This window comes from Mesorhizobium sp. ES1-6, from assembly GCF_020164775.1.
GTDB lineage: Bacteria > Pseudomonadota > Alphaproteobacteria > Rhizobiales > Rhizobiaceae > Mesorhizobium.
This window is the reverse complement of record NZ_JAIUGU010000004.1, coordinates 1-56212: the sequence shown is the minus strand read 5'-3', so window position 1 is coordinate 56212 and position 56212 is coordinate 1. Positions and strand designations below refer to the sequence as shown.

General features: G+C 63.5%; 57 protein-coding genes, 1 pseudogene and 1 riboswitch (1 of these 59 cut by a window edge). Of the genes and pseudogenes, 34 read left to right on the top strand and 24 right to left on the bottom strand.

Annotated features, from left to right (window positions below; genetic code table 11):
* Window positions 1-689, top strand: partial view of a chorismate synthase gene (gene aroC, locus LB564_RS12340; RefSeq protein ID WP_140705788.1) — the 3' portion only. 439 nt of this gene lie to the left of the window's left edge; 689 of the gene's 1128 nt are visible here — the last part of the coding sequence; the start codon falls outside the window, past its left edge; the stop codon is at window positions 687-689.
* A gap of 95 nt (window positions 690-784) precedes the next feature.
* Complete coding sequence (gene ribB / locus LB564_RS12335) at window positions 785-1885, top strand: 3,4-dihydroxy-2-butanone-4-phosphate synthase (protein WP_224537913.1); 1101 nt, start codon at window positions 785-787, stop codon at window positions 1883-1885.
* A gap of 133 nt (window positions 1886-2018) precedes the next feature.
* On the opposite strand, the gene LB564_RS12330 is transcribed toward ribB, so the two are convergent.
* The gene (locus LB564_RS12330; protein ID WP_224537911.1) at window positions 2019-3239 is read right to left on the bottom strand and encodes an MFS transporter; all 1221 of its coding nucleotides are present in this window, start codon (window positions 3237-3239) and stop codon (window positions 2019-2021) included.
* A 119-nt stretch (window positions 3240-3358) separates the two neighbouring features.
* Between LB564_RS12330 and LB564_RS12325 the strand changes: the two genes are divergently transcribed.
* Both LB564_RS12325 and LB564_RS12320 read left to right on the top strand, forming a co-directional pair.
* Window positions 3359-3967, top strand: coding sequence for a TetR/AcrR family transcriptional regulator (locus LB564_RS12325; protein ID WP_224537909.1), 609 nt, complete (start codon window positions 3359-3361; stop codon window positions 3965-3967).
* A 90-nt stretch (window positions 3968-4057) separates the two neighbouring features.
* Window positions 4058-5041 carry a hypothetical protein gene (locus LB564_RS12320; RefSeq protein WP_224537905.1) on the top strand — a complete coding sequence of 328 codons (984 nt, stop codon included), beginning with the start codon at window positions 4058-4060 and terminating at the stop codon, window positions 5039-5041.
* Between the two features lie 119 nt (window positions 5042-5160).
* Here LB564_RS12320 and bluB read toward each other — a convergent pair.
* A pseudogene (gene bluB, locus LB564_RS12315) lies at window positions 5161-5775 on the bottom strand (5,6-dimethylbenzimidazole synthase); the annotation flags it as partial.
* Window positions 5776-5834: 59 nt separating this feature from the next.
* Window positions 5835-6023, bottom strand: a riboswitch (cobalamin riboswitch).
* A gap of 119 nt (window positions 6024-6142) precedes the next feature.
* Between bluB and LB564_RS12310 the strand changes: the two are divergent.
* The 6 genes from LB564_RS12310 to LB564_RS12285 all read left to right on the top strand — a co-directional run bounded on the left by LB564_RS12310 (window position 6143) and on the right by LB564_RS12285 (window position 11127).
* A complete protein-coding gene (locus LB564_RS12310) occupies window positions 6143-7069 on the top strand; it encodes a histone deacetylase family protein (protein ID WP_224537903.1) in 927 nt (308 codons plus the stop codon).
* Window positions 7070-7072: 3 nt separating this feature from the next.
* Window positions 7073-7324 carry an exodeoxyribonuclease VII small subunit gene (locus tag LB564_RS12305; protein ID WP_127280686.1) on the top strand — a complete coding sequence of 84 codons (252 nt, stop codon included), beginning with the start codon at window positions 7073-7075 and terminating at the stop codon, window positions 7322-7324.
* Between the two features lie 105 nt (window positions 7325-7429).
* Window positions 7430-7696 carry a DUF2277 domain-containing protein gene (locus LB564_RS12300; protein ID WP_140705800.1) on the top strand — a complete coding sequence of 89 codons (267 nt, stop codon included), beginning with the start codon at window positions 7430-7432 and terminating at the stop codon, window positions 7694-7696.
* Between the two features lie 30 nt (window positions 7697-7726).
* On the top strand, window positions 7727-8647 hold the full coding sequence (locus LB564_RS12295) for a pirin family protein (protein WP_224537900.1): 921 nt from the start codon (window positions 7727-7729) through the stop codon (window positions 8645-8647).
* A 98-nt stretch (window positions 8648-8745) separates the two neighbouring features.
* Window positions 8746-10659, top strand: a complete 1914-nt coding sequence (gene dxs, locus LB564_RS12290; protein WP_224537898.1) for a 1-deoxy-D-xylulose-5-phosphate synthase — start codon at window positions 8746-8748, stop codon at window positions 10657-10659.
* Between the two features lie 174 nt (window positions 10660-10833).
* Window positions 10834-11127 carry a hypothetical protein gene (locus LB564_RS12285; protein WP_224537896.1) on the top strand — a complete coding sequence of 98 codons (294 nt, stop codon included), beginning with the start codon at window positions 10834-10836 and terminating at the stop codon, window positions 11125-11127.
* On the opposite strand, the gene LB564_RS12280 is transcribed toward LB564_RS12285, so the two are convergent.
* Complete coding sequence (locus LB564_RS12280) at window positions 11124-11525, bottom strand: GFA family protein (protein WP_140705806.1); 402 nt, start codon at window positions 11523-11525, stop codon at window positions 11124-11126. The two genes, LB564_RS12285 and LB564_RS12280, sit on opposite strands and share 4 nt — an antisense overlap.
* 171 nt (window positions 11526-11696) lie before the next feature.
* Here LB564_RS12280 and LB564_RS12275 point away from each other — a divergent pair, with 171 nt between their 5' ends.
* The 3 genes from LB564_RS12275 to LB564_RS31475 all read left to right on the top strand — a co-directional run bounded on the left by LB564_RS12275 (window position 11697) and on the right by LB564_RS31475 (window position 13967).
* Window positions 11697-12461, top strand: a complete 765-nt coding sequence (locus LB564_RS12275) for a TlyA family RNA methyltransferase (RefSeq protein ID WP_224537895.1) — start codon at window positions 11697-11699, stop codon at window positions 12459-12461.
* Entirely contained in the window at window positions 12458-13699 is a 1242-nt protein-coding gene (locus tag LB564_RS12270; RefSeq protein ID WP_224537893.1) for a class I SAM-dependent RNA methyltransferase, read from the top strand. Before LB564_RS12275 ends, LB564_RS12270 begins: the two co-directional genes overlap by 4 nt.
* 142 nt (window positions 13700-13841) lie before the next feature.
* On the top strand, window positions 13842-13967 hold the full coding sequence (locus tag LB564_RS31475) for a hypothetical protein (RefSeq protein WP_263491243.1): 126 nt from the start codon (window positions 13842-13844) through the stop codon (window positions 13965-13967).
* 225 nt (window positions 13968-14192) lie between these two features.
* On the opposite strand, the gene LB564_RS12265 is transcribed toward LB564_RS31475, so the two are convergent.
* From LB564_RS12265 to LB564_RS12250, 4 genes are all read right to left on the bottom strand, one after another.
* Window positions 14193-14537 carry a hypothetical protein gene (locus LB564_RS12265; RefSeq protein ID WP_224537890.1) on the bottom strand — a complete coding sequence of 115 codons (345 nt, stop codon included), beginning with the start codon at window positions 14535-14537 and terminating at the stop codon, window positions 14193-14195.
* Window positions 14538-14693: 156 nt separating this feature from the next.
* Window positions 14694-15362 (bottom strand): transglutaminase-like cysteine peptidase, encoded by a 669-nt coding sequence (locus LB564_RS12260; protein WP_181173675.1) that lies wholly within the window; start codon window positions 15360-15362, stop codon window positions 14694-14696.
* Between the two features lie 213 nt (window positions 15363-15575).
* Complete coding sequence (tldD, locus tag LB564_RS12255) at window positions 15576-16988, bottom strand: metalloprotease TldD (RefSeq protein WP_140705814.1); 1413 nt, start codon at window positions 16986-16988, stop codon at window positions 15576-15578.
* 171 nt (window positions 16989-17159) lie between these two features.
* The gene (locus tag LB564_RS12250) at window positions 17160-17705 is read right to left on the bottom strand and encodes an invasion associated locus B family protein (protein WP_140705816.1); all 546 of its coding nucleotides are present in this window, start codon (window positions 17703-17705) and stop codon (window positions 17160-17162) included.
* A gap of 259 nt (window positions 17706-17964) precedes the next feature.
* On the opposite strand from LB564_RS12250, the gene coxB reads away from it, so the two are divergent.
* From coxB to LB564_RS12175, 15 genes are all read left to right on the top strand, one after another.
* Entirely contained in the window at window positions 17965-18984 is a 1020-nt protein-coding gene (gene coxB, locus LB564_RS12245; RefSeq protein WP_181173676.1) for a cytochrome c oxidase subunit II, read from the top strand.
* Window positions 18985-19022: 38 nt separating this feature from the next.
* Window positions 19023-20678, top strand: a complete 1656-nt coding sequence (ctaD, locus tag LB564_RS12240; RefSeq protein ID WP_140705820.1) for a cytochrome c oxidase subunit I — start codon at window positions 19023-19025, stop codon at window positions 20676-20678.
* Window positions 20679-20751: 73 nt separating this feature from the next.
* A complete protein-coding gene (locus LB564_RS12235; protein ID WP_140705822.1) occupies window positions 20752-21696 on the top strand; it encodes a heme o synthase in 945 nt (314 codons plus the stop codon).
* Between the two features lie 2 nt (window positions 21697-21698).
* Window positions 21699-21860 carry a hypothetical protein gene (locus tag LB564_RS12230; protein WP_140705824.1) on the top strand — a complete coding sequence of 54 codons (162 nt, stop codon included), beginning with the start codon at window positions 21699-21701 and terminating at the stop codon, window positions 21858-21860.
* Window positions 21860-22489, top strand: a complete 630-nt coding sequence (locus LB564_RS12225) for a cytochrome c oxidase assembly protein (protein ID WP_140705825.1) — start codon at window positions 21860-21862, stop codon at window positions 22487-22489. The genes LB564_RS12230 and LB564_RS12225 overlap by 1 nt, the downstream gene beginning before the upstream one ends.
* 1 nt (window position 22490) lies before the next feature.
* Window positions 22491-23369 (top strand): cytochrome c oxidase subunit 3, encoded by an 879-nt coding sequence (locus tag LB564_RS12220; protein WP_140705827.1) that lies wholly within the window; start codon window positions 22491-22493, stop codon window positions 23367-23369.
* A gap of 91 nt (window positions 23370-23460) precedes the next feature.
* On the top strand, window positions 23461-23952 hold the full coding sequence (locus tag LB564_RS12215; RefSeq protein WP_224537888.1) for a murein L,D-transpeptidase family protein: 492 nt from the start codon (window positions 23461-23463) through the stop codon (window positions 23950-23952).
* Between the two features lie 2 nt (window positions 23953-23954).
* Window positions 23955-24341 (top strand): DUF983 domain-containing protein, encoded by a 387-nt coding sequence (locus LB564_RS12210; protein WP_027041471.1) that lies wholly within the window; start codon window positions 23955-23957, stop codon window positions 24339-24341.
* Window positions 24338-25093 (top strand): SURF1 family protein, encoded by a 756-nt coding sequence (locus LB564_RS12205; protein WP_181173677.1) that lies wholly within the window; start codon window positions 24338-24340, stop codon window positions 25091-25093. The genes LB564_RS12210 and LB564_RS12205 overlap by 4 nt, the downstream gene beginning before the upstream one ends.
* Before the next feature lie 106 nt (window positions 25094-25199).
* Window positions 25200-26210 carry a 4-hydroxy-3-methylbut-2-enyl diphosphate reductase gene (gene ispH / locus LB564_RS12200; protein WP_224537886.1) on the top strand — a complete coding sequence of 337 codons (1011 nt, stop codon included), beginning with the start codon at window positions 25200-25202 and terminating at the stop codon, window positions 26208-26210.
* 5 nt (window positions 26211-26215) lie between these two features.
* Window positions 26216-27178, top strand: a complete 963-nt coding sequence (locus LB564_RS12195; RefSeq protein WP_224537884.1) for a homoserine kinase — start codon at window positions 26216-26218, stop codon at window positions 27176-27178.
* An 11-nt stretch (window positions 27179-27189) separates the two neighbouring features.
* Window positions 27190-27723, top strand: coding sequence for a ribonuclease HI (gene rnhA / locus LB564_RS12190; protein ID WP_224537882.1), 534 nt, complete (start codon window positions 27190-27192; stop codon window positions 27721-27723).
* Window positions 27724-27766: 43 nt separating this feature from the next.
* Complete coding sequence (locus LB564_RS12185; RefSeq protein ID WP_224537880.1) at window positions 27767-28345, top strand: histidine phosphatase family protein; 579 nt, start codon at window positions 27767-27769, stop codon at window positions 28343-28345.
* A 111-nt stretch (window positions 28346-28456) separates the two neighbouring features.
* Window positions 28457-28738 carry a type II toxin-antitoxin system ParD family antitoxin gene (locus LB564_RS12180; protein WP_140705841.1) on the top strand — a complete coding sequence of 94 codons (282 nt, stop codon included), beginning with the start codon at window positions 28457-28459 and terminating at the stop codon, window positions 28736-28738.
* The gene (locus LB564_RS12175; protein ID WP_140705843.1) at window positions 28728-29039 is read left to right on the top strand and encodes a type II toxin-antitoxin system RelE/ParE family toxin; all 312 of its coding nucleotides are present in this window, start codon (window positions 28728-28730) and stop codon (window positions 29037-29039) included. Before LB564_RS12180 ends, LB564_RS12175 begins: the two co-directional genes overlap by 11 nt.
* A gap of 4 nt (window positions 29040-29043) precedes the next feature.
* On the opposite strand, the gene LB564_RS12170 is transcribed toward LB564_RS12175, so the two are convergent.
* The 3 genes from LB564_RS12170 to LB564_RS12160 form a co-directional block, all read right to left on the bottom strand.
* Window positions 29044-29520, bottom strand: a complete 477-nt coding sequence (locus LB564_RS12170; RefSeq protein WP_140705845.1) for a DUF2938 domain-containing protein — start codon at window positions 29518-29520, stop codon at window positions 29044-29046.
* Window positions 29521-29613: 93 nt separating this feature from the next.
* Window positions 29614-30096, bottom strand: coding sequence for a peroxiredoxin (locus tag LB564_RS12165; protein ID WP_140705847.1), 483 nt, complete (start codon window positions 30094-30096; stop codon window positions 29614-29616).
* 82 nt (window positions 30097-30178) lie between these two features.
* Window positions 30179-30985 (bottom strand): protein-disulfide reductase DsbD domain-containing protein, encoded by an 807-nt coding sequence (locus LB564_RS12160; RefSeq protein WP_224537877.1) that lies wholly within the window; start codon window positions 30983-30985, stop codon window positions 30179-30181.
* Window positions 30986-31157: 172 nt separating this feature from the next.
* Here LB564_RS12160 and LB564_RS12155 point away from each other — a divergent pair, with 172 nt between their 5' ends.
* Window positions 31158-31766: a YqgE/AlgH family protein gene (locus LB564_RS12155; RefSeq protein ID WP_140705851.1), complete on the top strand. Its 609-nt coding sequence runs from the start codon at window positions 31158-31160 to the stop codon at window positions 31764-31766.
* A gap of 131 nt (window positions 31767-31897) precedes the next feature.
* Here the strand turns inward: LB564_RS12155 and LB564_RS12150 are convergent, their stop codons facing one another.
* From LB564_RS12150 to thrC, 4 genes are read right to left on the bottom strand one after another with little or no spacing between them, the layout of a single operon-like run.
* Entirely contained in the window at window positions 31898-34786 is a 2889-nt protein-coding gene (locus LB564_RS12150) for an EAL domain-containing protein (RefSeq protein ID WP_140705853.1), read from the bottom strand.
* Window positions 34787-34789: 3 nt separating this feature from the next.
* Window positions 34790-35386 (bottom strand): GNAT family N-acetyltransferase, encoded by a 597-nt coding sequence (locus LB564_RS12145; protein WP_140661409.1) that lies wholly within the window; start codon window positions 35384-35386, stop codon window positions 34790-34792.
* 12 nt (window positions 35387-35398) lie between these two features.
* A complete protein-coding gene (locus tag LB564_RS12140; RefSeq protein WP_224537874.1) occupies window positions 35399-36691 on the bottom strand; it encodes a M16 family metallopeptidase in 1293 nt (430 codons plus the stop codon).
* A gap of 14 nt (window positions 36692-36705) precedes the next feature.
* The gene (gene thrC, locus LB564_RS12135; protein WP_224537871.1) at window positions 36706-38103 is read right to left on the bottom strand and encodes a threonine synthase; all 1398 of its coding nucleotides are present in this window, start codon (window positions 38101-38103) and stop codon (window positions 36706-36708) included.
* Between the two features lie 129 nt (window positions 38104-38232).
* Here thrC and LB564_RS12130 point away from each other — a divergent pair, with 129 nt between their 5' ends.
* Window positions 38233-38964: a hypothetical protein gene (locus tag LB564_RS12130; protein ID WP_224537868.1), complete on the top strand. Its 732-nt coding sequence runs from the start codon at window positions 38233-38235 to the stop codon at window positions 38962-38964.
* 42 nt (window positions 38965-39006) lie between these two features.
* Here LB564_RS12130 and LB564_RS12125 read toward each other — a convergent pair whose 3' ends face one another.
* Window positions 39007-39696 carry an HAD family hydrolase gene (locus LB564_RS12125; RefSeq protein WP_140705861.1) on the bottom strand — a complete coding sequence of 230 codons (690 nt, stop codon included), beginning with the start codon at window positions 39694-39696 and terminating at the stop codon, window positions 39007-39009.
* 178 nt (window positions 39697-39874) lie between these two features.
* Here LB564_RS12125 and LB564_RS12120 point away from each other — a divergent pair, with 178 nt between their 5' ends.
* Window positions 39875-41008 (top strand): site-specific DNA-methyltransferase, encoded by a 1134-nt coding sequence (locus tag LB564_RS12120; RefSeq protein WP_224537866.1) that lies wholly within the window; start codon window positions 39875-39877, stop codon window positions 41006-41008.
* A gap of 61 nt (window positions 41009-41069) precedes the next feature.
* Here LB564_RS12120 and LB564_RS12115 read toward each other — a convergent pair whose 3' ends face one another.
* Together LB564_RS12115 and mutY are read right to left on the bottom strand one after the other, a co-directional pair.
* Window positions 41070-41681, bottom strand: coding sequence for an HAD family hydrolase (locus LB564_RS12115; protein ID WP_224537863.1), 612 nt, complete (start codon window positions 41679-41681; stop codon window positions 41070-41072).
* The gene (gene mutY, locus LB564_RS12110; protein WP_224537861.1) at window positions 41674-42798 is read right to left on the bottom strand and encodes an A/G-specific adenine glycosylase; all 1125 of its coding nucleotides are present in this window, start codon (window positions 42796-42798) and stop codon (window positions 41674-41676) included. The genes LB564_RS12115 and mutY overlap by 8 nt, the downstream gene beginning before the upstream one ends.
* A 53-nt stretch (window positions 42799-42851) precedes the next feature.
* Between mutY and LB564_RS12105 the strand changes: the two genes are divergently transcribed.
* From LB564_RS12105 to smc, 3 genes are all read left to right on the top strand, one after another.
* Complete coding sequence (locus LB564_RS12105) at window positions 42852-43352, top strand: DUF721 domain-containing protein (protein WP_224537859.1); 501 nt, start codon at window positions 42852-42854, stop codon at window positions 43350-43352.
* Between the two features lie 164 nt (window positions 43353-43516).
* On the top strand, window positions 43517-44260 hold the full coding sequence (locus LB564_RS12100) for a DsbA family protein (RefSeq protein ID WP_140705870.1): 744 nt from the start codon (window positions 43517-43519) through the stop codon (window positions 44258-44260).
* A 123-nt stretch (window positions 44261-44383) separates the two neighbouring features.
* Window positions 44384-47842, top strand: coding sequence for a chromosome segregation protein SMC (smc, locus tag LB564_RS12095; RefSeq protein ID WP_224537857.1), 3459 nt, complete (start codon window positions 44384-44386; stop codon window positions 47840-47842).
* A 403-nt stretch (window positions 47843-48245) separates the two neighbouring features.
* On the opposite strand, the gene LB564_RS12090 is transcribed toward smc, so the two are convergent.
* The 7 genes from LB564_RS12090 to LB564_RS12060 form a co-directional block, all read right to left on the bottom strand.
* A complete protein-coding gene (locus LB564_RS12090) occupies window positions 48246-48434 on the bottom strand; it encodes a hypothetical protein (RefSeq protein ID WP_140705874.1) in 189 nt (62 codons plus the stop codon).
* A gap of 38 nt (window positions 48435-48472) precedes the next feature.
* On the bottom strand, window positions 48473-48841 hold the full coding sequence (locus tag LB564_RS12085) for a VanZ family protein (RefSeq protein WP_140705876.1): 369 nt from the start codon (window positions 48839-48841) through the stop codon (window positions 48473-48475).
* 303 nt (window positions 48842-49144) lie between these two features.
* Complete coding sequence (locus tag LB564_RS12080; RefSeq protein ID WP_224537855.1) at window positions 49145-49900, bottom strand: GGDEF domain-containing protein; 756 nt, start codon at window positions 49898-49900, stop codon at window positions 49145-49147.
* 144 nt (window positions 49901-50044) lie between these two features.
* Complete coding sequence (locus tag LB564_RS12075; protein ID WP_224537852.1) at window positions 50045-50710, bottom strand: thermonuclease family protein; 666 nt, start codon at window positions 50708-50710, stop codon at window positions 50045-50047.
* Between the two features lie 46 nt (window positions 50711-50756).
* The gene (locus LB564_RS12070) at window positions 50757-51896 is read right to left on the bottom strand and encodes an ABC transporter substrate-binding protein (RefSeq protein ID WP_318012802.1); all 1140 of its coding nucleotides are present in this window, start codon (window positions 51894-51896) and stop codon (window positions 50757-50759) included.
* A gap of 712 nt (window positions 51897-52608) precedes the next feature.
* Complete coding sequence (locus tag LB564_RS12065; protein ID WP_224537848.1) at window positions 52609-52977, bottom strand: hypothetical protein; 369 nt, start codon at window positions 52975-52977, stop codon at window positions 52609-52611.
* A 20-nt stretch (window positions 52978-52997) separates the two neighbouring features.
* A partial coding sequence (locus LB564_RS12060) for a beta strand repeat-containing protein (protein WP_224537845.1) occupies window positions 52998-56212 on the bottom strand: 3215 nt, incomplete at its 5' end.

Below are 56212 nucleotides of genomic sequence, written 5' to 3'. Positions count from 1 at the left end.
CTCGCAAGGTGGTGCCGGGCATGGTGGTGCGCGGTGCGTTGGTGTCGATGGGCGAAAAGTCGATCGATCGCGCCAACTGGAACTGGAATTTCATCGGCGATGCCGAGAACCCGTTCTTCACCCCGGATCCGGCTTCCGTGCCCGTCTTCACGCAGTATCTCGACGGCATCCGCAAGGCCGGCTCCTCGGTCGGCGCGGTGATCGAGGTCGTCGCTGACGGCGTTCCGCCGGGCCTCGGCGCGCCGATCTACGCCAAGCTCGACCAGGACATCGCGTCCGGCCTGATGTCGATCAACGCCGTCAAGGGCGTCGAGATCGGCAATGGTTTCGAGGCCGCCCGCATCACCGGTGAACAGAATGCCGACGAGATGCGCATGGGCAATGACGGCAATCCGGTCTTCCTGTCCAACAACGCCGGCGGCATCCTGGGCGGCATATCGACCGGCCAGGCGATCGTCGCGCGCTTTGCCGTCAAGCCGACCTCGTCGATCCTGACGCCGCGCAAATCGATCGACAAGGACGGCAACGACGTGGAGGTGATGACCAAGGGTCGCCACGACCCCTGCGTCGGCATCCGAGCCGTGCCGATCGGCGAGGCGATGGTCGCCTGCGCCATCGCCGACCATTATCTGCGGCATCGAGGACAGACAGGGAAGGGGAGTAGGGGAGTAGAGGAGCAGGGGAAATAAATTTCACCCTTAGCCCGACCAGGCAAATTCTTTCCTTTTCCCTATTCCCTTGCTGCCCTATTCCCCTACTCCCTTGCGAGCGAAGCGAGCGCACTATGCCTTACGACCAGAAGAAGATCGTCGAAGCCATCCGCGCCTTCGAGCGCGGCGAGATCGTCGTCGTCATGGATGATGATGGACGCGAGAACGAGGGCGACCTGATCGTCGCCGCCGTCCACTGCACGCCGGAGAAGATGGCCTTCATCATCCGCAACACGTCGGGCATCGTCTGCACGCCGATGCCGCGCGAGGAGGCCAAGCGGCTCAATCTGCAGCCGATGGTCGCCGACAATGATTCGGCCCACACCACCGCCTTCACCGTCAGCGTCGATTTCAAGCATGGCACGACGACAGGCATCTCCGCCGACGACCGCACGCTGACCGTGCGCAACCTTGCCAATGGCAATGTCGGCGCCTCCGATTTCGTCCGCCCCGGCCACATCTTCCCGCTCATCGCGCGCGAGGGCGGCGTCCTGATGCGCTCGGGCCATACCGAGGCGGCTGTCGATTTGTGCAAGCTCGCCGGCCTGCCGCCGATCGGCGTCATTTCCGAACTGGTCAATGACGACGGCACGGTCAAGCGCGGCCCGCAGGTGCAGGCTTTCGCCGAAGAACATGGCCTCAAGCAGGTTTCGGTGGCCGATCTCATCGCCTATCGGCAGCGCAAGGAAACGCTGGTCGAGCGCGTCGCCTGCTCCGACATCGACACGCTTGGCGGCAAGGCGCAGGTCTTCACCTACACGCTGCCCTGGGACACGACGCACCATGTCGCCGTCGTCTTCGGCGATATCCGTGACGGCGAGGACGTGCCTGTGCGGCTGCATTCCGAGGATGTGGTGACCGACGTGTTCGGCACCAGCCACCGGCTCGACGGCATCATGAAGGCGATGGGCGAGCGCAAGCGCGGCGTCATCGTCTATCTCAGAGAGGGCTCGGTCGGCGTCGCGCATCAGGAGCGCAAGCGCCCCGCGTCGGGCGACCGCGAGGATCACGAAGAGGCGCGCCGGCGCGAGAGCGAATGGCGCGAGATCGGCCTTGGCGCGCAAATCCTGAAGGATCTCGGCATTTCTTCCATCAACCTGATCGCTTCGCGCGAGCGCCATTACATCGGCCTCGAGGGCTTTGGCATCCACATCGCCAAGACCGAGATTCTGTAGCGGGCCAACGCCTAGGCGACATCGTCATCCACGGGTCTGCGCTCCGCTGCGCGTCGCTTCGCCCGTGGATGACGACGTCGCCTAGGCCAAACGTATATGCGCTGATCATCGGACGGCTGAATACTCCTAGCCGTCACTCCGCCGGGATCGCCGCCTCGCATCCTGCCAACTCGCATTCGTGGGTGGCGAGGCTGCGCTGGCCGAGCAGCACCGTGACCAGCGCGATAACGCCTGATGCAACCGAAACCCAGAACCCGTTCTGGGCGCCGAACGCATCCACCACCGCGCCGGCGGCGAAGGAACCCAGCGCCATGCCGATGCCGATGCCGGTCATCACCCAGGTGATGCCTTCGGTCAGCATCGCTTCCGGCACGTGCCGTTCGATCAAGCCAAAGGCGGTGATGAAGGTCGGCGAGATCGCCACGCCGCTGATGAACACGGTCAGCGCCAGCATCGGCACCGAACCGGCGGTGAGCGGCAAAAGCGTGCCCAACGCGACCAGGGCGACCGCGATTGCCAACTGGCGTTGCAGCGGTGCTTGCAGGTTGAGAGCGCCGACGACGATGCCGAGCACGAACGACCCCAGCGCATAGACGCCGATGACGAGGCTGGCGGCGCCCGGCTGGCCGAATTCCTTGGTGATGGCCACGGTGCTCACCTCCGTCGTGGCGAAGGTCGCGCCGATGAAGACGAGCGAAAGGGTGATGATCTGCACCGGCCGCAGCCTTATTGCCGAACCGCTCGTGGCGCGATCCACCGGCCGCACCTGCGGTTCGGTCGACCGCTGCAGGATGAAAGCCGTTGAACCGATGGCGAGGAGCACGGTGCTGACCAGAACGCCGGCTTCAGGAAAGAGGCCTGCACTGAGGCCCACCGACAGCGACGCGCCGGCGATATAGACCAGTTCGTCCGCCGCCGATTCGAAGGCGAAAGCGGTGTTCATCTGCGGCCGTCCCCGGAAAATCTCGGTCCAGCGGGCGCGCACCATTGCCGGCATGCTGGGCATGGCCGCGGCCGCCAGTGCCGAGGCGAACAGCGTCCAGACCGGCCAATCCTGATTGGTCGCCGCGATGAGAACCGCGAAGGCGATCACGGTGATGATGGTGGTGGGGACCACGATGCGTGTCTGGCCCAGACGGTCCACCAACCTTGATATTTGCGGCGCCACGAAAGCGTTGCCCAGCGCGAAAGTCGCCGAGACAGCACCCGCCAGCCAGTATTCGCCACGCGTCTGCGACAGCATCGCGACGATGCCGATCGGCGCCATGGCGATCGGCAGGCGCGCCAGGAAGCCGGCGGCCGCAAAGCCTTTGGCTCCGCGGGCCCGGAAGATTTCGGAGTAGGGATTATGCATGATCCGGTTCCTCGACAAAAGGCGATCTGATAATTACATACGATACGTATGAGTGTTAAATAGACCATACGTCGCGTATGTCAATTGGCATACGGAGCGTATGTGGATAGGACCAGAGCATGCACCGACCACGCAAGGAGATGATCGCCGAGACACGAGCCAAGCTGATCGCCGCGGCGCGTCAGGCTTTCGGCACTATCGGCTATTCCGAAGCGTCGATGGACGATTTCACCGCATCGGCCGGGCTGACTCGCGGCGCCCTCTATCATCACTTCGGCGACAAGAAGGGCCTGCTGGAGGCGGTTATCGCTGAAATCGACGCGGAAATGGCCGCCCGGGTGAATGAGGTTGCGTCAAGGGCGCCGACCCGCTGGCAGCATTTCGTCGACGAATGCACGACCTATATCGAAATGGCGCTGGAGCCGGAAATCCAGCGCATCATGTTCCGGGATGGCCCGGCCGTGCTGGGCGACCCGGCGCAATGGTCGAATGCCAGTGCATGTGTCGGTTCAATGACCGATCATCTAATCGCGCTGCAGGGGGAAGGGGTGGTCGTCCCCGGTGTCGACCCGGAGTCGGCAGCGCGGCTGATCAACGGGGCGAGCAGTCAGGCCGCGCAGCGCATCGCCAATGCGAAGGATCCCGAGGCGACGTCGAGGATGGTTGTGGCGGCGTTCAAGCAATTGCTCGAAGGCCTGCTGAAAAAGCCGCAAGCGCGGTCAAGCTGAACCGCCATGGCGGGACGCCACCGCCCGCAATTGACAACAGCCGGTTTGAGCGCATCCTCCCCCAGCCATCTCTGAGGGGGAGAATCGGGCATGTGGGATTTTGATATCGGCAGGTCGGTGTCCATCATGGTGCGGACCTGGCCCTTCATTGTCTTTCGCATGATCGTCTATTTCGGCATCACGCTGGCCTACATCATGGCCACCGGCACCGGTGCCTCGGTCGGTTATGGCGTCGGCCATATCTCCACCGATCCGGACGGCCCGTTGTCCTTTGCCCTGTGGGGCGGCGTGGTCGGCTTTGGCGTCGTCTCGATCGCCGTCTACTGGCTGCGCGAATACATCCTTTATGTCGTCAAGGCCGGCCACATCGCCGTCATGGTGCATCTCATCGACGGTCATGACGTTCCCGACGGCCAGAACCAGATCGCCTACGCAAAGCAGGTCGTGACCGAGCGTTTTGCCGAAGCGAACATCCTTTTCGTCGTCGACCAGCTGGTCAAGGGCGCCATCCGCGCCATCACCGGCCTGCTCGGCGGCGTCGCCCCCTTCCTGCCCATTCCTGGCCTCAGCGGCCTGGTCGCCTTCCTCAACACGGTGATCCGCCTGTCGCTGACCTATGTCGACGAGATCATCCTCGGCTACAACATTCGCATCAACTCGTCCTCGCCCTTCGAAACCGCGCGCCAAGGCGTCGTGCTCTACGCCCAGAACGGCAAGACCATGGTCAAGAACGCCGTCTGGCTAGCGGTCATCATGTGGGGCGTGTCGTTTGTGATCTTCCTGCTGATGCTGGCGCCGGCCGCCGCCATTCTCTACGTCATGCCCGGGCAACTCGCCGGTTGGGCCTTCGTGCTGGCCATCGTCTTTGCCTGGGCCTTCAAGGCGGCTTTCATCGAGCCCTTTGCCATCGCTTGCCTGATGCAGGTCTATTTCAAGACCATCGAAGGCCAGGTGCCCGATGCCGCCTGGGATGCCAGGCTGGCCGAAGCCTCGTCGAAGTTCAGGGAACTGAAGGACAAGGCGCTCTCCACCTTCGGCGGCTCGCGCTGGGGCACGGCCGGCGCGACGCGCTGATCGGCGGGACTCGCGGGCGCAATGTCGGGGATGTTGAGGCGCGCCACCGCCGATTTGAGCGGTGCCTCTCCCTGGCCGCAAAACGTCTCGCTCATGATCAGGTCGGGCAGCGGCAACCGTCGTCCCCAGCCATGCGTTTCAAGATCCGGTTTCGGTGCGAACTCCGAGACACGGCCCACGCAGAGATAGGCAATCGGCGTTACATGGTCGGGAATGGCCAGCAGCCGTTTCAGCGCCTCGGCCTCGATGATGCTGACCCAGCCGACGCCAACACCCTCGGCACGTGCCGCCAGCCAGAAATTCTGCACCGCGCAGACCGTGCTGAAGAGATCCATTTCCGGATTGTGCCATCGTCCAAGCGGCGAGCCTTTCGAGCGTTCGCGGTCGCAGGTGATGCAGATGTTGAGCGCGCTTTCGCAAATGCCTTCGAGCTTGAGCTTGCGGTAGAGCGCCCGCCTTTCTTTTTCGATCGCCGGCAATTCCTGTTCTCGTGCGGCCAGGAACAGGTCGCGCACCTCAGCCCGCCGCTGCCGGTCGCGGATGACGATGAAGTTCCAGGGCTGCATGAAGCCGACCGACGGGGCGTGATGGGCGGCAAGCAGCAACCGCGCCAGGACGTCGTCATCGATCGCCTCCGATGTAAAATGGCTGCGGACGTCGCGCCGCGTGAACATGGCGCGATAAACCGCGTCGCGCGCTTTCTGATCGAATCCGTCGCCGACAGGAGCGGTCATGGCTTCCGGCATCGCGTGTCCCCTTGCGATTGCAATCCCTGATATCCGCCTGACCATGCGGATATCGATGCCTGCCAGGCCGGTCTTCTGGCTCGGGATCAACCCGCCTCCGGTGCCTTCCCGTCATCGACAGTGGCATTTACCGGCGCGGTCCCCCTTACAGCGTTGGGCACGCCACGGAATTCAACCGTGTTCCCGATTCTCCCGCCACAAACAGACCGGCGGGCACCAGGCAGGTCCCCACCTTACGCCGAAGTGCCGGCGACGCCAATGCCCGTAGCGACACTACGAGACGCGGACGTGATTTTCCCCAGCGATCAAAGCGCGGCGCATGGTCATTGGGGCGCCGGGGCACTAGATAGGGGACATGGTCACCCGTCTCTATACACACCCGATCTTTCTCGAACACATCACCCCGCCCGGTCACCCCGAGCGGCCGGATCGCCTGCGCGCCATCGAGCGCGTGCTCGACGACGAAGCTTTCGCCGCGCTCGACCGGGTGCAGGCGCCGGAAGGTGACGAGGCGACCATCCTCTACGCGCATCCCGCCGATTTCGTCGCGCGTGTCCGCGCCGCCATCCCCGACGAGGGCATAGCCCGCATCGATGCCGACACCACCGCCAGCCCGAAAAGCTGGCAGGCGGTCATCACCGCGATCGGTGCCGCCAACGCCGCCGTCGACGACGTCTTCGCGGGCTGTGCCGACAATGTCTTCGTCGCGGCCCGACCGCCCGGCCATCACGCCGAAAAGACCACGGCGATGGGCTTCTGCTTCTTCAACACAGCGGCGATCGCTGCCCGCTATGCGCAGAAGAAGCATGGCGCCGAACGTGTCGCCGTCGTCGACTGGGACGTGCATCACGGCAACGGCACGCAGGATATTTTCTGGGACGACCCCTCGGTGCTCTATTGCTCGACGCACCAGATGCCGCTCTACCCCGGCACCGGCGCGAAGACCGAGACCGGCGCCGGGAACATCGTCAACGCGCCACTGGCGCCGCAAACCGGCAGCGAGGTGTTTCGCGACGCCTTCCTGTCGCGCGTGCTGCCGTCGATCGACAATTTCGCGCCCGACCTGATCATCATTTCGGCCGGCTTCGACGCGCATCATCGCGATCCCCTGGCCGAGATCAATCTGACCGAGGACGATTTCGACTGGGCGACGGGCCAGCTCATGCAGCGCGCCGCTCGCCACAGCGGCAACCGGCTCGTCAGCCTGCTCGAGGGCGGCTACGATCTGCAGGGATTGGCATTTTCGGTCGCCGCCCATGTCGGGCGACTGATGAAAGGATGAATGATGAGCGGTGAGATCAACGAAGACGTCAAGGCGATGAGCTTCGAACAGGCGCTCGACGCGCTGGAGAAGATCGTCGATGATCTGGAGCGTGGCGATGTGCCGCTCGACCAGTCGATCCGCATCTACGAGCGCGGTGAGGCGCTGAAGGCGCATTGCGACCGACTGCTGAAGGCTGCCGAGGACAAGGTCGAGAAGATCAGGCTGTCACGCGACGGCAAGCCGGTCGGAACCGAGCCGCTCGACGCGGACTGAGGCCGGTCGCCAACGACGCGCTTGCCTCACCGGCTTTTGGACACGATCATGAATGAGGATAAGGCTCGTCCCGATTGAAAAGGCTCCAGAGGAGGTTTGGAAACGATGTGCAGAAACATCAAGACCCTGTTCAATTTTGATCCGCCGGCAACCAATGACGAAGTCCGCGACGCGGCGCTCCAGTTTGTCCGCAAGCTGAGCGGGACGACGCGGCCGTCCGCCAAGAACCAGCATGCGTTCGATCACGCGGTCGAGGCTATCGCGGCGGCGGCACGCGAGCTGCTTGATACGCTCGAGACCCACCAGCATCCGCGCAACCGGGAAGAGGTGGCGGCCAAATTGCGGGCGAAGGCGGCTATCCGGTTTGCCTGACGCGGCCAAGGCCGCTGACAAGGAGAGTTCATGAGCTTCTTTCCCGGTAAAGATCCTGAAGCCGGTGATGCCTTTGCCAGCGACCAGATCGAGCTGATGGTCATCCCCAACGCCAAGGATATTGGCGGCTTCGAGGTGCGCCGCGCCTTGCCGACCGCCAAGAGAAGGCTGGTCGGGCCATTCATCTTTTTCGACCGCATGGGCCCGGCCATCCTGCGGGCGGGCCAGGCGCTCGATGTCCGTCCGCATCCGCATATCGGCCTCTCGACCGTGACCTATCTGTTCGACGGCAGGATCAGGCACCGCGATTCGCTCGGCACCGAAATGGTCATCGAGCCCGGTGACGTGAACCTGATGACGGCTGGTCGCGGCATCGTCCATTCCGAGCGAACGCCGCAGGAACTGCGCGGCGCGCCAATGTCGATCTCCGGCCTGCAGACCTGGCTGGCGCTGCCCGACGGCAAGGAAGAGGTCGCACCGGTGTTCGAGAACACCGCTGCGCTTCGACTTCCCGAAATCGACGCCGAAGGCGTCAGCGGCCGCGTCGTCATCGGCGATTTCCAGGGGTTGCGGTCTCCGGTGCGGGCGGATTCCGAAACGCTCTACGCCGATTTGCGGCTGGCGCCCGACGCGAGCGTCAAAATCCCGGCCGACGCCGAAGAGCGCGCCATCTATACGCTGGAGGGCGAGGTCTCGATTTCGGGCGACGTCTTTCCGTCGGAACGGCTGCTGGTGTTCCGCCCCGGCGACGAGATCGTCATATCATCGCTGACCGGGGCGCATTTCATGCTGTTCGGCGGCGCCTCGCTCGGTTCGAAGCGCTACATCTGGTGGAATTTCGTTTCCTCGTCCAAGGAGCGCATCGAGCAGGCCAAGCAGGAATGGAAGACCGGCCGCTTCGATATCGTTCCTGGCGACGAGCAGGAGTTCATTCCGCTGCCGGAAGGCTGAGCGGGTCGGTGAGAGGCTGACGGTCCGCGTCACCGACTCGCATTTACTTTCGCCGGACGGCGGCCTATCCCGCCGATGAACAGAAAGCCAGAGCACCCGTGAACGCAACGCCGCATACGCCGCTTCTCGACAAGGTCCGCGTGCCGGCCGACCTGCGCACGCTGGCCGAGGGCGAATTGCCGCAACTGGCATCCGAGCTTCGGGCCGAACTGGTCGACGCGGTCTCCCGCACCGGCGGCCATCTGGGTGCCGGCCTCGGCGTGGTCGAACTTACGGTGGCGCTGCATTATGTCTTCAACACGCCCGACGACCGGCTGATCTGGGATGTCGGCCACCAGGCCTATCCGCACAAGATCCTGACCGGCCGGCGGGACCGGATCCGCACCTTGCGCCAGGAAGGTGGCCTGTCGGGCTTCACTCGCCGCGCCGAAAGTGAGTACGACCCCTTCGGCGCTGCCCACTCTTCGACATCAATATCGGCGGGGTTGGGCATGGCCGCCGCCCGAGACCTCTCCGGCGGCCGCAACAATGTCATCGCCGTCATCGGCGATGGCGCCATGTCGGCCGGCATGGCCTATGAAGCGATGAACAATGCCGGCGCGCTCGATGCCAGGCTCATCGTCATCCTCAACGACAATGACATGTCGATCGCCCCACCGACCGGCGCCATGAGCGCCTATCTGGCGCGGCTCGCCTCCGGCAAGGCCTATGTCGGCCTGCGCGATTTCGGCAAGAAGCTGACCTCTTATCTCGGCAAGCGCGCCGATCGCGCCATCACCCGGGCGGTCGAGCATGCGCGCGGTTACGTCACCGGCGGCACTTTATTCGAGGAACTCGGCTTCTACCATATCGGCCCGATCGACGGGCACAATCTGGAGCACCTGATCCCGGTGCTGAAGAACGTTCGCGACAACGGCAAGGGCCCCGTCCTGATCCATGTCGTCACCCAGAAGGGCAAGGGCTATGCGCCGGCGGAAGCCGCCGCCGACAAATACCACGGTGTCAACAAGTTCGACGTCATCACCGGCGCGCAGGCCAAGGCGCCGGCCAATGCTCCCGGCTACACCAAGGTGTTCGCCGAAAGCCTGATCCAGGAGGGCCGCGAGGACGACCGCATCGTGGCCGTCACCGCCGCCATGCCGACCGGTACCGGCCTCGACCTGTTCGGCGAGGTGTTTCCGACCAGAACCTTCGATGTCGGCATCGCCGAACAGCATGCTGTGACCTTCGCCGCAGGTCTGGCGACGGAAGGCTATAAGCCCTTCGCGGCGATCTATTCGACCTTCCTGCAGCGCGCCTACGACCAGGTCGTCCATGACGTCGCGATCCAGAAACTGCCGGTGCGTTTCCCCATCGACCGCGCCGGCTTCGTCGGCGCCGACGGTGCCACCCATTGCGGCGCCTTCGACACCACCTTCCTGGCTAGCCTGCCGGGCTTCGTCGTTATGGCTGCGGCCGACGAGGCGGAACTGCGCCACATGGTGCGCACCGCCGCCAGCTATGACGACGGGCCGATCGCCTTCCGCTATCCGCGCGGCAATGGCGTCGGCGTCGACATGCCGGAGCGTGGCGTCATGCTCGAGATCGGCAAGGGCCGCATCGTCAGGGAGGGCACCAAGGTGGCGCTTCTGTCCTTCGGCACGCGCCTGCAGGATTGTCTTGTCGCGGCGGAAGAACTCGGCGCGGCCGGTCTTTCCACCACCGTCGCCGATGCCCGCTTCGCCAAGCCGCTCGATGAGGACCTGATCCGCCGGCTGGCCCGCTCGCACGAGGTGCTGGTGACAGTCGAGGAGGGCGCCATAGGCGGCTTCGCCAGCCATGTGCTGCAGTTCCTCGCCCATCAAGGACTGCTGGAAAGTGGTCTCAAAGTGCGGCCGCTGGTCCTGCCCGACGTCTTCACCGACCATGCCAAGCCGGAAAAGATGTATGCCGATGCCGGGCTCGACGCCGCCGGCATCGTGCGCACCGTTTTCACTGCGCTCGGCCACACGGCCCGCGCGCAGCGCGCTTGAATCAAAATCGTGCCCAGCGCGCCTGAATCAAAATCTGAACGGCTTGAATCAGTTTGCCGGCTTGATTTCGTAACGCACTATTAACGCTGCCGTTTGGCGTTTCGCTTACCCTGTCCCTTGGCCGTTTTTCAACGGCGCCCTGCTAGATCACGGCCAGGCAGGGAGACAAAACCAATGAAGATGCTTTTGTGCGGCGGGGCACTTTTGGCCGTGATGGTCGTGCCTAGCGCCGCCGAAACGACCTACGACCGCAATCTTGAAAAGGCCGCGGTGGGCATCGTCGCCGGCAAGATGGGCGATATCCGCGGCGGCTTTTCCTTCAGGCAGGTGCCGAAGTTCGTCGTCGTGCCGGACACCGCACCTCGGCCCGCCGTTACGACCGAGCGTCCGCGCGAACAGGCTTCGGGCAACAGGGACGATGGTTTGTCCCCAGCTGTCGAACGCCAGGGTTTACGCACGATCTTCTAGAACCACATATCGCGTACGCAGCGACCATCGCGTGGCAGATCGTCGTAGGAGTCGAGGCCATCGAAATGGTCGATCGGCAGATCGGCGACGGCTTCGGGCGGCGCCAGCCGGACGTTGACGGCCATGCGTCTTCGGCCCGAGGCGCTGGCGCGCAGTCCGCGCCAGCCGAGCACGCAGGCGCATGTCGGGCAGAACAGGATTTCCAGCGACGGATCGTCCTTTCCAGCGCGCGTGTAGCTGGCCGTCGGCCCCGAAACGCGAATGCGTTCGTCGACATAATCATAGGCCCAGAGCGTGCCATAGCGGCGGCAAAGCGTGCAGTTGCAGGCAGTCACCGGACCCGGATCGCCTTCCAGGGTCCAGTGGGCCGCGCCGCAGTGACAGGTTCCCGTCAGCATTCGTTCTCCTCGGGTTCGACGATGGAGGCTCTCCTCGACGACCATTTTGCCGGATCTGACGCGATGCGCGCAAGCCGCGCCAAGCTCGCTGCTCCAGCCGTTCACGTCCGACGTCACCTTGTTCCGTGTAATGTCCTTGCCTTCATCGCGGGCTTTCGTCAGAGAAGGCCGATGAATTCACCTCTGCCAGCCAGCACACGCCAGCGGCTCGACGACCTGCTCGTCCAGCGTGGGCTGTTTGCCAGCCGCTCGCGCGCTCGCGACGCGGTCGAGCGCGGCACGGTGACGGTCGACGGCGCGATTGCCCGCAAACCCGGCCAGAACGTTTCGCCGCAATCCCTTGTTGTCATCGACGATCCGGCGCAAGGCTATGTCTCGCGCGCGGCGCTCAAACTGATCGGCGGGCTAGACCATTTCGGCCTCGACCCCGCAGGCCGCGAAGCCCTCGACATCGGCGCCTCGACAGGCGGGTTCACACAGGTGTTGCTCGAACGCGGCGCGTCCCATGTCACGGCCATCGATGTCGGCCACGGCCAGATGCATCCCGATGTCGGCGGTGATCCGCGCGTAACGGTGATCGAAGGGCTGAATGCCCGCGATCTGACAATCGCCGATCTTGGTGGCCGAAGCCCGGATTTCATCGTTTCCGATGTCAGCTTCATCTCGCTGAAACTGGCGCTGCCGCCGGCACTTGCTCTCGCGAAGCCCGGTGCCGGGGCGATCTTTCTGGTTAAACCGCAATTCGAGGCCGGCCGCGAGGCGATCGGCAAGGGCGGCCTGTTGAAAGATCCCTTCGATGCCGCCCGTGTCGCCGGCCTGCTGCGGGATTGGCTGGATGCCGTTGCCGGCTGGCGCTCGCTCGGCCTGCATCTGTCGCCCATCGAAGGTGGCGACGGCAATCGCGAATTCCTGCTCGGTGGGGTCAAGGATCGATGAGCACGCGCTTCACCATCAGGAAACTCGGCGCTCAAGGCGACGGCATCGCCGAAACCGAAAACGGCGATCTGTTCATTCCCTTCACGCTGCCCGGCGAGACGATCACCGCCGCACGCGAACGGGATCGCGCCACGCTGATGGCGGTGCTGGAGGCTTCGCCGCTGCGCATCGAACCCGCCTGCCGCCATTTCACCGAATGCGGCGGCTGCGCTCTCCAGCATCTGGAAGACGAGGCTTACCGCCAGTGGAAGCGCGAGAAGGTGGTGCATGCGTTGAAGGGCAAGGGGATCGATTGCAACATCGGCGCGTTGGTTGCCTGTGCGCCGCACTCGCGGCGCCGTGTCGTGCTTGCCGCCCGGCGCGCCGATGCGGGCATGCTGCTCGGCTTCAATCGCCATCTGTCGCCGGAAATCATCTCGATATCCGAATGTCCGATCTCGCTGCCCGAGATCGTCGCCGCGCTCGGCCCGTTGAAAGCGCTGGCAGAATTGATATGCGCCACCACCAAATCGTTCCGGATGGCGGTCACCGTGACGGGTTCCGGCCTCGACATCGCGGTGCATGACTCCGGCAAGCTCGGCGAACACCAGCGCCGCATCGCCTCCAATTTTGTCCTTGCGCAGGGCTTTGCCAGACTGTCCATCGACGACGAGATCGTCATCGAGCCAAGAAAACCCGTGGTCATGTTCGGCAGCGTCGCGGTCGCCGTGCCGCCGGGCGCCTTCGTTCAGGCGACCGAGGCGGCCGAACAGACCATGGCCGAGATCGTCGGCGGACATCTATCGCGGGCCAAGAAGGTCGCCGATCTCTTTGCCGGTTGCGGCAGCTTTGCCTTGCGGCTGGCCGCGAAATCGGAAGTCCATGCGGTCGAGGGCGATGCGGCCGCACTGTCGGCGCTCGACCGGGGGTCGCGCTTCGCCACCGGGCTCAAGCGGGTGACGGGCGAGCGCCGCGACCTGTTTCGCCGACCGCTGACCTTCAAGGAGTTGAATCTCTTCGACGGGCTTGTCTTTGATCCGCCGCGCGCCGGCGCCGAGGATCAGTCGAAGCAGATCGCCCGCTCGGATGTCCCGCTCGTTGCCGCGGTGTCCTGCAACCCGGTGACGCTGGCTCGCGACCTGCGCATCCTTATCGATGGCGGCTACACGCTGAAGAGCGTGACGCCGATCGACCAGTTCCTGTGGTCGCCGCATGTCGAGGCCGTCGCCCTGCTGGAAAAGCCCAGGCGGAGGCGCTGACATCCGATCACATTCAGTTGAGACCGGGCAATCCGGCCCATCCCGTCCGAAACGCGCCGGAATGATGCCGCAAAGCCGCCTTGTTGCGCCAGCCTAGTCGGGCGGTCCTGCGGGGGATGTCTCGGTTTGAGGGCTGATCGCAATGCGGATCGCCTCGAAATTCCTCGGCTTTTTCCTAGCTCTCTCGCTCTTCGCAGTCGGCTCGACGGCCGGGGCGCTGGCGCAGGGCGAAAAACGCCTCGCCTTCGTCATAGGCAACGCCGCCTAGCCATCGGGGACGTTGACCATAGCGGCCAATGATGCCGGCCTGATTGCGCAGACGTTGCAGGCAGCAGCAGCGCGAGCCAGGCAAGAAGCCGCCCTGCGGACATCCCAATGAGCCGGCCTGCAAGAGGTAACACGGGTCGAACCCTGACCGTGCCGCGCGACACACGCTCACATCACAACTGCGTGGTCGGCCGTGGTCTTGATTGCTCGGCCCGTTGGCCTGCTGTTACCAGTCGATGCCGGGCGGGGCGCTCAAGGGAGTGACCATGATGAGGATTGCAAGCGTTCTGACCTCCATCGCCGTAGCCGGGTTCATCGCGACGGGAGCAGCCGCGGCGGCGACCACGGCCGCCACCACGACCACAACGGCGCCGGCCGCCACCACGGCCGCCCCCGCGAAGAATGCGAAGACGACCGCGATGACGCCTGAGAAAACCGCGATTTCGAAGCAATGTTCAGCACTTGCGGATGCCCAGAAACTGCACGGCAAGGCACGTGAGAAATTCCGCGCCGATTGCAAGAAGAACGGCGGCAAAGCCACCTGACCGGCCGCCTTCGCGGCCGAGGTCATTGCCAGCCTGCCCTGCTGGGGCAGGCTGGTGGCATTTCGGAAAAATATAAACCAGTTTTCGTCTGAAGCCGTGTCCACCCTGGACAGATCAAGCGCGGATGAGACGGTTGCGGAACCCGCTCTCGACTGTCGGAACTCGCCGCGGTTCTGACCGGCTCAGTCCACGAGCTTTGCAACAGTCTTGGAGGTTCTCGGCGTGCCGCCTCGCTGGTTGACCGACAGCCAGATATTCGGATTCTGCTGCGACTGACGTTTCAGGAAATAGTAGCCGGTCGCGTTCCATGGCCTGATTTCGTCGACCAAATTGTCGAGGACGAGATCGCCTTTGTCGGTTTTCACCGTCAGGACGGTGTGGCCTTCATTGTTGAGGTCGCGCACGACCGTCATCAGCAGCGCCTGCCGGGGAAAGCCAGCCTCCTGAAGGAGCTTGCGTTTGTAGAGTGCGTAGATCTTGCAGTCGCCTTTCCCGTCGACCGGGTAGTCCCAATGGTCCGCCATCGTGCCCCAGTGGTCGAAATTGCTGACGGGTTTGATGGAACTGTTCGCCTTCTGATTTATCCGCTTCAGGATGCGGAGGTTCCGCGCCGTCAGCTTGACGTTCGCGGCCGGCAGAGCGGGCACCTTGCACTCTTTGGGTCGGCGATGACAGAAATCGACCCAACCGTAGGGGACGCTGGTGCTTCCGCCGACGGCGGCGGCGGAAGATTGCGTCGATCGCGCCTTGAACCATGTCGACTGTGCTGCCGCCGGACCGGCTTGCAGCGCCGTCGCGCCAATCAACGAAACGAAGCCAAGCACGAAAGACGAAGTCAGGACGGGCCGCATTGCCAAAACCACCACCGCAACGAGGAGCTGGTGCTGCGTCCGTGCGCAAAAGGCAGCCCAGGCAGTCAGAGACTTAACAATTTCATAATCTGGATTGTGTCCACTTCAAGGTCCCGGCCGAAATACGGGCTGGAAACGCCAGCATCTCCCCTCGCAACGCAGCACGCGTCGCGCGCTGTTCCATCCGGAAACATCACGTGGCGGCACCGAGCCTCAAACCCGGGTGCCGCCGATCGTCATCTGGTTCATCCTCAGATGCGGCTGGCCGACGCCCACGGGCACGCCCTGGCCGGCCTTGCCGCACATGCCGATACCGTTGTCGAGCTTCATGTCGTTGCCGACCATCGAGACGCGGTGCATCGCGTCCGGTCCGTTGCCGATCAGCATCGCGCCCTTGATCGGCTGCGTCACCTTGCCGTTCTCGATCATGTAGGCCTCGGTGCAGCCGAACACGAACTTGCCCGACGTGATGTCGACCTGGCCGCCGCCGAAGGAGACGGCGTAGATGCCGTTCTTGACCGAAGCGATGATTTCGTCCGGCTCCATGTCGCCCGAGGTCATGTAGGTGTTGGTCATGCGCGGCATCGGCTGATGCGCATAGCCTTCGCGCCGGCCGTTGCCGGTGGCTTTCATGCCCATCAGCCGGGCATTCTGCCGGTCCTGCATGTAGCCCACCAGCTTGCCGTCCTCGATCAGCACATTGCGGGCCGAAGGCGTGCCTTCATCGTCGACGGTGAGTGAGCCGCGCCGCTCGGGGATGGTACCGTCGTCGACGACGGTCACGCCCTTGGCGGCTACCTGCTGCCCCATCAGGCCGGCGAAGGCCGATGTCTTCTTGCGGTTGAAATCGCCTTCAAGGCCGTGGCCGACCGCTTCATGCAGCATCACACCCGGCCAGCCGCTGGACAGCACGATGTCGAAAGTGCCGGCCGGAGCCGGGATCGCCTGCAGATTGACCAGCGCTTGCCGGAGTGCCTCCTTGGCGGCGTGCTTCCAGCTATCCTCGATCAGGAAGTCGCCGAACGCTTTGCGCCCACCCATGCCATAGGAGCCGCTCTCCTGGCGGTCGCCGTCACCGACGATGACCGAGACGTTGACGCGGACCATCGGCCTGATATCGCGCACCACCTGGCCATCGGCACGCACGATCTCGACATGCTGCCAGGACGCGGCGATCGAGGCGGTCACCTGGCGCACGCGTGGATCCTCGGCGCGCAGCCAGGCATCGATTTCCTGCAGCAGCTTGGCCTTGGCCTCGAAGGAGGGCGAGGGGATCGGGTTCTCGTCGCCGTAGAGATGGCGGTTGGTGCGGGCGGGCGCGGCGGCTAGCGTACCGGAATAGCCGCCCTTGACGGTCGAGACGGCGTCGGCCGCGCGCAGCAGCGAGGCCTCGGACAGGTCGCTCGAATGGGCGTAGCCGCTGGCTTCGCCGGCGACGGCGCGCAGCCCAAAGCCCTGGTCGGTGTTGAAATTGGCGGTCTTGAGCCGGCCATTGTCGAACATCAGCGCTTCGCTCTCGCTGTATTCGAGGAAAAGCTCGCCGTCGTCGGCACCCTTGATGGTGTCGGCGACGATCTGCTTGATGCGGTCGTCTGAAATGTCGAATTGGCCGATCAGGCTGTTCATGGCGCGTCCGTCCGTGGGATGATTGCTTTCCCCCGATGTAGGCGTGAAGCCGCGCCCGCACAATCGGCAATGGAGATCAGCGCCGACGAATGACACCGTCCACTGAGCACAAGGCATGCGTCTGGGGTCGGCAAAAGCCGGGTCCAGGCCCGGTTCAGCGCGAAGCCGCGATCAGGGCAGGGCGGCGAAGCCTTCGGCGAAACCCTTGAGGTCGACGGGAATGCCGATACCCTCTTCCGGGGTCTGGAAGACGATGAAGGTCGCCGACGTGCCGGTCTTCAGCGTGTCGAGCAGCGGCTTTTCGAGAATGACCTCGGCATAGCAGCCGTCCTGGAAGCAGCGCACGAAATAGGCGCGGCCGATGTCCTTGCCATCGACGTTGAGGCCAAGCCCGTTCGGCAGCAGCACGCCGAGCGGCGCCAGCACGCGCAGGATCTCGGCCTTGTTGTCGGCGGTGCGCAGCACGACGACCGAAAGCCCCATCTCCGGGCGGTCCTCGGCGACGACGTTCTGCATCATCACGCATTGTTCCGAAGTGGCGCCGGCCGGCGTGTCGCAGATGATCGACCACGCGCCATGCGTCGACTTGACCGTGCCGCTCGGCTGGGCGGCATTGGCCTGGCCGGTGACGGACAGGCCGGCACAGGAGACGGCGGCGAGAACGGCGATCTTCGCCAAGGTTCTCGAAAGCCCGGTTCTCGACAGCCAAGAGTTCATAACCGCTCCATTGCGAATCACGGCACTTTAAGCCGCGCCAAAGCCAAGTAAAGGACGAGACGACGGCTTGGCTGTCCCGAAAAAGCCAATAGCGCGCTTTTCCCTGCCAATTTCGCCTGAATTACGACGCCAGGCACGCCTGACGGCCAAAGGCAGGACGATGTGTCGGACATAGACGATTCGCTGCCGATGCGGCCGCCTTCAAACACCCGTCACGGCTTGCGCGCAAAAATGCCGCACAGTTTCCTCCGCTCCTTTCTTGCGGAGGGAAAAAGAGTATGGTTTGAACCACCTTGAGACTGTCGGGATTCCCGTCCCGGCATTGTTCGTTATTCTCGTTGGCACCGCCGCGAGGAACTGGGAGACGAAGAGGGCGATGAGAAATTTCCTAGCTGGCGCCAGGTTTCTAGCAAGTGCCAAGTTTCTGAGTGCTTGTGCCGCTGCCACTGTGCTTTTCGCTGGCACATCCGCCCATGCCGATCAGCCCGTGGAGTGGGAGACCACCTTCCAGGCGCCGGCGACCGACATGATGCGGCAGATCGAGTGGTTCGGAAACTATACGATGTGGTTCATCGTCCCGATCACCATCCTGGTGCTGCTTCTGCTCGCCTACTGCATCGTGAAATTCCGCGCCAGTGCAAACCCGGTTCCCTCCAAGACCAGCCACAACACGCTGATCGAGGTGATCTGGACCGTCGGCCCGGTCGTGATCCTGCTCTGCCTGGCCATTCCCTCGTTCCAGCTCTTGACCGCCCAGTACACGCCGCCGGAAGAAGCCAAGCTCACCGTCAAGGCGACAGGCAACCAGTGGAACTGGGACTACGAGTACCAGACCGACAGCACGCTCTCCTTCAATTCGGCCATCCTCCAGGAAGGCGATCGCGCCAAAGCAGGCAAGGAGGACCGCAAGGTCTATCCGCGCCTCCTCGCGGTCGACAATGAGCTGGTGGTGCCGGTCAACACCATGACCCGCTTGCTGGTCACCGCGACCGACGTGATCCACTCCTTCGGCGTGCCGTCCTTCGGCATCAAAGTCGACGCCATTCCAGGGCGTACCAACGAGACCTGGTTCAAGGCGGAAAAGGAAGGCATCTTCTACGGCCAGTGCTCGCAGCTCTGCGGCAAGGACCACGCCTTCATGCCGATCGCCATCCGCGTCGTCTCCGACGCGCAGTTCAAGACCTGGCTGGCGGCGGCCAAGACCGATCTGCCCGGCGCCAACAAGACGCTCATGGCCGAGGTCGATGGCCAGAACAAGGTAGCGGCCGCCGGCAACTGATGCCGCGGGTTAGCAAGATTTAGGGAACGGAGCGGAACATGGCAGACGCTGCAGCTCACGACGGGCACGACGACCACAAGCCTTACCACGGCTGGGTGCGCTGGGTTTATTCGACCAACCACAAGGATATCGGTACGCTCTACCTGATCTTCGCGATCATGGCCGGCATCATCGGCGGCGCGCTGTCGGTCGCCATCCGCATGGAGCTGCAGGAGCCTGGCATCCAGATTTTCAGCGGTCTGGCGCAGATGGTCTACGGCATGAACGGTGATGCCGCGATCGACGGCGGCAAGAGCATGTACAATGCCTTCGCCACCGCGCACGCGCTGATCATGATCTTCTTCATGGTCATGCCGGCACTGATCGGCGGTTTTGCCAACTGGATGGTGCCGATCATGATCGGCGCGCCCGACATGGCGTTCCCGCGCATGAACAACATCTCGTTCTGGCTGCTGCCGCCAGCCTTCATCCTGCTGCTCACCTCGATGTTCATGCCGAGCGCGCCGGGCGCCTATGGTGTCGGCGGCGGCTGGACGCTCTATCCGCCGCTTTCGACCTCGGGTCAGCCTGGACCGGCGATGGATCTGGCGATCCTGTCGATCCACATCGCCGGTGCCTCTTCGATCCTCGGCGCCATCAACTTCATCACCACCATCTTCAACATGCGCGCCCCGGGCATGACGCTGCACAAGATGCCGCTGTTTGCCTGGTCAGTGCTGGTAACTGCCTTCCTGCTGCTGTTGTCGCTTCCGGTTCTTGCCGGCGCCATCACCATGCTTCTGACGGACCGCAATTTCGGCACGGCCTTCTTTGCGCCGGACAACGGTGGCGACCCGCTGCTGTTCCAGCACCTGTTCTGGTTCTTCGGTCACCCCGAAGTGTACATCCTGATCCTGCCGGGCTTCGGCATCATCAGCCACGTCATCTCCACATTCTCGAGGAAGCCGGTGTTCGGCTATCTCGGCATGGCCTACGCCATGGTGGCGATCGGCGCCGTCGGCTTCATCGTCTGGGCGCACCACATGTACACGACCGGCCTGTCGCTCGACACGCAGCGCTACTTCGTCTTCGCCACCATGGTCATCGCGGTGCCGACGGGTGTGAAGATCTTCTCCTGGATCGCGACGATGTGGGGCGGATCGATTTCTTTCAAGACGCCGATGTTGTGGGCGCTGGGCTTCATCTTCCTGTTCACCATCGGCGGTGTCACCGGCGTCCAGCTCGCCAATGCCGGCCTCGACCGCTCGCTGCATGACACCTATTTCGTCATCGCCCACTTCCACTACGTGCTGTCGCTGGGCGCGGTGTTCGCCATCTTCGCCGGCTGGTACTATTGGTTCCCGAAGATGACCGGCTACATGTACTCGCCTGTCATTGCCAACACCCACTTCTGGGTGACTTTCGTTGGCGTGAACCTGATCTTCTTCCCGCAGCATTTCCTCGGCCTCGCCGGCATGCCGCGCCGCACCATCGACTATCCGGATGCGTTCGCGGGCTGGAACTATGTGTCGTCCATCGGGTCCTACATCTCGGCCGTCGGCGTGCTGATCTTCCTCTATGGCGTCTTCGAAGCCTTCCAGAAGAAGCGGATCGCCGGTGCCAACCCATGGGGCGAGGGGGCAACGACGCTTGAATGGCAGCTGCCTTCGCCGCCGCCCTTCCACCAGTGGGAGCAACTGCCGAAGATCAAGTAAGGCGGCTCCCCTCGAATGCGAAACCGCCGGTCCGCCGGCGGTTTTGGCCAACGGAATAATGGACTGAGTACGCATGGCCCTAGTCGACGAAAACAGCATTGACGAAGCGGGCTTCCGCATGTCGGAAGCCACTGCGGGTGATTTCTTCGCCCTGCTGAAGCCGCGCGTCATGTCGTTGGTGGTGTTCACCGCCTTCGTCGGCCTGGTGGCCGCACCCGTGACCATCAACCCGCTGCTGGCGGTGATCGCGATCCTGGCAATCGCCATTGGCGCTGGTGCCTCTGGTGCGCTCAACATGTGGTACGATGCCGACATCGACGCGGTGATGACCAGAACCTCCAATCGTCCGGTGCCGGCCGGTCGCGTTCGTCCAGGCGAGGCGCTGGCTTTCGGCCTGGTGCTGTCGGTGCTCTCGGTGATGACGCTCGGCGTGCTGGTCAATTGGCTCTCGGCGACGCTGCTGGCCTTCACTATCTTCTTCTATGCTGTCGTCTATACGATGTGGCTGAAACGCTGGACGCCGCAGAACATCGTCATTGGCGGTGCGGCCGGCGCCTTTCCGCCTGTCATCGGCTGGGCCGCCGTGACCGGCTCGGTCAGCCTCGAAAGCATCATTCTGTTTCTCATCATCTTCCTGTGGACGCCGCCGCATTTCTGGGCGCTGGCGTTGTTCAAGTCCGAGGATTACGGGCGCGCCGGCATTCCCATGATGCCGAACGTCGCCGGCGAGGCTTCGACCCGCCGCCAGATATTCGCCTATGCGCTGGTACTGGCCCCGGTCGGCGTGCTGCCGTGGCTGCTCGGCTATACCACGCCGGTCTATGGCGTGGCCGCTCTGCTGCTCGGCGTTGGTTTCGTCTGGTATGCCTGGAAAGTGCTTGGCATGGCCGACGATGACCGCGCCATGAAGCCGGCCAAGGCGTTGTTCGCCTATTCGCTGCTCTATCTCTTCGCCATCTTCGCCGTCTATCTCGCCGACAGCGTCATCGGGCGTGTACTCGCGGCTGGTGGAGCATGAGCATGGCCGAAGACAAGCTCGAAACGGTCACTCTGACCGATCGGCAGAAGAAGGCTCGGCGCAACCGTTCCGTCGCCATCGGCGTGGCGCTGGCGGTGCTGGTCATTATTTTCTACATCGCGACGATCGTGAAGTTCGCCCACAATTTGTCGGGCAAGATGTGATGAGCGTCGAAACGCCCAAGAAGCCTGGGGGCAAGAACAGCAACCGCGTCGTCGCGGCCGTTTGCCTTGCCTTCTTCATCGGCATGATCGGCATGGCCTATGCCGCAGTGCCGCTCTACAGGATGTTCTGCCAGGCGACGGGCTATGGCGGCACGACGCAGCGCGTCGAGAAGCAATATGCCGGCCGCGTGCTCGACCGTGAGATTACCGTCCGCTTTGACGCCAATATCGCCGGCGTGCCGTGGGAGTTCCAGCCGGTCCAGCGCTCGATGACGATGAAGATCGGGCAGACGGTGCAGGCGCATTACCAGGCAACCAACAAGTTCGATCGCCCTGTCACCGGCCGCGCCACCTTTAACGTGCAGCCGGAACTGGCCGGACCCTACTTCAACAAGGTCGAGTGTTTCTGCTTCACCGATACTTCGCTGAAGCCCGGCGAGACGCTTGACATGCCGGTCCTGTTCTATGTGGATCCCGATATCGTGAACGTGCCGGAACTGAAGGACATCAAGACGATCACGCTGTCCTATACGATGTTCCCGGTCGAGAAGAACAAGCCGGTCGCCTCCTCGGAGCCGGCCAAGGCCAACAGCAAGACAGTTTCAGATACCGAAAATCTCGGGGGTTGATATGGCAGACGCGCACGCAAAACATCACGACTATCATCTCGTCGACCCGAGCCCGTGGCCTTTCCTGGGGTCGATCGGGGCGCTCGTCATGGCCTTTGGCGGCGTCTGCCTCATGGAGTATCTGAAGGGCGGCTCCTTCCCGATCTTCGGCTTCAACATCGCCAATCCGTGGCTGTTCTTCATCGGCCTGGTAATCGTGCTCTACACCATGTTCGCCTGGTGGTCGGACACGATCAAGGAAGCGCATGAGGGCCATCACACGCGCGTCGTGTCGCTGCATCTGCGCTATGGCATGATCATGTTCATCGCCTCTGAGGTGATGTTCTTCGTTGCCTGGTTCTGGGCCTATTTCGATGCCAGCCTTTTTGCCGGTGAGGTGCAGAACTACGCGCGCCACACGTTTACTGGTGGTGTCTGGCCGCCGAAGGGCATGGAGGTTCTCGATCCCTTCCATCTGCCGCTTTACAACACCATCATCCTGCTGCTCTCGGGCACCACCGTCACCTGGGCCCACCACTCGCTCATCCATGGCGATCGCAAGGGACTGATCAACGGCCTGGTGCTGACCGTCGGCCTCGGCATGCTGTTCACCATGGTGCAGGCCTACGAGTACATGCACGCTCCGTTCGGCTTCAAGGATTCCATCTACGGCGCCACCTTCTTCATGGCGACCGGCTTCCACGGCTTCCACGTCATCATCGGCACCATCTTCCTGCTGGTTTGCCTGATCCGCGCGATGAAGGGCGAGTTCACCCCCAAGCAGCATTTCGGCTTCGAGGCAGCCGCCTGGTACTGGCATTTCGTCGACGTGGTCTGGCTGTTCCTGTTCGCATCGATCTACGTCTGGGGATCGGTCGGCGCGGTGATCGAAGGCCACTGATCCCGCCCGCGGATTTTTGATTTGGAGAAGGCGGCCGCGGCGACGTGGCCGCCTTCTTCTTTTCGGCGCAATGATCATCGATCGATAGAAAATGCGGCTGACAATTTTCTGGGCGATTTGCGCATTTCTGATCGCGACCTTCCAGGCCTTTGCCGCTGAGAAGGTCGATCTGGTGCGTGTCCACAAGGCGGAGCGGCGGCTCGAACTGATCGGCGACGGCAAGGTCCTGCGCAGCTACGGCATTGCACTCGGTGGAGATCCCGTCGGTCACAAGCGGCAGGAGGGCGATCGGCGCACACCCGAGGGGCGCTACGTCCTCGACTGGCGCAACCCCAACAGCATCGCGCACAGGTCGATCCACATTTCCTACCCCGATGTCGACGATCAGGCGGCCGCGAAGGCACGCAATGTCGATCCCGGCGGCATGATCATGATCCATGGCCAGCCGAACGGTTTCGGCTGGTGGGGCTGGCTGCTTCAATTGGTCGACTGGACCGATGGCTGCATTGCGGTTACGGACTCCGACATGGACGAAATCTGGGCAATGGTGGCCGACGGGACGCCAATCGAGATCGAGCAATAGGCATGAGTGACGATAAGGCGATCTGGCCTCCGATCGAGCCGATTTCGGCCGGCCTGCATGGCCGCTGCCCGCGCTGCGGCGAGGGGCGGCTCTTTTCCGGCTTCCTCACCGTCGGCAAGCGTTGCGTCAATTGCGGTCTCGATTACTCCTTTGCCGATGCCGGCGACGGGCCGGCCGTGTTCGTCATCCTGATCATCGGCTTCATCATCGTCGGCCTGGCGCTCTGGGTTGAAGTGACGCTAAGCCCGCCGCTGTGGCTGCATCTGCTGATCTGGATCCCGCTGGCCTTGGTGCTGTGCCTTACGGCGCTGCGGTTGATCAAGGGCGTGCTGCTCACCTTGCAATACGCCAACAAGGCCGCCGAGGGGCGACTGGATCGCGGCGAATGAACGAAGCTTCCCTCAACGACCGCGGCCGTTCGCGGCCAAGGTCGGCATTGCTGCTCGGCCTTGGCCTGCTTCTGCTCGGGATCCTGCTGGCACTTGGCACCTGGCAGGTCCAGCGCCTGCACTGGAAGGAAGGTCTGCTGCGGACCATCGACCAGCGCACGCACTCGGCGCCACTGCCGCTTGCCGAGGTCGAGAAGCAATTCGCCTCGACCGGCGACGTCGACTACACCCCGGTCACGGTCTCAGGCACTTTCCTGCATTCCGGCGAGCGGCATTTCTACGCGACCTGGGAAGGGGACGCCGGCTTCAACGTCTACACGCCGCTGGCCCTCGACGATGGCCGTTTCGTCCTGATCAATCGCGGCTTCGTACCCTATGACCTCAAGGATGCCGCCAAGCGCGCCAAGGGACAGGTGACGGGCAAGGTGACCATCACCGGGCTTGCGCGCAATCCGCTGCCGGCAAAGCCGTCCATGATGCTGCCCGACAATGACGTGGCCAAGAACATCTTCTACTGGAAGGACCGCGACGTCATGGCCGCGAGCGCCGGCCTGCCGGCCGGGTTCACGCTGGTGCCGATCTTCATCGATGCCGACAAGACGCCGAATCCCGGCGGCCTGCCGGTCGGGGGCGTCACCATCGTCGACCTGCCGAACAGCCATCTGCAATATGCTGTCACCTGGTATGGCCTGGCCGCGGCGCTCGCCGCCGTCCTCATCCTGCGGCTTCGCCGGCCCGCGAAAGAGGAATGAACGCGACCGACGCCTCCTTTCCAACCGACACCCCCATTTCTACCGACGCTCTTGACAGGGCAGGGGTGGGCACCTCATTTCGGCGCTGACGAACCGGCAGGATTTAATGCTTCACACAATCGCCAAGCCTCCCCTGACGATCCGGCTCTGCCAGCCGCGCGGTTTTTGCGCGGGCGTTGACCGTGCCATCCAGATCGTCGTGCTGGCATTGAAGAAATATGGCGCGCCGGTCTATGTCCGCCACGAGATCGTGCACAACCGCTATGTCGTCGAGGGCCTTCAAAGCCTTGGCGCCGTGTTTATCGAGGAACTTTCAGAGATTCCCGCCGAACACCGGCAGTCGCCGGTCGTCTTCTCGGCGCATGGCGTGCCGAAGTCCGTGCCGGCGGACGCGCAGGCGCGAAACCTGTTCTATCTCGACGCAACCTGCCCGCTGGTCTCCAAGGTCCACAAACAGGCGATGCGCCACCAGCGGCTCGGCCGCCATGTGCTGTTGATCGGCCATGCCGGCCACCCCGAGGTGATCGGCACCATGGGACAGTTGCCGGAAGGCGCGGTCACGCTGGTCGAGACCGAGGCCGATGCCGCCCGGCTCGCGCCCGCCGATCCCAAGGCACTCGGTTTCGTCACCCAGACGACGCTCTCGGTCGAGGATACCGCCGGCATCATCCGCGCATTGCAGGAACGTTTTCCGGACCTGCAGGCGCCGGCGGCGGAATCGATCTGCTACGCCACCACAAACCGCCAGGAGGCGGTCAAGGACACCGCTCCGGGTGCCGACCTCTATCTGATCGTCGGCGCGCCCAATTCCTCGAATTCGCGCCGTCTTGTCGAAGTTGCGGAACGCGCCGGCGCCGCCATGTCGCTTCTCGTGCAGCGCGCCGCCGAAATTCCGTGGAATGACATCGGCAGCATTTCGACGCTCGGCCTGTCGGCGGGGGCATCGGCGCCGGAGATCATCGTCGATGAGATCATCGAGGCGTTCCGTCAGCGTTTCGATGTAACCATCGACCTGGCCATCACGGCCACCGAAACAGAGGATTTTCCGGTCATGCGGGTGTTGCGCGATGTCGAACTGACGCCGGCCGACATGGCCTTCGTCAACGGGGCCGCGTAAGGCACATGGCCGTCTATACCGACGTTGCGGAGGGCGAACTCGGCGCTTTCCTGAAACACTATCCGGTCGGCGATCTCCTGTCCTACAAGGGCATCGCCGAAGGCACCGAGAATTCGAACTTCCTGCTGCACACCTCCAGCGGGTCCTACATCCTGACGCTCTACGAAAAGCGCGTCGAGAAGGCGGATCTGCCGTTCTTCCTCGGGCTGATGGGCCATCTCGCCAACAAGGGCGTGTCGTGTCCATTGCCGGTGACCGCGCATGACGGCAGTGTCATCGGCACGCTGGCCGGTCGGCCGGCGGTCATCATCACCTTCCTCGAAGGGCTTTCGCTGCGGCGGCCGACGGCAACGCATTGCGCCGAGGTCGGCAAGGCGCTGGCCGCGCTCCATCTGGCCGGCGCCGATTTCCCGATGAACCGGCCCAACGCGCTTGCCATCGATGGCTGGCGCAAGCTTTGGCACTCGGCTCGCGCCCGCGCCGACGAAGTCGAGCCGGGACTGGCGGCCGAGGTCGATGCCGACTTCGCCGATCTCGAGCAAAACTGGCCCAAGGGCCTCCCCGAAGGCATAATCCATGCCGATCTTTTCCCCGACAATGTCTTTTTCCTCGGCGAGAAACTCTCGGGTCTGATCGATTTCTATTTTGCCTGTGACGACCTCTATGCCTACGACGTCGCCACCTGCCTTAACGCTTGGTGTTTCGAGAAGGATTTCTCCTTCAACCTCACCAAGGGCAAAGCGCTGCTTGCAGGTTATCAGAGCGTGCGCCCGCTGAGCGTGGAGGAGAAGGCGGCGCTGCCAATGTTGGCGCGCGGCTCGGCGCTGCGCTTCATGCTGACCCGGCTCTACGACTGGCTGACCGTTCCTGACGGCGGGCTGGTGATGAAACGCGACCCGACCGAATACATCAGAAGGATGCGGTTCCATCGGGCGATCAGATCGGCTTCGGAATATGGATTGGCCTGATATGGGGTATCATGAGCAAACAGGTTGAAATCTTCACCGATGGCGCCTGTTCAGGCAATCCCGGCCCCGGCGGCTGGGGCGCCATTCTGCGCTTCAACGGCGCCACCAAGGAACTCTCCGGCGGCGAAGCCGAGACGACCAACAACCGCATGGAACTGCTGGCCGCCATCTCGGCGCTGAATGCGTTGAAGGAGCCTTGCACGGTCGAGCTTCATACCGACAGCAAATACGTCATGGACGGCATTTCCAAATGGATCCATGGCTGGAAGAAGAATGGCTGGAAGACCGCCGACAAGAAGCCGGTCAAGAATGGCGAGTTGTGGCAGGCGCTGGACGAGGCCAACCGCCGCCACAAGGTCACCTGGAACTGGGTCAAGGGCCATGCCGGCCATGCCGAGAACGAGCGTGCCGATGAACTGGCCAGGGAAGGCATGGCGCCGTTCAAGAAGGGTTCTTTCAAGCCGGCGGTCTCACTGTCCAAGCCGGATGTCCAGGCAAAGCAGCCGCTGGCCCCGAAGGCGCGCCGATCGACCCAGAGCTATTGAGCCTCGGATCGTCGCGGCCACAACCGAACGGAGCGCCTCCGTCATGACGATTGCCTACTACATCACCCATCCCCAAGTTCAGATCGACGCCACCATTCCGGTACCGGATTGGGGCCTGTCCGACATTGGTCGCGCAAGGGCGAACGCAATGCTGGTTCAGCCGTGGATCGCGTCGATCGGGCGTGTGGTGTCGTCGGGCGAACGCAAGGCGGTTGAAACCGCCGAAGTGCTGGCGCGGCATCTCGGCCTTGCCGTGCAGGTGAGGGAGCGGATGCATGAGAACGACCGGTCATCGACGGGTTTCCTGCCGCCGCCGGATTTCGAGGCGGTCGCCGACCGGTTTTTCGCCAATCCGCATGAAAGCGTTCGCGGCTGGGAGCGGGCCATCGACGCGGAGCGGCGCATCGTCAGCGAGGTCGAGGCCGTGCTTGGTGAGGGCGGTGCTGGAGACATCGCCTTTGTCGGACATGGCGGTGTCGGGACGCTCCTGCTGCTGTCGCTGAGCGGTAGGCCGATCAGCCGCGAAGCGGACCAGCCGGCTGGCGGCGGCAACTATTTCGCCTACGATATCGGCGCGCGCCGCATTCTCCATGGGTGGCAGCCGATGGACCGGCTGCCCTGACTGTCTGACGGGCGTACGCATCGGGTCGGGCCTGGTTCTTCTGGTGACGTTGCGGTTGCTCAAGGGTGGGAGTAATATTTCCTACCACGGAGCATGCGATAAGGACGCAGCATGGCAAATGTTGAAAAAATGAGCGTGGCTGTGACCCCGCAACAGGCAGCCCTCATGCGAGAGGCTGTGGAAGCGGGCGAGTATGCCACCGCAAGCGAGATTGTGCGTGAAGCGGTGCGGGATTGGCTGGCCAAGCGCGAACTGCGGCATGACGATATCCGCCGGCTGAGACAGGCATGGGATGAAGGCAAGGCAAGTGGGAGGCCAGAGCCTGTGGATTTCGACGCGTTGCGAAAAGAAGCACGGCGAAAGCTGACGGAAGCCTCGCGGAATGGCCGTTAGGCTGGTCTGGTCGCCCGCAGCCAGGGCTGACCTCATCGACATCTACGTGGCGATAGGCAGCGAAAACATACGGGCGGCCGATCGTTATTATGATCAGTTGGAAGCGCGGGCCCTGCAACTGGCGGACCAGCCGCGCATGGGTGTTAGGCGATCGGATATCAGGCCTTCCGCACGAATGCTGGTGGAGGCGCCGTTTGTACTGCTCTACGAAACGGTTCCAGACACGGACGATGGCCCAGTCGAGTGGGTTGAAATCGTCCGCGTGGTGGATGGGCGGCGGGATCTGAACCGTTTGTTCTAATTGCCTAACGGATCAGCAGCGCCGTTCCCCAAAGCCCAAGCGCGAACACCGTGTGCGAGACCAGGTTGAGCGCACGGATTTGCATCGGGTTCGGCCGCTTTGAAGCCGCCCAGCCGGCGCCCATGCCCGGCGCCAGCAGGAACCAGCCGGCGCCGACGGTGACGATGCCGAGGATGAAGGCCGGCAGGAAGGTCGGCGTGGCCAGCCAGCCAGCGCCCGCCAGCACCACCAGGATAATGCCGTAGACGATGCCGACGAAGTAATGGAAAGCCCAGCCCAGCGCTTTCTCATGGGCGTAGGGCGTGGCATCGCCAATATCGTCGTGAAACACCTTGTCGCGGAGGTGCCAGACCCAGCGCCCGACCGGCCCCCAGTTCGGCCGTGGCTGGCCGAACGCTTTGTGCAGGAAGAAGGCCCAGATATCCATCAGGACGGTGGCGCCGATGCCGATCGCGACAGCGCGCCAGAAGATGTCAAACATCGTTGGAATTCCCCCGAGAGCCGGCAGTTCTAAAGCGCGGCGCTTGTCAGGCGAGGCCAGCCATCGCGGCCCCGCCTTAGCGGCCCTGGAAGCTCAGAGCTGGCCCAGAATATGAGCCGCGCCGGACTCGTCTACGCCGGGTTTGGTTTCGACATTGAGCGCGGTGACCTTGCCATCGTCGATGATCATCGAAAACCGCTTCGAGCGCAGGCCCATGCCGCCACCGGAATAGTCGGCGTCGAGACCGACCGCCTTGGCGAAGTCCCCGTTACCGTCGGCCAGGAACAGGATCTTGCCTTCTCCGCCGGTGAAGCGCGCCCAGGCGCCCATGACGTGAACGTCGTTGACCGAAACGACGGCGATCGTATCGACGCCGCGCGCCAGTATCGCGTCATGGTTCTCTAGATAGCCAGGCAGATGGTTGTTGCTGCAGGTCGGCGTGAAGGCGCCGGGAACGCCGAACAGCACCACTTTCTTGCCTGGGAAAATCTCGGCCGACGTGATCGGCTTGGCGCCGTCGTCGGTCATGGTCTTGAAGGTCGCCTCGGGCAGCTTGTCGCCAACGGAGATGGTCATGAGTTCCTCGCTTGGGGATGGGGAAGGACGCGTGCTTGCGTAGCGAACTCGGCGGCTTCCTGCAACCATGGCAGCGCCGCCATCACGGAAAGGGCAGCAACCCTTCGACCGCGCCCGCCGAACTCGTCAGCGTATAGTGGAGCCCGCCATCCGTCGGCGTCGTCGAGGGGCGATCGAGGATCGGCACGGTGAAGATCAACTTGCCGTTCTTTTCCGCGCGCGAAGGGGTGCCGAACATATAGTCGCGCTCGCCGGCGACGAAGAAATCCGCTGCCTGCGGATCGCCGGGAAAACTCGCTTCGACCACCAGCGTTTCGTGATCGCCCGGCAGCACCTTGATGCCAAACTCAGGCTTTGCAGCAGCCGGCAATGCGGTGAAGCTCGCCTTCACCAATGCCGCGTCGTCGGCATTGTCGGGATCGGAGGCGGGGTCGACGCTCAGCCGTGTCTGCACGGGGATGCAGATGGTTTCGCAAATACCGAGAAAGATGTCGGCATCGATGACCGCCGGCTGGTTCGGCGTCGCCAGCGTGAACGTCACCGGCAGCGAAACGGGGTAGTTGTAGCCGGCCCATTTGCCGTAGCCATCGTCGTGGCGCTGCGGCGCGGGAAACGACAGCGTCGCATCGGCGATATTGGTGCTGGCCGAAACGTCGAGCTGCGGCGGCACGCCTGCGTCACCCGGGTCGCGCCAGTAGGTCTTCCAGCCGGGTTTGAGCGCTATATCGAGAACGCCCTGGATGCGGCCCGCAGCGTCGGGCTTGCCTGAGGTCACCAGCCGCACCTTGCCGCCTTCGCTGCTGTACCAGGCGGAGGAGGAGGCGGTGGCGGGGAGCGCCGTCGCCAATCCGATGGCGGCACCGAGCAACAGGAGTTTCAAGCTTTGCATGAGCGTGATTTGATCGTCCGTTCGTGGCCGCGCAATGATTTCATGGCCGTGCCGATATCATATTTGCGTGACCTTCGCGGCCAAGCCAAGGCCGGCCTCGCAATATGGGCTTTGGTCGAATCCGGCGCGGCGCATCTTTTCGGCGCCCGGGAAACGCGTTACCCTCCCTGCCATGGATTTGTTGCGCCATAAGAAGACAGCCGCCGTCCCCGGCTTTCTCGACGATCAGTTCCTGATTGCCATGCCCGGCATGAAGGACGACCGTTTCACGCGCTCGGTGATCTACATCTGCGCCCACAGCGATGAAGGGGCGATGGGCCTGATCATCAACCAGACGCAGCAGATGCTGTTTCCCGACCTTCTGGTGCAGCTCGGCATCATGAACGAGCAGGAAGCGATCCGCCTGCCGGCGCAGGCGCGCGATTTCGTCGTGCGCAATGGCGGGCCTGTCGACCGCAGCCGGGGCTTTGTCCTGCATTCGGGCGACTATCGTGTGGAATCCTCGCTCACCGTTTCCGACGACATCTGCCTGACCGCGACGGTGGACATATTGCGGGCGATATCGTCAGGGCGCGGGCCGCGTCGCGCGCTGATGGCGCTTGGTTATTCCGGCTGGGGAGCCGGCCAGCTGGAAACCGAGATCGCCGAGAATGGCTGGCTGACCTGCCCGGCGACGCCGGAATTGCTGTTCGACGCCGATATCGAGCGCAAATATGACCGGATTCTCGCCTCGATCGGCATCGATCTCGCGCATTTGAGCCTGGCGGCCGGCCACGCCTGAGGCCGCCTCCGCCAACCCTCGAGATTAGCCGAATCCTCCCACCTTCGTCATCCCTGGGCGAAGCAGGAGCGAAGCTCCGTCGCGAAGACCCTGGGGTGACGAAGGGACAGCGGCGACGCGGCTGCGCTCCATCACGCCTGCGTCAGCGGATATTGCTCTTTCAGCGTCTTCAGCACCTGGTCGCCCGGCATTGGCGCGCCGAACATGAAGCTCTGCACATATTCGCAGCCCATCTGGCGCAGCTCCAGCGCGTCGCGTTCATCCGATATGCCCTCGGCGACCACCGAAAGGCCGAGCTCATGCGCCATGTTGACCATGGATTTGAGCAGCACCGCGCGTTTGGGCGTGCTGTCGTCGACGAAGCTCTTGTCGATCTTAATGGTGTCGAACGGGAACCGCGTCAGGTAGGCGAGCGATGAATAGCCGGTGCCGAAATCGTCTAGCGACAGGCCGATGCCGAGCTGCTTCAGCTTGGTCAGCACATGGGCGGTCTGCTCGGGATTGTCCATGACCAGGGACTCGGTGAGTTCGAGCCGGAAGCAGCGTGGTTTCAAATTGGCGCGCGCTATCACGGAACGCACATCGCTGACGAGGTCGCGGCGGATAAGCTGGCGGCTGGACAGGTTGACCGAGACCGATAGCGGCGCATCGCCGATCTGCTTTTGCCATCCCGCGAGATCCTCGGCCGCCTGCTGCATGGCGAACAGCCCAAGCTGCACGATCAGCCCGCAGCTCTCGGCGACCGGGATGAAATCGGCGGGCGGGATCATGCCGCGGCGCGGATGGTCCCAGCGCAGCAACGCTTCGAAGCCGGCGACGCTGCCGTCCTCGAGCCGCACGATCGGCTGATAGGCCAGCGTGAATTCGCGCCGCTCGATGGCGCGCCGCAAGTCGGATTCGAACTGCAAGCGGTCGGTGCCGACGGTGCGGAACGCAGGGCGGAATGGCTCGATCCGGTCGCCGCCGAAGCGCTTGGCCTGATGCATGGCGAGCTCGGCATCCTTGACCATGTCCTCGGCCGAGGTCTGCGCCGAGGTCCAGGTGATCAGGCCGATCGAGGCGGTCAGCACGATCTCGCGCTTGGCGAAGGTGATCGGGTTGTTGATCGCGTGCTTGATGGCATCGGCGACGCCCGCGATGCGGGCGGGATCCTGCTCGGACAGCAGCATCAGCGCGAACTGGTCGCCGGCGAAGCGCGACAGCGAATCCTTCGGCTTGAGCAGGCGGTGCAGGCGCCGCGCTATGGTGAGCAGGATGGTGTCGCCGGCCGAGATGCCGAGCCCGTCATTCACCTGCTTGAAGCGGTCGATGTCGATGACGAAGACGGTCGGCCGCACCTTCTCTTCGGTGCGGGCGATCGAGATGATCGCCTCAAGCCGGTTCATGAACAATTCGCGATTGGGCAGGCCGGTCAGATTGTCGTGCACGGCGTCGTGCAGCAGTCGCTCTTCTGATTTCTTCTGTTCGGTGACGTCGACCATGGTGCCGACGCAGCGGATCACCTCGCCATCCGATCCGATCACCGGACGCGCGCGCAGGGCAAACCAGTGATAGTGCCCATCGGCGCCGCGCAGCCTGAAGTTCTGCGCCACCCGGCCGCGGCGGTGTTCGAGCACCACGTCGAGCGTCGTGCGGAACGTGTCGCGGTCATCGGCATGCAGCACCGGCAGCCAGTTGCGGGCGGCACCGCCCAGGCTGTTGGGGGCAAGGCCGAGCTGGATGCTGACATCGGGCTTGGTAACGACGCGGTCGCGCAGAACGTCCCAGTCCCACACCGTATCGCCCGATCCCGCGACGGCCAGCGCCTGCCGCTCGAGGTCGGAGAACAGCCCCTGATGCAGCGCGCCACCGGCAAAGGCGTGCTGCATGACAGTGAAGCCGATCAACAGGATGATCAGGATCAAACCGCCGCCAAGTGCCGGCTGGGCGATGTCGTTGTCGAGCATGCCGGTGATTGCCATCCACGATCCGCATAGCCACAACAGCACCATGACCCAACTGGGCACAAGCATGATGGCGCGGTCATAGCCGCGAATGCCGAGGAAGATGATCAGGCCGAGCCCGGTCAGCGCGGTGGCGGCGAACGAGATGCGGGCGATGCCCGCGGCCACCGCCGGATCGACGATGGCGACACCGGCGATCAAGAGCAGTCCCAGGATCCAGACCAGGGCGCCATAGCTGAAATGGCCGTGCCACCGGTTGAGGTTGAGATAGGCGAACAGGAAGACCACGAAGGTCGCCGCCAGCGCCACCTCCGTTCCGGCCCGCCACATCTGTTCGTTGCCGGGCGAAATCTCGATGACCTTGTTGAGGAAGCCGAAATCGACGCAGATATAGGCAAGCACCGCCCAGGCGAGCGCTGCCGTCGCCGGGAACATCGATGTTCCCTTGACCACGAAGAGGATGGTCAGGAACAGCGCCAGAAGGCCGGCGATGCCGATGACGATGCCGCGAAACAGCGTGTAGGAATTGACCGAATCCTTGTAGGATTCCGGATCCCAGAGGTAGACCTGAGGCAGCTTCGGCGAGGCAAGCTCGGCGATGAAGGTGATCACCGTGCCGGGATTCAGCGTCACCCGGAACACGTCGGCGTCGGGGCTGGTCTGGCGGTCGAGCGCGAAGCCCTCGCTGGGCGTGATGGCGGCGATGCGCGTCGAGCCCAGATCCGGCCAGAAGATGCCGGAATTCACCAGCCGGAAATGCGGCGCGACGATCAGCCTGTCGAGCTGCTGGTCGGTGGTGTTGGCGAGCGCGAACACTGCCCAGTCGCCGGTCGAGCGGGCATCGTTGGCCTCGACCTCGATGCGCCGCACGATGCCGTCCGGCCCGGGCGCGGTCGACACCTGGAAGTTCTCACCCTGGTTGCGGTAAATCTCGACGGCGCGCGAAAGATCGAGCGCGACATCGTCGCGGGCAATCTTGATGGGTTCGACGGCAAAGGCCGACGAAGCCGCGCACAGCGTCAGCATCGTCGCCAGCAGAAAGGCGAACAGCGGCCCGTTTCGCAGGAAATTCGTCAAAAATCAGTCCTTCGTTCCAGCGCCCGGGGGATCGTCGGCGATCCGGGCGTAGAGGTAATGGTCCTGCCAGATGCCGTTGATCCTGAGATAGGATCGCAGAAGTCCTTCGCGCCGGAATCCGGCTTTTTCAAGCACGCGGATCGACCTGATGTTGTCGGGAATACAGGCGGCTTCGATCCGGTGCAACCTCAGCGTATCGAAGGCGAAGCGGGCCACCACCTTGACCGCGTCGGTCATCAGGCCGCGGCCGCCGAAGCGCTCGCCGATCCAGTACCCGACATGACCGCTTTGCGAGACGCCGTGGCGTATGTTGCCGAGCGTGATGCCGCCCGCGAGCTTGCCGCTCGATTTCTCGAAGATGAAGAAGGCGATCGCCGTTCCCTGTGCGTAGTCCTCGCGATAGCGGCTGATGCGCAGGCGCCATGCCGTGCGGTCGAGTTCGTCCGGGGTCCAGCGCGGCTCCCAAGGCTCCAGGAACGCCCGGCTTTCGCCGCGCACCGCCGACCACTCGCGATAGTCGTTGGTGAACGGCACGCGCAGCGTGACGAGGTTGCCCTTCAGTGCCGGCAGGTCACGGCGAAAGAAAGGGAGCGCGAACACGGCGCTTGGGACTTAGACGGCGAGTCTGCGGGCCGTGGTCTGCGTGCCCGGAAGCGAATCGAGGATCGCCTCGTATGGTGCCAGCGTACCCACGGGCCCGACAGCGGTAAGCGTCGGCTTGGTCGAGAACATCCGCGACGACAGGTCGGTCAGCCGCTCCACCGTCAGCGCCGACAGGCGCTCCATCAGCTCTTCCTTTGCGATCGGCCTGCCGAATAGGAGCAGTTGCCGCGCGATCTGCGAGGCGCGGCTGGCCGGGCTCTCGGCGGACATGATCAGCCCGGCGCGATACTGGGCGCGCGCACGGTCGAGTTCTTCCTGCAGGATGCTCTCGCCGGCCTTCTGCAACTCGTCGATGATGACAGGCACCAGTTTGGCGATATCGCTCTGCCCCGTCGCGGCATGGACGCCGAATATGCCGGTGTCGGAAAAGCCCCAGTGGAAGGCATAGACCGAGTAGCAGAGGCCGCGTTTCTCGCGGACCTCCTGGAACAGACGCGACGACATGCCGCCGCCGAGGATCATCGACAGCACCTGCGAGGCGTAGAAGTCGCGCACATGGTAGGCGCGGCCCTCGAAGCCGAGCACGATCTGCGCGTCCATCAGATCGCGGTCCTCGCGGAAATCGCCGCCGACATATTGCGCGTATTGCGGAATGGTGCTGTCGGCCTTGCTGCGGAAGCCGCCGAGCCGTTTTTCGACCTCGCGCACGAACTTGTCGTGCTTGACGTCGCCGGCGGCCACGATCACCATCCGCTCGGCGCCATACTGGCGTTCGATGAAATCGTGCAACTGCTTGGAGGTAAAGGATTTTACGGTTTCGGGCGTGCCCAGGATCGAGCGGCCGATGGTCTGGTGGCGGAAGGCCGTTTCGGTGAAACGGTCGAAGACGATGTCGTCGGGCGTGTCATGCGCGGCGCCGATCTCCTGCAGGATGACGTGCTGCTCGCGCTCGAGTTCCTGCGGGTCGAATTCGGACTCCTGCAGGATGTCGGACAGGATATCGACGGCCAGCGGCACGTCGTCGGAGAGCACCCTGGCGTAGTAGGATGTGGTCTCGACGCTGGTGGCGGCGTTGATCTCGCCGCCTACGTCCTCGATTTCCGAGGCGATCTCGAAGGCGCTTCGCCGCTTCGTCCCCTTGAACGCCATGTGCTCGAGCAGATGGGCCATGCCATGCTCGTCTTCGCGTTCGTTGCGGGCACCCGACTTGACCCAGGCACCCAAGGCAACCGATTCGATACTTGGAAGGGTTTCGGTGGCGACTGTCAGGCCGTTCGACAGACGGCTTACCTCAACACCCATATGGCTCTTACTCCCTAACGCGCCGCCCGCGCGCGGCGACTGACGTAATCTTCCACCATTTTCAGGTCGGATGGAAGTACCGTGTATTTTTCCTCAAATGTCATCAATCCACCTAGCCATGCGGGCAGGGCGGGCGAGACGCCGCTGGCGGCCTCGACGGCGGCCGGGAATTTCGCCGGATGCGCGGTGCCCAGCACCACCATCGGCACGGCGCCCGAAGCCTTGCCCGCCGCCACATGCACAGCTGCCGCCGTATGCGGATCGAGCAGGTAATTGCTGGTCGCGAGCGTCGAGCGGATGGTGGCGGCGACCTCATCCATCGTGGCGCGGCCGGCATCGAATTCGGACCGCATTCCGGCGATTTCCTGGGCTTCGATGGTAAAAGCGCCCGATTGCTTCAGGCCGGCCATGTAGCGCCGCACGGTCGCCGCGTCGCGGTTTGATGCCTCGAACAGCAAACGTTCGAAGTTCGAGGATACCTGGATGTCCATCGACGGCGAGGTGGTCGCAAAGACCCCTTTGGTCCGGTATTCGCCGGTCGCGAAAGTACGGGCGAGAATGTCGTTGTCGTTGGTGGCGATGACCAGCCGCTCGATCGGCAACCCCATCTTCTTGGCGGCGTAGCCGGCGAAGATATCGCCGAAATTGCCGGTCGGCACGGTAAAGGAGACCGGCCTGTCCGGTGCACCGAGCGACAATGCCGAGGAGAAATAATAGACGATCTGGGCCATGATGCGCGCCCAGTTGATCGAATTGACCCCCGACAGCGACACCCGGTCGCGAAAGCCGTGATCGTTGAACATATCCTTCAGCAGGCCCTGACAGTCGTCGAAATTGCCTTCGATCGCCAGCGCATGGACGTTGTCGGCTGTCGAAGTCGTCATTTGCCGCTGCTGCACCGGCGAGACGCGGCCATGCGGAAAGAGGATGAAGATGTCGGTGCGGCTGCGCCCGGCGAAGGCGTCGATGGCCGCGCCACCGGTATCGCCCGACGTGGCGCCAACGATGGTCGCATGCTGGCCGCGTTCGGCAAGCACATGGTCCATCAGCCGGGCGAGCAATTGCATCGCCACGTCCTTGAACGCCAGCGTCGGCCCATGGAAGAGTTCGAGGACAAAAGTGTTGGCGCCGGTCTGTACCAAGGGGCAGACAGCCTCATGGCGAAAGGTGGCATAGGCTTCGCGGACGAGACGCTCGAAGACCGGCGCGGCGATTTCGCCGCCGAGGAACGGCGTCAGCACGCGGATGGCGAGGTCGGGATAGGCAAGGCCGCGCATGGCGCGGATGTCGGCTGCCGGGAAGTGCGGCCATTCGCGCGGCACATAGAGCCCGCCATCGCGCGCTAGGCCGGCCAGGACGGCGTCGGAAAATCCAAGCGCGGGCGCTTCGCCGCGGGTACTCACATATTGCATGTCACTGATCCGTTCGCCGCTTGGTTTTCCGTTCACCACAAGGTGGTTAATTTCTGTGCCGGCTCTAGTCGCATTTTTGCCGCGCGGTTGATATACGTCACCAGCTTTGCGAGAGGGAAGTACGGTTTCATGGCGTTTCGTATATCAAGTGGTCGCTTTTTGGCGGGTCTTGCGCTCACGGGCTTTATGCTTGCCGTCGCCGGCTGCCAATCAGGCGACAACGGCATCCTGAACCTCGGTTTCGGCAAGAAGGACCCGGCGGCGCCACCGCCGCCGCAGGATCCCAAGGTGCTGGCCAGCCAGCTGAACGCGTATTGCCCAAGGGTGACGGTGCGCGATGGCACGGCGTTCTTCAACACCTATGTCAACGAGGTCCAGAAGCCCAAGCCGAAGCTCAAGAAGACCGGCGACGCCGCCGCGGATGCCGCGGCCCAGGCGGCGGCTGACGCCGCTGCTGCTACGCCGCCCGACGATTCGGCGAGAATCATTTACCAGGCGTCGATCAGCGACGTGACCCGCGATTGCAGCCGTAGCGACGGACAGCTGACGATGACGATCGCGGTTGCCGGCAAGATCGTGCCAGGACCGAAGTTCACGCCCGGCACCATCACCATGCCGATCCGCACGGCGGTCATGCACGGCACCGACGTGCTTTATTCGCAGATCCACCAGTATCAGGTCCAGGTGACCGATCCCTCGGTCGCCACCCAGTTTGTCTTCACCGATTCCAATATCGTCGTGCCGGCGCCGACGGCGCAGGACTATCAGGCCTATGCCGGTTATGACGAAACCGCGCCGAAGGCGACGACCGACAAGCCGAGGAAGAAGACCCACAGGAAGAAGGTCGCCGCGACGAACTAGGCGGCTGTCGGTCTGGCGTGCGTCGAGGAGGACGCACGCATCTCAGGCATCCGCGGACCACTCCGACAGCGCCGCGATAACGCTTTTCAGCTCCGCCCACCGCCGGATCACCGTTTCGGCGCCGGCTTCCGTCAGGGCATCGGCATGGCCGGGATAGCTGTGGCTGGCGCCCGTGAAACCGATCACGCGCATGCCGGCGGCCCTGGCGCCGGTGACGCCGTGCACGGAATCCTCGATGACGAAGGTGTTCGCCGGGTTGGCGCCGAGTTTTTCGGCGGCATGCAGGAAGACGTCCGGCGCCGGTTTGGTCTTCCCGGTCGGCGTCTCCATCGCCGAGAAGATGCGTCCGGCGAAGAACGGCAGCAGATGCACCTTCTCCAGCATGAACTCGATCCGATCCGAACGAGAATTGGAGCAGATGCAGCGCTGCGTCGTGACCGAGGCGACCGCTTCGCGCACACCCTCGATGGCGCGAACGTCGCTGCGCAATTTGCGGTCGACCAGTTCCTCGGCGCGATCGATCAGCGACACCTGGAACGGGATCTTCGATTTTTCCTCGATCCGCATCAGTATGTCCTTGAAAGTCAGGCCGGCATAGGTCTCCGCAATCTCCTCCGCCGAGATTTCATATCCGGCCAAGGTTATCAGCTCAGCCTCGACCCGCGCGGCGATGATTTCGGAATCGACGAGCACGCCGTCGCAATCGAAGATGACAAGATCTGGCTGGGGCATGGTGGTCCGGACGATGGAGGATGGAAGAATGGCCGCTCGGGGCTCAAGCGGCGCGGCATACACCAATGGGCACGGCTTCGCAAACTCCTGCACGGGATCGATAAAGCTTCACCGAATATTTACGCTGATCGGTAACCATAACGGGGAGTAAACAGTAACGCGTGCCTCGGGTGTAAAAATGTCAGCCGTGCGTCTTCTCGACGAGCTCTCCCATGCTCCCCAGCAATCCGAATGGCTGGACACGATCCTGAAAGGCGATTGCGTCGCGGCGCTCGACCGCCTGCCGGAAAAGTCGATCGACGTCATCTTTGCCGATCCCCCCTACAATCTGCAGCTCGATGGCGATCTGCACCGTCCCGACCAGTCCAAGGTCGACGCGGTCGACGACGACTGGGACCAGTTCGAGAGTTTTGAGGCCTATGACGCCTTCACCCGCGCCTGGCTGCTGGCGGCGCGCCGGGTGCTGAAGCCCAACGGCACGATCTGGGTCATAGGCTCCTATCACAACATCTTCCGCGTCGGCGCCAAGATGCAGGATCTCGGCTTCTGGATCCTCAATGACGTCGTCTGGCGCAAGACCAACCCGATGCCGAACTTCCGCGGCCGCCGCTTCCAGAACGCGCATGAGACCATGATCTGGGCCTCGCGCGATCAGAAGGGCAAGGGCTATACGTTCAACTATGAAGCGCTGAAGGCGTCGAACGACGATATCCAGATGCGCTCCGACTGGCTGTTCCCGATCTGCACCGGCGGCGAGCGCCTGAAGAACGACAATGGCGACAAGCTGCACCCGACGCAGAAGCCCGAGGCGCTGCTTGCCCGTATCATGATGGCGTCGACCAAGCCGGGCGACGTCGTGCTCGACCCGTTCTTCGGCTCCGGTACGACGGGCGCCGTGGCTAAGCGCCTGGGCCGCCACTTCGTCGGCATCGAGCGCGAGCAGGCCTATATCGACGCCGCCAATGAGCGCATCGACGCCGTGCGGCCACTCGACGAAGCGGATCTCACCGTGCTCACTGGCAAACGCGCCGAGCCGCGCGTCGCCTTCGTCAGCCTGATCGACACCGGACTGATGACGCCCGGCGCCACGCTCTATGACGCCAAGAAGCGCTGGGCCGCGAAGGTTCGCGCCGATGGAACGGTGGCGATCGGCGACAGCGCCGGCTCGATCCACAAGATCGGCGCCGAGGTGCAGGGGCTGGATGCCTGCAATGGCTGGACCTTCTGGCATTATGAGCGCAGCGGCGGCTTGACCCCGATCGATGAACTCCGCCGCATCGCCCGTCTCGGCATGGAGCGGGCAGGGGGCTGACCCCTGCCGCTTCCTATTTCGTTGATTCAAAATCTCAACGGATCGCCGGAAGCGATTCGGATCACGCCTTTATTCCAAACCGCTCAAGATCTGCTTTAAGCGTGCCGGCATCGGTGAACAGCACCGCTTGCCAGCCAGCGGCCTTGGCGCCGTCGACGTTCTTCTGGCTGTCGTCGATGAACAGTGTCGCGGATGGTTCGAGGCCGAACGCCGCCACGTGATGGTCGTAGATGTCGCGGTCGGGCTTGATCTTGCCGATATCGCCCGACACTGTCACGCCGCGCGGACGGCTGAGAAAATCGAAGCGCTGCCGGGCTTCGGCCAGCGTGTCGGATGCGAAGTTGGTCAGCATGGTCACGTCGTGTCCGCTTTCGATCAGGCCCAGCATGATGGCGACGCTGTCGTCATAGGCGTGCGGCACCATGTCGTTCCAGTAGCGGCGGAAGTTGCGGATGTTTTCCGCGTGCCCGGGATGGTCAGCAATCAGCAGCGCCTCGGCCTCTTGCCAAGTCCGGCCACGGTCCTGCTCGAGGTTCCAGTCATGCGTGCAGACATTGTCGAAAAACCACTGTCTCTCCCCGGCATCGGGAATGAGGCGACTGAACGGGATATTGGGATCGTAGTGGATCAGCACCTTGCCGATGTCGAAAACGATGTGGCGGATTTCAGTCATGGAGCCTCTTTGTACCTGATGGCGACGGTTTTTTCGTCGCGCCGGGTATCGCAGCCTCGATTGCCTTTTTCATGACAGTCGGCAGCGCCTCGCCCGAAATCTCACGGGCGGGCGACCAGAAATGCCCTGCCAGCGCATCACCTTTGATGTGGGCGCGAAAGACTTCGAGTTCGAGCGCGAAATGGGTGAAGACGTGCGTGATTTTGCCGGCGTGCCGCCAATCGCCGGGGAAGGGCGCCGCCGCTTGCGTGGTGGCTCCGTCCACCCGTGCCGTCCAGGCGGTGGTCGGCACTTCCGTCATGCCGCCAAGCAGTCCCTTTTCCGGCCGCTTGCGCAAAAGAATGGCGCCGTCCTCACGCACGGCCACGAAAGCCGCGCCGCGCCGCAGCGGTTTGTCGGCCTTCGGCAGCCGCACGGGGAAATTCTCGGGGTCGCCTGCAATGACGGCGCTGCAGTTCCCGCGCAGTGGGCATAGCATGCAGCGCGGCCGGCGCGGCGTGCAGATCGTGGCGCCGAGGTCCATCATCGCCTGGGCGAAGTCTCCGGGCCTCGTCGCCGGCACCATACGCTCGACATGGCCCCGTATCTCGGCCTTGGCTTCGCCGAGCGGCGTCGTGATCGAAAACAGCCGTGAGATGACGCGCTCGACATTGCCGTCGACAACGGCTGCGGGGCGGTCGAAGGCGATCGCCGTTATTGCCGCCGACGTATAGGCGCCAATCCCCGGCAATTCTCTAAGGCCGGCCTCTGTATCGGGAAACCGGCCGCCGCGGGCCGCCACCAGATCGGCGCAGGCCTTGAGGTTGCGGGCACGGGAATAGTAGCCGAGCCCCGCCCAGGCTTTCATCACATCCTCGGTCGGCGCCGCGGCCAGCGCCGTGACATCGGGCCATTTCTCGACAAAGGCACGGAAATAGGATTTCACCGCTTCGACGGTGGTCTGCTGCAGCATCACCTCGGACAGCCAGATACGGTAAGGGTCGGGCCGCACACCGCGTGCATGGTCGCGAGGGCTCACGCGCCACGGCAATTCGCGATGATGCACGTCGTACCAGGCGAGCAGGCGTGACGCAGTGTCGTCTGGGATGGCCTTGCGGGTCTGGTCTGCTGGTGCCATTGATCTTGCGTTGGCCTGGCCGGTATCTGCTGGGTCGTGGCTGGAGAACGCACATGGCAGGGAAAAGGCGCTTCGGCAATCCCATTCCGGTGAGCGATCTCGCCACCGAGATCCTCGATCCGGTGCTGCGCAAGCGGGCGGGCATCTCGATCGGCCTCGTCCAGTCCTGGGAAGAGATTGCCGGCCCGCGCCTCGCCACCCACTCGCGGCCCGAAAAGATCCAGTGGCCGCGTCGCCTGCACGAGGACGATCCGTTCGAGCCGGCCGTGCTGGTCATCGCCTGCGAAGGCATGGCCGCGCTTCATCTGCAGCACGAGACCGGCGAGATCATCAACCGGGTGAATGCTTTCCTGGGTTTCACCGCGATAGGCCGCATCAGGATCGTGCAGAAGCCGGTAAGCTCGGGAAAAGCCCGGCCCAGACCCACCCTCAGGGCACTGAGCGCGGCGGAAAAGGCGAAATTGGCCAATACTGTCGGGCTGATCGAGGATGACGGGCTACGCGCCTCGCTGGAACGGCTGGGTGCGACCATTCTGGGCGGGAGGAAAGTTTAGTTCGCACTGGAAATAGTCATAGCTTTGTCGTTAATCTCGCGCATTCGTGATCGCCCTTGTCAGGTTTCACGATTGGATTGGGGACAGGGATGCCTTAATTCGCGCCAACTCTCGCTTTTTCGTGCCTTTGCATTGCAAAATCCAACCCTTATCAGGTGATTCGTATGAGCCGTCCCCCGTTTGGCCAAAGCTTCTCTCGCAGAAACGTCCTGACTTCGCTTGCAGCCATCCCGGCGGTAGCCCTGCTTGCCGCCTGCAGCGATTCCGGCGAACAGGCGAAGGCCGCGGATGTCAAGCCCGCGGACCCGGCCACGCCCGCAAAGCCGGCCACGCCCGCCGCGGTCCAGGTGCCGGAGGCGCAAGGCACGGTGGATATGGCCGAATTGCTGAAGCCGGGTGCGCTGCCCGACAAGCAGCTCGGCAAGGATGACGCCAAGGTCACCATCGTCGAGTATGCTTCGATGACCTGCCCGCACTGCGCGCATTTCGCCGAGACCACCTTCCCGGATTTGAAGACCAAGTACATCGATACCGGCAAGGCCCGTTACATCCTGCGCGAATTCCCGTTCGATCCGAGCGCCGAAGCCGGTTTCATGCTGGCGCGCTGCGCCAAGGATAACTATTTCCCGATGGTCGACGTGCTGTTCCGGCAGCAGGCGAACTGGGTCGGCGTGTCCAACACCAAGGATGCGCTGCTGCAAATCTCGAAGCTCGCCGGTTTTACACAGGAGTCCTTCGAGGCCTGCTTGACGGACCAGAAACTTCTGGACGATGTGAGATCGGTCCAGAAGCGTGGCGCCAATGAATTCAAGGTCGACTCGACACCGACCTTCTTCATCAACGGTAAGACCTACAAAGGGGCGATGTCGATTGAGGAAATGTCGGCCATCATCGACCCTCTGCTCTGACATCGGCTCAGCGCTGAAGCGGCAGCGCTCCGGCGCTGCTTGCCTTTCTTTCTGTTCGCGCGCCATGCGCCCTATCGCAAAACTTCGGTACACTTTTGCGGAACCGGTGTATGAGGCGCGTGAATGAAGTTTTCGCGCCTTCGCCTCCTCGGCTTCAAGTCCTTCGTCGAACCAGGCGAGTTCGTCATCGAACGCGGCCTGACCGGCATTGTCGGACCCAATGGTTGCGGCAAGTCGAACCTTGTCGAGGCGCTGCGCTGGGTGATGGGCGAAAGCTCCTACAAGAACATGCGCGCGTCCGGCATGGACGACGTGATTTTTTCCGGCTCGGGCACGCGTCCCGCCCGCAACACCGCCGAAGTCACGCTTTTCCTCGACAACAGCGACCGCTCGGCGCCATCCGCCTTCAACGATGCCGACGAACTTCAGGTATCGCGCCGCATCGAGCGCGAGGCGGGCTCGCTCTACCGCATCAACGGCAAGGAAGCGCGCGCCAAGGACGTGCAGCTCCTGTTCGCCGACCAGTCGACCGGCGCGCGTTCCCCCTCCATGGTTGGTCAGGGGCGGATCGGCGAACTGATCCAGGCCAAGCCCCAGGCGCGCCGCGCTTTGCTCGAAGAGGCGGCCGGCATTTCCGGCCTGCACACCCGCCGCCACGAAGCGGAACTGAGGCTGAAGGCCGCCGAACAGAATCTCGAACGCCTGGATGATGTCGTCGGCGAACTGGAAAGCCAGATCGAAAGCCTGAAGCGCCAGGCGCGCCAGGCGTCCCGCTTCAAGAACCTGTCGGCCGACATCCGCAAGGCCGAAGCGACGCTTCTCCATCTGCGCTGGACGCTGGCCAAGACACAGGAAGGTGAGGCGCGTTCGGCGCTGGCTGTCGCCACCGCTTTGGTCGGCGACCGCGCCGCCACGCAGATGAACGCGGCCAAGGAGCAGGGCATCTCCGCCCATCGCCTGCCTGACCTGCGCGACGCGGAAGCCGCGGCTGCCGCGGCCTTCCAGCGGCTGTCGATCGCCAGGTCGCAGATCGAGGAAGAAGCCGGCCGCATCCGCACCCGTCAGGCCGAACTCGAGCGCCGGTTGCAGCAGCTCGACGGCGACATCGCCCGCGAAGAGCGGATGGTGCGCGACAATGCCGACGTTCTCGAGCGCCTGCGCGCGGAAGAGGCTGCGCTGAACTCGGAGAACGCCGGCGCCGCCGAGCGCGAGGCCACCACCCGCGCGGCATTCGAACAGGCCGCCGCGACGCTTGCCCAAAGGGAAGCCAAGCTCGCCGCGCTGACGGCCGAGCGCGCCGAGGCCGCCGCCTCGCGCCATCAGATCGAACGGACCTTGCGCGAAACCGCCGAGCGCCGCGATCGCTTCGCCCGCCAGCTCGCCGATGTCGACCGGGAATTGTCTGATATCCTCGCCAAGGTGGCCGGCCTGCCGGATCCGGCCGAGAAGCAGGCTCTGGTCGAACAGGCGATGGCACTGCTGGAGGAATCCGAGGCAGCGGTCTCGCAGGCCGAGGAGTCGGTCATCGACGCTCGTGGCGCCGAAAGTGCCGCCCGCCCGCCGCTTCAGGAGGCCAGGGCGGAGCTGGCGCGGGTTGAGACCGAAGCGCGCACGCTGGCCAAGATCCTGAACGCGGCCAGCGGCGACCTCTTCCCTTCCGTGCTGGAGCAGATCAGCGTCGAGCGCGGCTTCGAGACCGCTCTGGGGGCGGCCCTGGGCGAGGATCTCGACGTGCCGCTCGACCGCAGCGCGCCGGCGCATTGGGGCGAAAGTCAGATCCAGCCCGGCGACGCAGCCCTGCCGGAAGGCGTCAAGAGTCTCGCCAGCGTGGTGCGCGCGCCGGCCCAGCTTGCGCGCCGCCTGGCGCAGATCGGTATCGTCGAGGCCGCCGACGGCCGCAGGTTGCAGGGGCTTCTGGCTCCCGGCCAGCGCCTGGTCAGTCGCGAGGGCGCGCTGTGGCGTTGGGACGGCCTGACCGCCAGCGCCGATGCACCGACGGCCGCGGCCCAAAGGCTGGCACAGAAGAACCGTCTTGCCGAACTCGATGCCGAGGCGATTCAGGCGACGCTCGTCCTGCGCCAGGCCGAGGAGGTGCTGGCACAGGCCGAGCAAGCACTTCGGCAGGCGAGCGAGGCCGAGCGCAACACGCGTCAGGCCGGACGCGATGCCCAGCACCGGCTGGACGCCGCCCGCAATGCACTTGCCGAGGCCGAGAAGGCCGGCGGCGAACTGGCGAGCCGGCGTGCCGCACTCGATGAGGCCCGCGCGCGCATCGTCGACAGCCACGAGGAGACGTCGGCGGCTTTTGTCGAGGCCGAGATGTTGCTGCAGGACGCGCCGGATCTCGGCGACCTGCAATTGCAGCTCGAACAGTCCTCGGCCAACGTTTCCCGCGATCGCGCCGCCTTGGCCGATGCGCGCGCCGTCCATGAAGGGCTGCGGCGCGAAGCCGAGTCCCGCACGCGCCGGCTGGACGCCATTGGCACGGAACGCAGCAACTGGCTGGTGCGCGCCGAAAACGCCTCGACGCAGATCGCTTCCCTCGGCGAACGCAAGGCCGAGGCCGAGGCCGAGCGCGAACGGCTGGCTGATGCGCCCGACGAGATCGATGCCAAGCGCCGTGCGCTGCTGTCGCAACTCACCGAGGCCGAGACCTTGCGCAAGGCGGCGGCCGACCGTCTGCAGGAAGCGGAGAACAGGCAGGCCGAACTGGACAAGGCGGCGACCGGTGCCATCCAGTCGCTGGCCGAAGCGCGCGAAACCCGCGCCCGCGCCGAGGAACGGCTGACGGCGGCCGACGAACGCCGGCTGGAGGTCGAGGCGCGCATCCAGGAAACGCTGAACACGCCGCCGCATCTGGTCATCCGCCACACCGGGCTGGAGGCCGACGATCCGATGCCCGAGATGGCCGAGATCGAACGCCAGTTGGATCGGTTGAAGATCGAGCGCGAACGGCTCGGCGCGGTCAATCTGCGCGCCGAGGAAGAGCAGAGGGAGCTTTCCGAGCGACTGGAGACGATCGTGTCCGAGCGCGAGGATATCATCGAGGCGATCCGCAAGCTCAGGCAAGCGATCCAGAGCCTCAACCGCGAAGGGCGCGAGCGCCTATTGGCAGCCTTCGATGTCGTCAACGGTCATTTCCAGCGGCTGTTCTCGCATCTGTTCGGTGGCGGCACTGCGGAATTGCAGCTGATCGAATCCGACGATCCATTGGAGGCGGGACTTGAAATCCTGGCCCGTCCGCCCGGCAAGAAGCCGCAGACCATGACGCTGCTCTCCGGTGGCGAGCAGGCGCTGACGGCGATGTCGCTGATCTTTGCCGTGTTCCTGACCAACCCGGCGCCGATCTGCGTGCTCGACGAAGTCGACGCGCCGCTCGACGATCACAATGTCGAACGCTTCTGCAATCTCATGGACGAGATGGCCAAGACCACCGAGACGCGTTTCGTCATCATCACGCACAACCCCATCACCATGGCGCGCATGGACCGGCTGTTCGGCGTGACCATGGCCGAGCAGGGCGTCAGCCAGCTTGTTTCGGTCGATCTGCAGGCCGCCGAAGCCATGCGCGAGGCAAGCTGAGGCGTTAAGGCCCAGAGCAATTCCAGGAAAAGTGCGTAGCGGTTTTCCCGGGAGAAGCGCGTAGCGCTCCGCCTTGGGAATTGCGTAAAAACAAGGCCGGGAGAAGCGCGTAGCGCTTCGCCTTGGGAACTGCGTAAAAACAAGGAATGAGCGGGCCAGCGATTCTACCAAACGCTGAACCGCTCTAAGACTATTCAGCCAGTCTGGCCGTGTCTGTGCGAATGCTGCTTGGCAGAGGCCCAGATGAAATAAATCCAGCCCAGTTTGAGCACAGGCACCCTGCGATCCCGCTCGCGATCTCGCAGTTCGCGGTAGGACTTCAGCTTCAGCGTGCCGCGGGGCAATCTGATTCGCAGTACCATGACTGCGACAGTATACGCAGGTTCGCCGATCTCACAAAGGGTCAGGGAAAGTCGTTTCGCTCCCCGCCCGGACGTTTGGACGGACGGTCGGAAATCGTCGCCGGCCACCAGACGACAAAATACTTGCCGACCTGCCAGACCGGCACCTCGCGCTTCTGCTCGCGGCGGCGCAATTCATGATGTTGCTTCACTTTCAACGTGCCGCCTGGAAGCCTGATTTTAAGGGCCATCGTGTTTCTTGTGCTGCCAATTGGTTGATCTGGGCATCTCAATGTATCCGCCGCCGAATCCAGTTCGCGCAGGTCGCTGCCAGCAGACCGAACGCCATGCCGATGCAGTCGGCGACCCAGTCGAACACGTCGAGGTCACGGCCTATCAGCGACGTGCCCTGGAGGATTTCGATCGCGGCACCGACCAGCGCGAGGAAGATGATCAGCCTCGCCTTGCGATCGGGCCAGCCCAGACCTCCCAGAAACGCCAGGACCGCGAAGGCGCTGGCATGGTTGGCCTTGTCGTAGGGGAAGCCGATGTCGATGCCGAATTCATCGAGGCGGGGTATCGGTAGCAGCGCCAGCACCAGAACGGCAATCAGCGTGACGACAAAAGCAATCCGTTCGACGGCTGAGTAAAATTTCATTCTGCTCCAACAGTCTGCTTCGACACCCGCCATCGAAGCCGGTTCCGAGATCTTCGCGGCCTGGCGATGCCCGTCCGCGCGGCAGGCTGGCACTGTCTCGCACGATTGCATCAGCCGGCTTTGGAAAGCAACGAGCCCCGTCTCGTGGTCACAAGGAGATCCCAGGCCGTCTTGCCGGCGCAGGACACGCCTTTTACTATTGCCGATATGAGAGCGCGGATTTTCCCGGATTTGGGAAGGTTGTTGCCCGGCAAAGCGGGTTCCACTTCTTTCACGCAAGGCTTCGGGAGGCGCCAGAGACCGTCAGGTTGAAGCGCGTTGGATACGCGACAGTTCGAAACCGCCTTTGCCCGACAAGCTTTCTTCCGCCGGCCGGAACATGTCCTCGAAGTCGAGTTCCTGCTCGAAAACCACGCCGCCGACAGTGACGGCCAGGATCTCCTCGGCACCCCGAGGGGCGAAATAGACCTGCGCGACACGGGCGCGGATACGCTCGCCAACCGTCCTGGCGTCGGCCTCGTCCGTTCCGGGAAGGAAGACACCGAACATGGACGCGCCTATGCGGCCGACGACATCTTGCGAGCGCACGCAAGACCGGATGCTCGAGGCTATCAGGCGCAAGGCTTCGTCGCCCCAGTTCAGGCCGTGGCGCAGATTGATGGCGTTCAGATGTTCAGGATGAATGACCAGGAAGGCGCCCGATCGCTCGCCCGGCGGGAAAGCTCTGATCGCCCGTCTCTCGATCAGCGACGTGAAGACGTTGCCGTTCAGGCAACCCGTCAGCGTATCGAAGGTGGCAGCCCTGTTGAGTTCGCGCCGATAGCGACGGATCTCGGCCAGTTTCAGGCCTATGAACACAAAAAGCGGCAGGCAGATCACCACGGGCAAAAGCGTCGCGGTGATCATGCCGCGCCCGAAAGGCGTCAGCGTCTCGCTGAACAACAGCAGATAGTTCAGCACCAGGGAGAGGCCGAGGCTGCCTGTGGTTCCAAGGAAGGCCAACCAGGCAATGGTTTTCCATTCGTGATGGGCCGGGACACCGGCTGCTGCGTTGCTCATGGTCGATCTCCGTTCGATCACCAAGCATAAGGCCGGCAAGTTAGGATTTCGGTTTCGAAGAACAATACAATTTGAGGCGTCGGCATGGATCGCCCAGCTGGCTGGAGAGAAGGCCGGCCTCTGCCGCGAATCCGGTTCTGCCGCCTATGGGGGGCCGAAGATTCCCATCTGCGCCGTCCTGGCTGTTTCCTCCGCCTTGCCATAGATGCCGCTCGGCAAGGCCTGCGCCCAACCATTCGATACGAGCCAGGCGCCGACGTCCTGCTTGCCCAGCCTGCATGTCGCCGCGACAGGGAAGCGGTCGACCTCTGGAGGCACGAAACAGTTCAGCGCCCGCCCGCGCATCCAGTTGTTGAAGGCCGCGCGCGCCCGCTGCCCGCATGGCCACGAAACGTCGTGAAACAGGCAGACCCTGTCGGGCTCGACGCCCTGGGTTCCGCTGATGAACAGTTTCCGCCCCATGGAATCGAAGCCGGCCGACGTCGTGGCCACCGGACGGTACAGCAGCGTTTCGCGCCAATCCCTGGGCATCGATGACTTGGGGCGTGACGCCAGGCCAAGGTCGCCAAGCGGCGAACGAGGGTCCACCCGCTCCATGTCGGTTCCCTCGATCCGGGGTGGTGCGATGAGATCCTCGGCAATCTTGCGGGCCGAATTGACGATCGATCGACCCCGAGCTTGCGCGATGTCATCGTTGACATCCGGGGCCGGCTCGATGGCGGCGGCCCGTTCGACGGGGAACAGGGTCGCCGCCTTGCCCAGCAGCAGAACACCGACGAGAAGCTCGAGGCTTGCGACCGCGATCATCATGCGAAGGCGCCCCGCTTGTCCCATCGGGCCGCCCGCGCCCAACCCCCTAGAAGCTGGGCGTTGATTTGGCAACCAGTTTGAGCGCACCTTTTTCAATCCGGTAAAACGGCATCGAGCGTTCGCTGGAACCATCGGCGCGGAACCTGAACAAGCCGGTCGATCCGCGAAATCCATTCAGGTTCTCGAAAACCTGCCTGTTGAAACCGTTCGGTCCGGCAGCGCTCGCAATGCCCGCGGTCAGGGCAACCATGTCATAGGCATAAGCGACATTGACGTCGGCCTGATAGTTGAAGGTGGCCTTGAAGCGATCCGAAATGGGACCTGTTTCATGTTGGTCGAGCGTCGCTATATAGGCGCCTTCGAAAAGCGGACTGGTCGGATGGTCCAGCCAACGATTCGTACCGACCACGGAGGTCGATTTTCCCGGAATGCCTTTTGCCTTCAGGGCGATCAGGATTGGCGACGGATTGCTGTCGCCGCTGGCGACGATCACGGCATCGGGAGCGTCCACCAGCGAGCCCATGTCCGCCACCGCCTTTGCCGCGCTGTCGGCGCTAGTATAGGGGATGGTTATTGCGAGGGCGGCGCCGTACACGCTGAGGCTGTTGGCAACCCGCTTTTCGAAAATGTCGGCACTCGCGCCGGCCGGCACCAGCAGGACGAACTTCTTGCCGCCCTTGGCCGCGATCGCGCCGGCGCCCGCCGCCGCGCTGTCGGCTTCGGTAAGGCACACCGCATAGACACCGGGTCCGCCGGCAAAATTATCGGCAAGGGCCAGGACCACCGGGCGGTTCGAGCCGGACAGTTTCGCGACATGCTGGGCCGCCGGCAGTTCGGTCGGGCCGATGACCACTTTCGCTCCCGAGGTTATCGCCTTTACGGCCAGTTGCTGGGAATAGGTCGCGTCACCCCTTGTGTCCTCGACGGTGAGCGTCAGCAGCGGGTTGCCGAGATCCGTCATCGCGAGCTTGGCGGCGTCGAGCATCTTTCGGCCGTTCTCGCCCACCGATCCGGGGGCGGACAGCGGCAGCAGCATGGCAATCCGGGCAGGTCCCGTGCCGAGGGTCTGCGTGGCCTGACCGGGACCGGGGGCTGCGACACCCGGCTGCTGAGCCCTGGCGGCGACGGCGGCCGGGTCTAGCGCGTCGGAGACCGAGCCACCCGATTGACAGCCGAACAACGCCACGGCCAGTGCACAGGCGACCGCCCATGTCCGCGGACCGTGGTGGACCTTCCGGTCACATACCATTCTTGCCCCCCAACCCCTGTCCGCGGTCTACACCCGTAACACGTCCTGCCCGGCTTCATTGTCGACACACTTCGCGGCGATTCTGCGTCTCATGCGGCCGACTTGCTCAGTCGCGAACAGCTGTGCCCAGAGCGTTTTGATCCGCCTGGCCTGCTCCGCGCTTCGATAGTCGGCGCATTTCATATAGCGTGGGCCGGGCACGAAAAACCTGCGTACGCAGACACGCTTTGCCCCGGCCGGGTTGCTCTCCGGCTCCTGCGAAAGGGCGGAAAACCCGAACGTCGCGAGGGGTAACGGCCCGACCACCTCCAGGCCGTCCCTTGCCAGTATGGCCCTCGCGCGCTCGCAGTAGCGAACGGAAAGAGCCGAGAACCGGGTCTCGTTGCGCCAGTATCGGTTCAAGGCCGTGGATCGATGCCTCGCAGGTCGCGAACGCCATGTAGGCCTCGCGCGACCACGTGGATGCAGCGCTGCAGGGCATCTGCCGCACCGCGATGGCTGATGGTGCCTGTTCTACCGAAGACGGCTCGAATTCCCTGGCCGGCGCGGCCGGCACCAGCCAACCGATCAGCGCGACCGCCCCAGCGATCACGGTGAGCGGTGCGCGATCGCCATTCATCGGACCCGCCGGGCGCCCTCGCTCTTGCGGTCAGTTCATGTACTCGACCATGCGGTCGTGAAAACACTCGCACTTGTTGAGATAGTCTTCGTCGCGATAATTGGTCTTGAGATAGCCATAGGCCTTGCCGCAGGCGACCTTGGCTTCCGAAGCCCAGACGAAGACCGGCCGGGACGAGTTGATCCATTCCGGGCTACTGGCGACGGCGCTCGACTCATCCATCAGCTTCACGACCTGTGTCGTGAGGTCGACCGTGTTTTCGGTCAGCACGAGATTGGATGTTCCAACGGTGCGGCAATAATCGGCCGTCGAGCCGCCGATGATGTCGGCGGCATTGAGGCCCGTCGACAAGATCGACAGCAGACCGGCTCCGAAAGCCACACGCAGCATTCTTTTCATGTTTCCCACCCTTTTTAGCTTCAGGCCACGTCCGTCTTGGTGCCGTGACTGTCATCGTAAAGTATCTTCACTGCTTCCGCCGCGCTGTTGAAGACGTAGTTCTCCAGCACCGCGACGGTATGGAAGTTATCGCCGCCGCCATTCGTGTCGACCATGACGTCGGTGTTGGCCGGATTCGCCGAAGATTGCGCCAATTGGACATAGCCGGTGGACTCCAGATCGGTTACGCCGGCCAGGCCCTTGAGCAGGGCGGAAAGGTCTATCTTGTCGCCGTCGTGGAAGTCGGCGATCAGGTCGGTGACTTCGAGCGAGCCGATGGCGAAAGTCTTGGTGCCGTCGGAAGCAACGGACGCCGGCGCTGGTGCGACAAGCGAGGTATCGAGTTCCACCTCGACATAGTTGCCGGTCGTTCCGTCGGCCATGTGAAAGGTTCCGTTGCCTGTCACGGTCTGTCCGTCGATTTCGCCGACAGCCTGGTTGGCCGCCGTGCTTATGGAGACAATACCGTTGTCGGCAAGCTTAGACAATTCCCCCGCGTCGCTGGCGCCGTTGGCATTGGCGTCCTTCCAGATCAGCAGGCTGCTGAACGCCGCGTCATTGTGGTCGATGACGCCGTCATGGTTGCTGTCGAGCGATGCCAGCGCGGCAGCGCCGCTGGCGAAGTGGCCACCGTTGAAGTTCGGCGTGAACAACTCCGTGCCGTCATCGATCTTGCCATCATGGTTGAGGTCGACCGCCAGCATGCCGTCATTCGATGTGTTCCAGGCGAGATGGTCTTTCGTCCCGTCGCCATTGATGTCGAACTGGACACCGTGGCTAAGGTCGGAAAAGGTGAACCCATCATGGTTCAGGTCGAGAATGATGGGGTCGGTAGCGCTGTTGTAGACGACAAAATCCGTGCTGGTAAGCGTGGTAAGCTGTCCAAGCGTAGTGATGTTGTCGAAGGTCGCGACCTGTGTGCGGCCAGTAGCATCGCTCCAATTTGTGTCGAACCAGAGTTCGCCGTGGCCAGTGGTCGAGTTGAAGACAAGTACGTAAGCGTTGACTGCCACCGCGGCTGTTGCTGCCGCGATTTGCGCTGACGTCTGTGCAGCGCTGATTTGAACGATATGCGCCGAGTCGCCGACTGTGAGGGCGGAGACCGATCCCCGCAGTGCAAAGTCGCTAGCGTTGAGGGCATTGCCGGCCGAGGTTCCAGTGGTGTTGGCGAAATTGACGCTGCCGCTTCCGGTCGAGCCCGTGTCCAGCAGACCGATCTTGTCGGTACCGGCGAGGAAGTCCTTGACAGTATCCGTCCCTGTGTTGGTCGCCAGCCGGAACTGATCAGCGCCGGTGCCGCCAATAAGGATGTCGTTACCACCGCCTCCGCAAATAGTGTCATTGCCGGCGCCGCCAATCAGAGTGTCGCCGGTAGCAGTGCCAGTCAAACTGTCGTTCCCGGAAGTCCCGGCGATAGCCTCAACCGTCAGCTGATTGCCCGTTGTGCCATCGATATGGACATTGAAGGTTTGCGAAGCGGTGTCGCCGTCGTGATCCGTAACCGTTACTTTGATGCCGTTGAAGTCGAGGTCTGCTGGCGGGTTTTGAGACGCGGCGCCGACTTCAACACCATTCAAACGGAACCCGCCGGTATTGGTGCTGTCGCTGATGACTTTCACACCGTAGATAGCATCGCCAGCTATATAGTTGCCTGTGCCCGCGGCCGCCGACCAGTCAAGGTTGCTGATCTGGATAACATTGCCGGATGTCGCGCTAAGCGTCACTTGGTCATAAATCGTCATGCTGGCATTGAGGTAAACCAGGACGGTAATTTTGGCCGTCCCCATGCCGCCCGTGTAGCCTTGGGTTGTGAATTTGAAATCGTCGACACCATGGCCCGTCGTATTGTTACCATCATCGACGAATGCGAATTTTATGGATTCGCCGGGATCATTTGACTGGCCAGCGCCGCCCTTGACGGCCCAACCCTGCGAACTGGTATTCACTTCATCCGAGCTTTGACCGGGGGTGCCATTGCCGTCATCGCCGGTCACAACAATGTTGAAGTTGGTGGCCGCGCCCAAGTCCACGAGCAGCGAACCTGTCGGCCCTCCAGCTGTCGCAGAGGTTGCCGCGATTGGATTGAAGACGATATCGCCTGTCCGGTGCAGCACTTCCAGCGAGTCCGTGCCATTGGCGTTCAGCGTCAGCTTGGCAACGACATCGCTCCCCTCCATCAGGTTCAACACGATCTGGGATGCCGAGCTGGAGGCAATTTGTACGTTCTGCCCGGTCGCCGAAACGCCGCCAAATCCATCCGCGCCGTACTGCCACTCTGCAAATTGCCCATTGTAGGTGGTTGCCGTTGCCGGATTGAGCGCTGACAGGCTGACAATGCCATCGCCGTTACCGTCATTGACGAGGGTGAAGACCGGCCCGTCGTCATTGACCTTGACGGTCAGCGAGGCGTTGGCCGTGTCGTTGTCGCTGTCGGTGACCTTGATGGCGAAGTTCTCTCCGGTCGCCTGGTCGGCGGCCCCGATCTGGTTGGGATTGGCGTTGGTCACATTGTTGGAGAGCGTGTAGCTGTAGCTGTAGACGCCGCCGCTCACGCTCACCGTCAGCACGCCGTTGACGCCCTGGACCGTGCCGCCGGCGGTCACATCCACCAGGGCGCTGTTCTTGTCCATCACCTCGAGCTTCTGCAGCGTGTCGCCGCCCGTGGTGATGTTGAACGTGCCCGCCGTGGTTTCCGAATGATCCGAGTTCAAGGCTGGATCGGCAAGCTCGCCGGTCCCCGCCGGCAGACCCTTCTCGTCGACAACCGCGGTCGCGTTGACCGACGGGCTCCCGCCCTCCGGCGTCACCGTGATCGTCGGGATCGAGTCCGCCTTCAGCGTCAGCGACACCGTCGCCGTCGACTTGTCGCCATCACCGTCGATGATCGTGTAGGTGAAGCTGTCGGCCGTCGAGGAGCTGCCCGCCCCGGCATTGGGCGTATAGGTGAACAGGTGGGTGGTCGCGTCGTAGCTCACCACGCCCTGCGTGGCCTGCGTGAACGTCACCTTCGAGGTGTCGCCAACCGCCACGCCATCGGCGCCGAACACGTCATTGGCGAGCGCGTCGATCGTGAACGGCGCATTCTCCGTCGTCTGCGTCGCGCTGTCGTTGTTGGCGTGCGGCCCGTCGTCATTGACCTTGACGGTCAGCGAGGCGTTGGCCGTGTCGTTGTCGCTGTCGGTGACCTTGATGGCGA

Coding starts and splice junctions, on each gene's coding strand:
- LB564_RS12225 (WP_140705825.1), top strand. CDS start 21,860: ATGAGCGTCGAAACGCCCAAGAAGCCTGGGGGCAAGAACAGCAACCGC.
- LB564_RS12305 (WP_127280686.1), top strand. CDS start 7,073: ATGAGCGGTGAGATCAACGAAGACGTCAAGGCGATGAGCTTCGAACAG.
- LB564_RS12220 (WP_140705827.1), top strand. CDS start 22,491: ATGGCAGACGCGCACGCAAAACATCACGACTATCATCTCGTCGACCCG.
- LB564_RS12130 (WP_224537868.1), top strand. CDS start 38,233: ATGGCGTTTCGTATATCAAGTGGTCGCTTTTTGGCGGGTCTTGCGCTC.
- LB564_RS12235 (WP_140705822.1), top strand. CDS start 20,752: ATGGCCCTAGTCGACGAAAACAGCATTGACGAAGCGGGCTTCCGCATG.
- LB564_RS12120 (WP_224537866.1), top strand. CDS start 39,875: ATGTCAGCCGTGCGTCTTCTCGACGAGCTCTCCCATGCTCCCCAGCAA.
- LB564_RS12330 (WP_224537911.1), bottom strand. CDS start 3,239: ATGCATAATCCCTACTCCGAAATCTTCCGGGCCCGCGGAGCCAAAGGC.
- smc (WP_224537857.1), top strand. CDS start 44,384: ATGAAGTTTTCGCGCCTTCGCCTCCTCGGCTTCAAGTCCTTCGTCGAA.
- LB564_RS12170 (WP_140705845.1), bottom strand. CDS start 29,520: ATGTTTGACATCTTCTGGCGCGCTGTCGCGATCGGCATCGGCGCCACC.
- LB564_RS12180 (WP_140705841.1), top strand. CDS start 28,457: ATGGCAAATGTTGAAAAAATGAGCGTGGCTGTGACCCCGCAACAGGCA.
- ctaD (WP_140705820.1), top strand. CDS start 19,023: ATGGCAGACGCTGCAGCTCACGACGGGCACGACGACCACAAGCCTTAC.
- LB564_RS12275 (WP_224537895.1), top strand. CDS start 11,697: ATGAATTCACCTCTGCCAGCCAGCACACGCCAGCGGCTCGACGACCTG.
- LB564_RS12210 (WP_027041471.1), top strand. CDS start 23,955: ATGAGTGACGATAAGGCGATCTGGCCTCCGATCGAGCCGATTTCGGCC.
- LB564_RS12205 (WP_181173677.1), top strand. CDS start 24,338: ATGAACGAAGCTTCCCTCAACGACCGCGGCCGTTCGCGGCCAAGGTCG.
- LB564_RS12165 (WP_140705847.1), bottom strand. CDS start 30,096: ATGACCATCTCCGTTGGCGACAAGCTGCCCGAGGCGACCTTCAAGACC.
- LB564_RS12195 (WP_224537884.1), top strand. CDS start 26,216: ATGGCCGTCTATACCGACGTTGCGGAGGGCGAACTCGGCGCTTTCCTG.
- LB564_RS12080 (WP_224537855.1), bottom strand. CDS start 49,900: ATGAGCAACGCAGCAGCCGGTGTCCCGGCCCATCACGAATGGAAAACC.
- LB564_RS12175 (WP_140705843.1), top strand. CDS start 28,728: ATGGCCGTTAGGCTGGTCTGGTCGCCCGCAGCCAGGGCTGACCTCATC.
- LB564_RS12295 (WP_224537900.1), top strand. CDS start 7,727: ATGAGCTTCTTTCCCGGTAAAGATCCTGAAGCCGGTGATGCCTTTGCC.
- LB564_RS12270 (WP_224537893.1), top strand. CDS start 12,458: ATGAGCACGCGCTTCACCATCAGGAAACTCGGCGCTCAAGGCGACGGC.
- LB564_RS12090 (WP_140705874.1), bottom strand. CDS start 48,434: ATGGCCCTTAAAATCAGGCTTCCAGGCGGCACGTTGAAAGTGAAGCAA.
- LB564_RS12260 (WP_181173675.1), bottom strand. CDS start 15,362: ATGCGGCCCGTCCTGACTTCGTCTTTCGTGCTTGGCTTCGTTTCGTTG.
- rnhA (WP_224537882.1), top strand. CDS start 27,190: ATGAGCAAACAGGTTGAAATCTTCACCGATGGCGCCTGTTCAGGCAAT.
- LB564_RS12310 (WP_224537903.1), top strand. CDS start 6,143: ATGGTCACCCGTCTCTATACACACCCGATCTTTCTCGAACACATCACC.
- LB564_RS31475 (WP_263491243.1), top strand. CDS start 13,842: ATGCGGATCGCCTCGAAATTCCTCGGCTTTTTCCTAGCTCTCTCGCTC.
- LB564_RS12250 (WP_140705816.1), bottom strand. CDS start 17,705: ATGAACTCTTGGCTGTCGAGAACCGGGCTTTCGAGAACCTTGGCGAAG.
- LB564_RS12125 (WP_140705861.1), bottom strand. CDS start 39,696: ATGCCCCAGCCAGATCTTGTCATCTTCGATTGCGACGGCGTGCTCGTC.
- LB564_RS12085 (WP_140705876.1), bottom strand. CDS start 48,841: ATGAAATTTTACTCAGCCGTCGAACGGATTGCTTTTGTCGTCACGCTG.
- LB564_RS12140 (WP_224537874.1), bottom strand. CDS start 36,691: ATGGGTGTTGAGGTAAGCCGTCTGTCGAACGGCCTGACAGTCGCCACC.
- ribB (WP_224537913.1), top strand. CDS start 785: ATGCCTTACGACCAGAAGAAGATCGTCGAAGCCATCCGCGCCTTCGAG.
- LB564_RS12285 (WP_224537896.1), top strand. CDS start 10,834: ATGAAGATGCTTTTGTGCGGCGGGGCACTTTTGGCCGTGATGGTCGTG.
- tldD (WP_140705814.1), bottom strand. CDS start 16,988: ATGAACAGCCTGATCGGCCAATTCGACATTTCAGACGACCGCATCAAG.
- LB564_RS12230 (WP_140705824.1), top strand. CDS start 21,699: ATGGCCGAAGACAAGCTCGAAACGGTCACTCTGACCGATCGGCAGAAG.
- LB564_RS12185 (WP_224537880.1), top strand. CDS start 27,767: ATGACGATTGCCTACTACATCACCCATCCCCAAGTTCAGATCGACGCC.
- LB564_RS12065 (WP_224537848.1), bottom strand. CDS start 52,977: ATGAAAAGAATGCTGCGTGTGGCTTTCGGAGCCGGTCTGCTGTCGATC.
- LB564_RS12265 (WP_224537890.1), bottom strand. CDS start 14,537: ATGACCTCGGCCGCGAAGGCGGCCGGTCAGGTGGCTTTGCCGCCGTTC.
- LB564_RS12300 (WP_140705800.1), top strand. CDS start 7,430: ATGTGCAGAAACATCAAGACCCTGTTCAATTTTGATCCGCCGGCAACC.
- LB564_RS12155 (WP_140705851.1), top strand. CDS start 31,158: ATGGATTTGTTGCGCCATAAGAAGACAGCCGCCGTCCCCGGCTTTCTC.
- ispH (WP_224537886.1), top strand. CDS start 25,200: ATGCTTCACACAATCGCCAAGCCTCCCCTGACGATCCGGCTCTGCCAG.
- LB564_RS12115 (WP_224537863.1), bottom strand. CDS start 41,681: ATGACTGAAATCCGCCACATCGTTTTCGACATCGGCAAGGTGCTGATC.
- LB564_RS12325 (WP_224537909.1), top strand. CDS start 3,359: ATGCACCGACCACGCAAGGAGATGATCGCCGAGACACGAGCCAAGCTG.
- LB564_RS12100 (WP_140705870.1), top strand. CDS start 43,517: ATGAGCCGTCCCCCGTTTGGCCAAAGCTTCTCTCGCAGAAACGTCCTG.
- LB564_RS12160 (WP_224537877.1), bottom strand. CDS start 30,985: ATGCAAAGCTTGAAACTCCTGTTGCTCGGTGCCGCCATCGGATTGGCG.
- LB564_RS12280 (WP_140705806.1), bottom strand. CDS start 11,525: ATGCTGACGGGAACCTGTCACTGCGGCGCGGCCCACTGGACCCTGGAA.
- mutY (WP_224537861.1), bottom strand. CDS start 42,798: ATGGCACCAGCAGACCAGACCCGCAAGGCCATCCCAGACGACACTGCG.
- thrC (WP_224537871.1), bottom strand. CDS start 38,103: ATGCAATATGTGAGTACCCGCGGCGAAGCGCCCGCGCTTGGATTTTCC.
- LB564_RS12215 (WP_224537888.1), top strand. CDS start 23,461: ATGCGGCTGACAATTTTCTGGGCGATTTGCGCATTTCTGATCGCGACC.
- LB564_RS12075 (WP_224537852.1), bottom strand. CDS start 50,710: ATGATGATCGCGGTCGCAAGCCTCGAGCTTCTCGTCGGTGTTCTGCTG.
- LB564_RS12320 (WP_224537905.1), top strand. CDS start 4,058: ATGTGGGATTTTGATATCGGCAGGTCGGTGTCCATCATGGTGCGGACC.
- LB564_RS12105 (WP_224537859.1), top strand. CDS start 42,852: ATGGCAGGGAAAAGGCGCTTCGGCAATCCCATTCCGGTGAGCGATCTC.